Below are 56701 nucleotides of genomic sequence, written 5' to 3'. Positions count from 1 at the left end.
CCCGGATAAATTCAAGACCGAGTGGGACAAGTTCAACCTCTGGCCCCTGGTGATGAAAAATTCGGAAGTGGTGGAAAGGGCCTATTCCATGGCTTCTTACCCTGCAGAAGGCAGGGAGATCATGCTCAATGTCCGTATCGCAACCCCACCATGGGACCGTTCCAAGAATGGCTGGATGGATGTAAACCCGGGAGTGGCCTCCTCTTACATCTTCGCCCAGAAGAAGGGAGACAAGGTTACTATTTCCGGGCCTTACGGGGAATTCTTTATCAACGAGTCCGATGCGGAAATGCTGTATGTGGGCGGAGGGGCTGGTATGGCACCGATGAGGTCCCACCTCTACCACCTCTTCAAGACCCTGAAAACGAATCGAAAGGTCACCTACTGGTATGGAGGTCGATCCAAGAGAGAGCTTTTCTACATAGACCATTTCAAAAGGCTGGAAAAGGAATTTCCGAACTTCAAATTCTACATGGCCCTTTCAGAGCCCCTGGAGGAGGACAACTGGAAAGTGAAGGCGGATCTGGACAGTCCGGGGGACGGCTTTGTGGGCTTTATTCACAATTGTGTGATAGATAACTATCTCAGCAAGCATGATTCTCCCGAGGATATCGAACTCTATTTCTGTGGCCCGCCCCTGATGAACAAGGCGGTCCAGAAAATGGGAGAGGACTTTGGGATCCCGGATGAGAACATCCGATTCGACGATTTCGGAGGATAATCCAAAGACAAAAAAAAGAAAAACCGATATCCCAGTATATCGGTTTTTTTATCCTGTTAAAATGAAGGAACTCACGGAACAAGAATTGCACAACCTGGCAATGAACATTGTCGGGAAAGAACTCGAGGCCGATGGTTTCGAGTTCATGGGGATCAATAGCAAACTCAGGAAGAACCCCCAATTCGTCTGTCTTAAGAACAAGGAACTCCACTTTATCGTGGTCAGGAATATCCCCTATCCGGAGGATCCCGTAAATTACGATAAAGCCCTTATGGAGAAAGTTAAGGAACACGCTCTGAAGTTTGAGGCACGGACCTATTACGCAGGGGTGGGCATTTCGAATGCCTCAGACCGTAACAAGCCCGTCCTGCTCAATCAAGAATATCTGGTACACTATGAAGGCCTTATTGAAATTTAATTCTGTTGTAGCCGTACTGATCATCCTGGTGGTCAGCCTGGCCTCTTCCTGTGAGCCCGGAAAGGAAGATACTAAAAACCTCGCCCTGGGTGAAGCTTTGGGGACTACTTACTCCATTATCTATCTAACGGTTGATTCCCTGGATTTGCAGGAAAATATAGATTCCGTTTTCAGGGTGGTCAACCGGTCCATGTCTACCTATATCCCGGAATCTGACATTTCCAGGATCAACAGGGGGGATACCTCCGTCACAGTGGATGCTATGTTCAGGGAGGTACTCGACCTCTCACGGGAGGTGTATGGGAAGACCGATGGGTATTTCGATCCCACCGTGGGCATACTGGTCAATGCCTGGGGGTTCGGACCTTCAGAGGGGGGGATTACAGACAGCCTTCAAATTGCGGAACTGATGACCTACGTGGGCCTGGATAAGATCACCCTGACCCCGGACAACCGCATCCGCAAAGCGTATCCGGAGATGCAAATCGATTTCAATGCGATCGCCAAGGGATACGCCATAGACCGTCTGGCGGTAATGCTAGACAGCCACGGGATTGAGAATTACCTGGTGGAAGTGGGAGGAGAGATCGTGGCCAGGGGGACCAACACGCTCAAGGGCCAGCCCTGGGTCGTAGGCATCGATGATCCACAGGTGGAGGTAGGGCGAAGGCTTAAGCTCACCCTATTTCTGGAGAATGAGGCCCTGGCCTCATCCGGGAATTATCGGAAATTTCGGATCGATCCCGGTACAGGGGAGAAATACGTGCATACAATCGACCCAAAAACTGGTTTTACAAAAAGTTCGAATGTGCTCTCTGCCAGCGTGATAGGTCCTTCCTGTGCCATAGCCGACGCTTTTGCCACTGCTTTCATGGCCATGGATTTGGAGTCTTCCATACAGTACCTCGAAAAGGATAAAACCCTGGAGGCCTACATCATCTATCTCAACGAGGAAGGGGAGGTCAGTGAATTCTTTACCCCCGGATTCAGGGCGAAGGTGAGGGAATGATCAGGGTTTGCGAACCAGGGGGATCACTTCGTCCCTGTAAAGCCGGAATTTTTCAACTTCTGCAGTAGGTAATTTGGATGCATAGGCAACAGGTTCCACAGCAAAACCTGCGTCTTCCAGTTTTTTGAAATAATCCCGTCCGTAGATGCGGACATGGTCGTACTGCCCAAAGATCTCTGCCCTTTTCTTCCTGTCCGTGATACTGTCGTCCTCAAAGGTTGTCTCCCGGCTGAGATCCTGTGGGATCTGGAAAATACCCCACCCCCCCTTTTTCATGACCCTGTACAATTCCGACATGGCCTTTTTATCATCCGGTATATGTTCCAGGACATGGTTGCAAAGGATGACGTCAAAACTCCCATCATCAAAGGGGAGGTCACAAATGTCCGCCTTTACGTCGGCGAGTGGGGAATGGAGGTCCGTAGTGGTGTATTTTAAATGCTGAAGCCTTCTAAAACGCTTGTAAAATGCCTGTTCAGGGGCAAAATGCAGGACACTGTACGCGGTTTTGAATAAGTCAGTTTCCCGAACAAGGTACAGCCAAAGGAGCCTGTGCCTTTCCAGGGAGAGGGTAGAGGGGGAGAGTACGTTATCACGCGGGTTTTCATACCCGTACGGAAGGAATTTCCTGAAGCTCCTTCCATCAATGGGATCCGTATAGGTCTTTCCTTTGAGAAAGATAGAAAGCAGGGGTCTGGCCGCATAACTCATGCGTATGAGCAGGGGACGGGGAAATAACTTCAGTATGAGCGTAAAGACCTTTTTCACCCTCCTGGATTAGCCTTGAAGTTTGGTCGCCCGGAAGGGTTCTTCCTCTTCACTCTGGATCCCCAGGGCTTCGTATATATATTGAAAGGTAGAAAGGAGCTCCGGCCGTCCATTGACCAGGGCCACATCGTGCTCGAAATGAGCACTGGGCTTTCCGTCTGCCGTCAGGATCGTCCATCCGTCCCTCAGTTGTTTGATCCTTCGGGTACCCATGTTAACCATGGGTTCAATGGCTATCACCATGCCTTCCACGAACTTCTTTCCCCTGCCGCGCTTTCCGTAGTTGGGTATTTCCGGAGCCTCGTGGAGTTTCTTTCCTAAACCGTGTCCTACCAGTTCCCGGACGATTCCGTAGCCCTCCGCCTCGCAGTGTTGCTGTATGGCGTAGGCCACATCCCCGACCCGGTTACCGATCCTGAATTGTTCAATTCCCTTGTAAAGGGATTCCTTAGTCACCCTGAGCAATTTCCGGACCTCTTCGTCCACTTCCCCCACTTCGAAGGTATAGGCGTGGTCCCCGTAAAATCCATTTTTTAGGGAACCGCAATCCACAGAGAGGATATCCCCTTCCTCCAGAGGTGTATCGTTCGGGATGCCGTGTACTACCTGGGCATTCGGGCTGAGGTTAAGGGTGTTGGGGAAGTCGTACATCCCCAAAAAGCCGGGTTCTGCCCCATGGTCCCTGATAAATTCCTCTGCGAGCTTATCCAGGTACAGGCCTGTAACCCCGGGTTTGATCTCTCCGGCCAGCATCCCCAGTGTTTTGGAGACGATCAGCGCACTCTCGCGCATCAATTCGATTTCTTCCGCCGTCTTGACCTGTATCATATATGAATTTTCTGGAGAGTGTTATACAAGAGATTTTCGGGTCATGGCCGCAGGTTGTTCAATCCCCATCATATGGAGGATGGTGGGGGCGATATCACCGAGTACCCCATCTTTTACGGCTTTGATGTCTTGGTCTACCACTATCAGAGGAACGGGATTGGTGGTATGGGCCGTGTTTGGGCTGCCATCGGGGTTGATCATGGTATCACAGTTCCCGTGGTCCGCGATGATCAGAGTACTATACCCGTGTTTCAACCCTTCGCTGACTACTGCCTCTGCGCATTTATCCACGGTTTCAACGGCCTTGATGGCTGCTTCCATGATTCCTGTATGGCCCACCATGTCCGGATTTGCAAAATTCAGGCACACAAAATCAGCCTCCTCCTTCCTCAATTCCGCAATGATGGCATCCCGCACCTCATACGCGCTCATTTCGGGCTGTAGGTCGTAGGTGGCTACTTTAGGGGAAGGGCAAAGGAGCCGTTTTTCCCCTTCAAAAGGTTCTTCCCGCCCTCCGTTAAAGAAGAAGGTAACATGAGGATATTTTTCCGTCTCAGCAATGCGAATCTGTTTTTTTCCGGCTTTGGCAAGCACTTCGCCCAGGGTTTCCTGAAGGTTCTCCTTGTCGTACACCACCCTGATATTTTTAAAGGTGTCGTCGTAATTAGTCATAGTGACGTAGTACAGCTTCAGGGCCTTCATGTCCTGTTCAGGATGATCTTTCTGTGAAAGGACCTCGGTGAGTTCCCTTCCCCTGTCTGTCCTGAAATTGAAGAAGATCACGACATCATCTTCCTTCAGGGTGGTGAGGAGCTGGCCGTCATCTCCCGTTGCTACAATGGGTTTCAGGAATTCATCGGTGACCCCCTGGTCGTAACTCTTTTGTATGGTGGCGGGCACATCGGTGGTTTTTTCCCCTGTTCCCTTTACGATCAGGTCATAGGCAAGCTTGATCCTTTCCCAACGCTTGTCCCTGTCCATGGCGTAATACCTGCCGATCACGCTGGCCAGCTTCGCCTTTTTATCCTTGCAAAAAGTGTTGAGGTCTTGTAAGAATCCTTTGCCGCTTTTCGGATCCACGTCCCTTCCATCGGTAAAGGCGTGAACGAATACCCTGCTGAGGCCAAATTCCTCAGCTGCCGTGATCAGTCCTTTGAGGTGATCGATGTGGCTGTGGACACCTCCATCGCTCACCAGCCCAAGGAGGTGGACATTCTTGTCATTTTCCCGGGCATAGGTAAAAGCTTCCCTGATCACGGGCTCGTCCTTCATGGTATTCTCCCGTACGGCCTTGTTGATCTTGGCGAGGTCCTGGTACACAATTCTTCCGGCGCCCAGATTCATATGACCGACTTCGCTGTTGCCCATTTGCCCTTCTGGCAGGCCCACATTCATCCCATCGGTGAGCAGGTTGCTATTGGGATACTTTTTATAAAGGGATCTGACAAAAGGGATATCAGCCTGCTCTATGGCGGATACCTTGGGATCGGGTGATTTGCCCCATCCGTCAAGGATCATCAAGATGACTTTCTTATGCATTTGCGTAGATGTAATTCGATAGAACCCTCAAAAATAGCACGATTAAATGGGCTATACCACTTTAAGACCTGCTTTTTCTAAAAATACAAAAGGTGTTCCGGGAATTGGTGGTGGAGGTAAATATCAGGAAAGCCCCGGGCTTATGCCGGGGTCCTGAAACGTTCTATAACACCTGGTGTTCTCGTAAAAGGGTCCTAGAATTCGAAACCTGTAAAAGCCCTGTAGAAAAATGCGTAGAATGCCATCATAAGCATAATCGCGCAAAAAGCGGAATAGGCTTTTAGCAATAAGACCACATATTCCGGTTTGCAATCATCGAAGGCCTGCAGGTATAGATTCTTAAAGTGCGTAAGTGTTCCCATATAGTCTTAGTGTTCTACAAGCTATAAGGGTTAAATCGGGGGCAACATTTGACTTGGGAGAATTTCAAAGATAGAAAAAAAAGGACATGAACCTAATTTTGAAGGATGATTTATGCGAATTATCCGCCTCGGTACTTTTCGATAGATTCCCGTATCCTTTCGATCCGGTTGTCGGGGTCAGGATGGGTACTCTGGAATTCGGGAACCCGGTTGGGTCCTGCGGCCTGTTTAAGGATCTTCATGACCTCTATCATTTCTTCGGGATTATACCCCGATCTGATCATAAATCGCACGCCCAGGTCATCGCTTTCAAGCTCATCGCCCCTTCCATTCTTCAAAAGGGTATTCTGCCCGATGGCACCGACGATATTCCCTGCATCAGCACCCACCTGAGCTCCCATGCTGATGGTTTGCCAGTAGCTGCTTTCGGCAATTCTTTCTGCGGAGTGCCTCCCTATCACGTGTCCAATCTCGTGGCCCAGAACTCCTGCGAGTTGTGCTTCATTGAGTTTTGAGAAAAGGGCGTAGGTGATGAAGATCTGTCCCCCCGGAAGGGCAAAGGCATTGATGGTATTTTCATCTGCCAACAAGTGGAATTCGTATTCATAAGGGGTTTCCCGTGCAATACTGTTCTCCACCAGTTTGTCTCCCACGGCGTCCAAATAGGCCTGCATGCGATTATCGGGGTAGAGTCCGCCGTACTGCTGTGCGATCTGGGGCGTACTTTGGAGGCCGATAGCGATCTCCTGGTCTGCGGTCATATTGATATGCTGTACCCTGCCCGTATACGGGTTCTTTTCCTTGTTGCTACAACGCTGTACCATGGCAAAGGCCACGATGACCAGGCCGATAAATATCCGAAGTTTCCAATTCGCTCTTCTCATACCGGCGTTGTTGCAAAGTAAATTTTAGAGGAGGGTCTGATTGATGTCCAGAATATTGTCCCTGATATAGGTTTTGATGAAACCGGTGGTCAGGTACTCACTTCCCAAAAAGTCCTCTTCCACGAGGAGCTGCAAAATATTCTTCTTTCGAAATACTTCCAGCATGGGAACGGAGAGGGGGGCATAGCTGTAGTGCCAGGGCTCGTATTTAAAACCCCTGCGTTTCGGTTCTTTGGTGTACACCAGATAAAAACCATATTTATTGGCATTTATGTCCATCCAGGCTTTCAGATCGGCAAATGGGCCGCCTTCTTCAAATTTCGAAGGCACCAGTACATCGCCTTCGGTAGGTTTACTCCCGTCAATGATATCGATATCCGTACCCCAGTGGTGTCTGCTGGTACCCGGGATGGTGGAATACTCGATGATCTTGTCTATGGCTTCCAGGGGTTCCATACCGTCGTCCTCCGTAAATTGCAAATACTTCCGCTCGAAGATGGCGAGTTGGCGGTCGAAGCTTCGGAAACTGGATACGATCTGAATATCGATCCCATCCTGATAGGCTGCTTTTTTCATCTCCATAAAGGCGTCATAAGCTTCCTTCCGCAGGTTGACATCCTTCCCGAAGAGTTCGATATCGGCCTTGCCCATCAATTCTTCTATGGAATATTTTTCATCCTGTGCAAAAACTGCGGTGAGGCCGGAGAAGAGAACAATGAAACAAAGCCCGGTTGTATAATAGGATCGGATTTTTCCCATGGATTCGGAATGCTTTTAGGGAAGAAATGAACACCTTCCCGGTTATTGGACTCTAAATTAATACAATTTCAACAGTTTTGACCTCCCGGTTCGAAGGTATTAAGTCAAATCCGTATTTTATTTTGGTCAGGTTTCAGGCCTAGTTGGAAATGTAGAGATAGCCCTGGTGTTTCTGCCGGAGGTCGTGCATGGTCAGAATATAAAAATAGATCCCGGAAGCCAGGCCTCTGCCCCGTTGAATAGCCGATTCCCTGTTCGATTGCCCGTTGAAATCGTTCCGGTAGTTAGCCTTGGAATACACCAGTACACCGTAGCGATCAAAGATCTCCAGGAGGTTGTTTGGGGATTCTGCAATGCCTTCCAGCTCCAGCATGTCGTTGGTGCCATCCCCATTGGGGGTCATAAAGTAGTTGTCCAGATCCACGGTGTCATAGGTTTCCAGACGATCGTCATTTCCGCCAAGGGTCAGGATCTCGTAGTCGCTGGGCACGAATTCCTCGGAGGTTACTGAGCCGTAAGCCATCCCGCCTTCCACGGCAGAATTCCCCAGGTTTACCCACTGGTTCTCTGCTTTGCTCCATCCCACGACTTTGATATCGCTGAGGTATTCCCCCAGTGAACGCACATTGCTGTGCATGTCCCAGGTAAGGGTTACCCGAGAGGGCACATCGCTTTCCAGACGCCAGAATTCCCTGTCACTGACAGAGATAAAGTCGGTAGCTTTTCGGTTGGTCAGGAATGACTGGTTGAGTGTTTTGGAGTCATTGGGATCTTCGAAGAAATAGGCGCACTTGGCCATGGCGTTGATCGCTACAGATTCGATCGTCAGGGGCCGGAGTCGTTCCTCATTGCCGACGGGGAATACGAAAGTCGACTTATTGGTCATCCCCCCATACCCATCGATCTTGGAGGCGCTGCTTTCCCCTATGTAAAAGGCGTCGTCCAGAAAGTTGGAATAGACCGCTGTTCCTGACTTGGCAGTGCGGATATCACCGGTCACCAGGTTTACATTGTTGTTGACATTGACGGTAGTTTGAAGGTTCAGACCGGCGGGTACGTCAATTTCGGTATCGTAAAGGGTAGGGGCAAAGGCTCCGGAGATGGTCAGGGGCACATCATTGCCGTAGAAACCAACCAGTCCGGTTGTCTGTTCAAAGCTCCCGTCATTGACCAGGTCGAGATGGAAGCCGACCTCGGCGTTGTTGTGTATCTGTATCGCACCAAAATTATGTACAGAATCCTGGGCTCGGATGTTCCCGAAAAATAGAAGTGCTAATATGATAAGGCGATAATTCATCTTTTGTGTGAGATTCTCTTCTATCGATAAGCTGTATACATTATCAATAAAGCATCTGTATAATTATCTGTATTCACCGTAAATCCATCAGGGTTGAACTGAGTAATCCTGGCGGTAGTTAGGCCGAGGTTGTCCCCGTTCTGGTTCCCATATCGAATCCCTATGCAGTGCGAACTGGAGGCGTATCTAGATATATCATTAATGGAATTTCCGTGTCCCCCAACATAAATCACTTGGTGTGCAATGCTGCTTCCGTTATCACGGGCGAAACCATTCATGGATCCAAAAGAGTTTTCCAGTCCACGTTCATTGTTCCGGATCCCATTGTCGGCATCGAGATTGAAATCGTCCACATTGGCATGGGCCGAAAAGGTAATGCTGGTGGGTTGGAAAGGCAATCCCGAAATAGTCAGGTTGCCTGTGCCGTTTATCTGGAAAGCGCCTACATAGACACGGGGTAAATTATCTACATAGGATTTGTTTGTAGCATCCTGAGACCCCGTTGGATTGCCGAGATTTATTATTCTCTGACTTCCGGCGTCGTTCCCGGAGGCCAGGGCTTCCTGTAGGGTCTGATCATCCGTGCTACCGGGATCAGCCCTTTCCCATGAAGCACCGTTAAAAACATACATCCTTCCTTCCGTGGTATTGTACAACACCGCACCTCTTTCAGCTCCGGTTATCGTATTCATCTCAACTGTTGTAGCATTGATGAGTCCCAATAACAGGCCCGGGTCTATTTGAGCATTCAGGCTCAAACAGGTCAAAAAGGTGACTGCGTATATCAGGTTTCTGATCATAGATTCCTTATAAGTCCAACACGATGAACATGAATTCCGAATTATATCGGGATCGATTCGTTCCACCATTATCATTGTCGCCAATGATCACCTCAAAATTTGTCGAGGTTTGATTTTCATAGGCAATTCCCGGATCGTCATTTCCTGCGCCTCCACGACCGGGTTGAGTGAGCTGAATGATGTAATCTGCATCAGAAACGAGGCCGGCGGGTAAATTCACCCTGTAGTGCCCGTTCCCTGATAGCTTTGTTACGGTGATACCTGAAGTAGCTCTTATCACAGAACCATTGGAATCGATTTTCCCAAATGCCTTGATCGGGCTCTCATAGAACGCACCTCCATTGGCTCCTGTTGAGATACTGTTGTTGGCTTCTGAGCCCACAACATTGGCAGTCTGGGAGGTTGAATCCTCGTTTACATAAGTAATCACTCCTGTAGATGTATTCTGTGACAGGTTGGTCGTGATATTTGTTGCAGGATCCCCCTGAGGTCCCTGAGGTCCGGCTGGTCCTTGGGGCCCAACAGGTCCCTGCGGTCCCGGATCTCCCTGGGGTCCCTGAGCACCATCAGCGCCGTCAGCACCGTCAGCACCGTCAGCTCCTGCGGGTCCTTGGGGCCCTACGGGTCCAATCGGTCCTTGCGGTCCGAGATCTCCCTGTATTCCTTGTGGTCCTTGCGGTCCCGGATCTCCTTGCGGTCCCGGATCTCCTTGTGGTCCCTGAGCTCCATCAGCCCCTGCTGGTCCTTGTGGCCCTACCGGTCCTATTGGTCCCTGTGGCCCGGGATCTCCTTGTATTCCTTGCGGTCCTTGTGGTCCAGGATCCCCTTGTGGTCCTTGTGCGCCATCTGCACCGTCAGCCCCTGTGGGTCCCTGAGGTCCTACCGGTCCTATTGGTCCTTGCGGTCCCGGATCCCCTTGAGGTCCCTGAGCACCGTCAGCCCCGGCAGGTCCTTGCGGTCCCGGGTCACCTTGTATTCCTTGTGGCCCTTGCGGACCCGGATCTCCCTGCGGTCCCTGGGCACCGTCTGCTCCGTCAGCCCCTGCTGGACCTTGTGGTCCTGCTGGTCCAACTGGTCCCTGTGGCCCGGGATCTCCTTGTATTCCTTGCGGTCCCTGCGGACCGGGATCTCCTTGAGGTCCCTGAGCACCGTCTGCGCCGTCAGCTCCTGCGGGTCCTTGTGGCCCTGCTGGTCCTATCGGTCCTTGTGGACCGGGATCTCCTTGAGGTCCCTGAGCACCGTCTGCACCGTCAGCCCCTGCTGGACCTTGTGGTCCTACCGGTCCAACTGGTCCCTGTGGCCCGGGATCTCCTTGTATTCCTTGTGGTCCCTGGGCACCGTTTGCGCCGTCAGCTCCTGCGGGTCCCTGAGGTCCTACAGGTCCTATCGGTCCTTGTGGACCTGGATCTCCCTGTATTCCTTGTGGTCCTTGTGGTCCGGGATCTCCCTGTGGTCCCTGGGCACCGTCTGCACCGTCAGCACCTGCTGGTCCTTGTGGTCCTGCTGGTCCTATCGGTCCCTGCGGACCAGGATCTCCCTGTATTCCTTGTGGTCCCTGAGCGCCGTCAGCCCCGTCAGCCCCTGCGGGTCCCTGAGGTCCTACCGGTCCTATTGGTCCTTGTGGTCCGGGATCTCCCTGTGGTCCCTGAGCACCATCTGCACCGTTCGCTCCTGCAGGTCCTTGTGGTCCTGCTGGTCCTATCGGTCCCTGCGGACCAGGATCTCCCTGTATTCCTTGTGGTCCCTGAGCGCCGTCTGCACCGTCAGCCCCTGCTGGTCCTTGTGGTCCTACCGGTCCTATTGGTCCCTGTGGCCCCGGATCTCCTTGTATTCCTTGCGGTCCTTGTGGTCCGGGATCCCCTTGAGGTCCCTGAGCACCGTCAGCTCCTGCGGGTCCCTGCGGACCAGGATCCCCTTGAGGTCCCTGGGCACCGTCTGCACCGTCAGCCCCCGCGGGTCCTTGCGGTCCTGCTGGTCCAACTGGTCCTTGTGGTCCGGGATCTCCCTGCGGTCCCTGAGCACCATCTGCTCCGTCTGCACCGTCAGCTCCTGCGGGTCCTTGTGGCCCTTGCGGTCCAGGATCTCCCTGCGGTCCCTGAGCACCATCTGCTCCGTCTGCACCGTCAGCCCCCGCGGGTCCTTGCGGTCCTGCTGGTCCAACTGGTCCTTGTGGTCCGGGATCTCCCTGCGGGCCCTGGGCACCGTCAGCGCCATCCGCTCCTGCGGGTCCTTGCGGTCCTGCGGGTCCAACTGGTCCTTGTGGTCCGGGATCCCCTTGTGGTCCTTGTGCTCCATCTGCACCGTCAGCCCCTGCGGGTCCCTGAGGTCCTACCGGTCCTATTGGTCCCTGTGGACCGGGATCTCCTTGTATTCCTTGCGGTCCCTGCGGCCCCGGATCTCCCTGTATTCCTTGAGGTCCTTGAGGTCCTTGAGCACCGTCTGCTCCGTCAGCCCCTGCGGGTCCTATTGGTCCTTGCGGTCCTGGGTCTCCTTGTATTCCTTGTGGCCCTTGTGGTCCGGGATCTCCCTGTGGTCCGGGATCTCCTTGTATTCCTTGTGGTCCCTGCGGACCGGGATCCCCTTGTGGTCCTTGTGCGCCATCTGCACCGTCAGCCCCTGTGGGTCCCTGAGGTCCTACCGGTCCTATTGGTCCCTGTGGTCCGGGATCTCCCTGCGGTCCCTGGGCACCGTCTGCTCCGTCTGCACCGTCAGCTCCGGCGGGTCCCTGAGGTCCTACTGGTCCAACTAGTCCCTGTGGTCCCTGAGCACCATCAGCACCATCCGCTCCTGCGGGTCCTTGTGGCCCTGCGGGTCCCTGAGGTCCTACTGGTCCTATTGGTCCTTGCGGTCCTGGATCTCCTTGAATTCCTTGCGGTCCCTGCGGACCGGGATCTCCCTGTGGTCCCTGAGCACCGTCTGCTCCGTCAGCCCCTGCTGGACCTTGTGGCCCCGGATCTCCCTGTATTCCTTGCGGTCCCTGCGGCCCCGGATCTCCTTGTATTCCTTGGGGTCCCTGCGGACCGGGATCCCCTTGTGGTCCTTGTGCGCCATCTGCACCGTCAGCCCCTGCGGGTCCCTGAGGTCCTACCGGTCCTATTGGTCCTTGTGGTCCCGGATCCCCTTGAGGTCCTTGTGGCCCCTGAGGTCCTGTCAGATCCGAAGAGGTAAAGGAAGTGCCATCTGAATAATTGATCGTAAATGTACCGTTCCCGTTATCGGCAAAAGTGAATGTCCCCCGATTGGTGGTCCCATTGCAGAGGTCGGCCCACTGAGAACCGGTATAAAAAAATACGCAATCGTCCTCGGTGTTGTATACGAGGGCTCCCCTCAGGGGCTTAATTGCTTGCATCTGAGCCGTAGTCACACGGGTAAGTACAAAGGCCTTGGTGGTACTTTCCAGCTCGATGATGGAGGCCGAGTTGATTTGGTTGGGATTCTGCCCGATCTTTACCTGGGCAGAAAGCATGTGCCCGATAAAAAAGATCAGAAAGGGAAATAGGTATCTTGTATTCATCTTAAAACTTTAGCGCTTGTTTTAAAGTCTGATAAAAATAGCGCTGAAGCCCCTGCAGGCAGAATAATTGTTGTGTAGCTATGAAAAGCTGTGGTGAATGGAAAATTCGGCGGAGATCACCGAAAAATATGACTGTTCAGCGAGTAGGGAACAGCTTACAATCAGCGTTCCAGGAAGAGGAATCCCTGGAAATTGAGCCCCAGGTCATCCAGGGAAATGATGTAAAAGTAAAGACCTTCGGGCAAGCCTATATTCCGGTTCAGGACCATGTTATCCACATTGGAAATGCCCCTGAACTCATCCCTGTAATTGTCCATTTGAAAGACCTTTAATCCTCTGCGGTCGTAGATCTCCAACCGGTTGTTAGGCGACAGTTCCAGTTCCGGGATCTCCAGGAAGTCGTTGATGCCGTCTCCGTTAGGGGAGAGGTAGTAATCTTCCAGCGCCAGTAATTCTTCCGGTTCATCAGCACTGCCGAAGGTGAGGATCTCATAATCGTCCGGAATAAATGGGGCCGATCTTACGATCCCTTCAGCCAGGTCACCTGCCAGGCTTTCCCGACCGAGGTTCACCCACTGTGATGAGGCCTTGCTCCATCCCATAACGGTAATACTGTTGACGTCCGAAGTGAGTCCGGCCAGGTTGCTTCGCGCATTCCAGCTGAGGGTGACCCTGGAGAGCACTGAGCCTTCCAGACGCCAGAACTCAATGTTACTGACCCCAAAAATATCTCTGGGCTTTATTTCTGTGTTGAAACCCGGAAATGTGGACGGGTTGTTGGGATCCTCGAAAAAATAGGCGCAAAGAGCCATGCTATTGACCCAGTTTGAGTCAAGGATCAGCGGGCGTAGTTGCTCTCCATCGCCCACCGGGAAAGCAAAGTTCTGCTGTCCGCTCAGGGAGGTGTATCCATCTACTTTAGAATTGTCACTTGCCCCTGTAGAAAACGCATTCTGTAGGTAACTGTATGAAATGGAAGGGTTATTTCTGGGTGAAATAAAATCCCCGAGAAAAAAATCCGTGTTATTGGTTATAGCCAGAGAGGTATTGAGCAATACCCCACTGTTGTTAAAGATCTCCACATCGAACAGTACAGGGGTGAGGGCCCCTGAGACGGTGATCGGTTCGGAGCCGTAAAATCCGGCAAGTCCGCTGTTCTCGTCAAAAGGTCCGTCATTGATCAGGTCTGTATGGAAACCGATCTTCCCTTCCTCATGGATCCTGAGGTTCCCGCTATTATACAGGGCAGTTTGACCGAATGAAGCGATACTAAAAATAAAAATGAATATGTAGACCGTGTATTTCAATTTTAGTAATCAAATACAGTAAAATACCATTGCCCATCCGGAACCAGAGCTCCGGCTACATCAGTTATCTGTACGATGAATGATGATAACCCCTGACTGAACACCGTGATCACATACCCATCGGAAACAGTCAATTGGATAGTGTAGTTTGTATCAGGCCTGGCGGCTGAGAGCGTAACCGTGTAAAGTCCGCCGGAACCTCCTATGGACGTAGCCCCGAACAATTTCAAGGCAGCTCCTGCATCTGCCTTTCCAAAAGCGATAGGTGAGGTTCTAGGTAGCCAGACCACGTTGCCACCATTATTGGTTACCAGTTGGGTGTTATTTGGCCCTGGCGCAATTTTGGTGTTTTGAATGGTGGCATTTTGAATATTGCCATTGGAAATGGTATTAAGGGCAATATCTTCTCTGGTGATGCTTCTATCATTTATCTGCAGACCGGTTATGGATTTGACCTCCAGGTTGAAATTATTATCTGTCCTGGTAATTGCAATGGTGGTATCCAAATGTACAATTGGATTGTTCGTGATGGTCAATCCCAGGGCCTCGCATAGATTGAGCCAATTCTCCCCGTCGTAATAGTGCAGGCACTGAATATCCGTATTATAGACCATAGCACCCTCAATGGGTATAATGGCATTCATCTGGGTTGTGGTGACCCTATTGATGACGAAGGCCCTGGTGGTGCTTTCCAATTCTAGGATGGAGGCCGGGTCGATATTTTGAGGATTATCCCCGATCTTGATCTGGGAATAAGCCCCTATCCATAAAAGGGTTATAATCCCGCAAAGGACATGTCTGAATTTCATTTTCATATGCGTTCTCTCAGAAAAAAGGCAAATACAAATGTAGAACTATCTCGGACTCGGGCTAAAGAATTACCCCGAAATACCGATTTTTGGGGTAAACCACCCTGGTTGTCCGACTTTGTGGAACTCCCCGGAAATTTTCGTAAATTTTAACTTGAGATCGTTCTTCCTTTGGAGGTAGATCCCCTTTTTAACATAAGTTTTAGGACGTTTAATTTTTTTTTGATCTCAACTTCTTATTTCTTTATCTCCGCAGAGGTAACGGCGTTGCTGGTTAATTCCAGCGCGGCATCTCTATCACCCTTAACACCATGAAAAAATATCTGATCCTATTACCCGCACTTCTCTTCCTGTCCTTCGGATTTTCACAGAACGAAGACCGCAGACCCCTGCGCGGACAAGTGTTATACCGCAATGTGCCCGTGCCCAATGAGAACGTGATCAACACCACGGCCGAACGGGCCACTATCACCAATGACAAAGGAGAATTCCTGATCAACGTCAGGGAAGGGGATGAATTGGTCTTTACGGCTGTGAACTACCAGATCGAGATCCTGAAGATCACGCCGGAGATTCTTCAGAAAAATCGCCTGGTGGTAGAGGTGAATGAAAAGGTCACGGAGCTTGATGAGGTAACCGTCAGTCCCGAGAACCAGAAGAAGTTCCTGCAGCTTCAGAATGAAGAATTCAAGGAATATGTCTACGAAACGGATGCGACCTCCGAGTTCAGAAACATCGCCATGGACCCCAGTGGGGTGCAAATGAGGGACGGACTCAACTTCCGGAATATCTTCAAGGCCCTTTTTCTCTCCGGAAATAAGGATGAGACCGCAGAGCGTGCCCCCCTGAAGGTGAGCGAGGTCCTGAGGCAGGTGTATGACGACGATTTCTTCGTGCGCGACCTTCAACTTACACAGGACCAGATCGATGCCTTCCTGGTCTATTGCGACAACAATCTCCCCGCCCAGTCCCTTTTGAGAAAGGACAATGAATTTCAACTGATCGACTTTTTGGTGAACCAGAGCAAGGAATTCAGAAAAGGCCTCAATGTGGAAGACTAGCTGGCTCTGTATTTCGGTTTTTCTGATCTGTCAGGCCATGTGCGGACAGTCCCTCTTCAACACCCAGCTCAGAGGTCAGATCCGGTTCGAAAACAAGGGGGTTCCGGATGTACATATCATGAATACCTCTGCCGGGCGGGCGACCATCTCCGATGAGGAGGGTTTTTTTTCCGTAGAGGCCTCTCCGGGGGATACCCTGCTTTTTTCGGCTGTGCAGTATCAGCGCAAAAGCCTGGTGATCTCTGCTTCTGTCCTGGAAAGCAGGTTCGTCTATGTGAACCTGGAAGAGTTCGTCAATGAACTCGATGAGGTGGTGGTGCGTCCGTATAACCTTTCAGGGGACCTGATCAGGGATATGCAGAACATGAAAACAGATCCGGTGGTGACCGCCTCTACCCTTGGGCTTCCAAATGCCAATGTGAAACCAATGATGCAGAGTGAACGCCTGCTGAAAGAAGCATCAATCGGCCCTTTTCAACTGGGTATGATCACCGCCATACCGTTCAACCCGCTGATCAATATGATCACCGGGAGAACCAAAATGCTTAAAAAAAGGGTGGCCCGGGACAGAAAATACCTCCTGACCCAGGAAGTACGAAAATATTATCCGGACAGCATCTTTGTCAGTCGGATGGGTATTCCGGCCGACAGGATCGATGATTTTATGTATTATTGCGAGGTCGATTCAACCTTCGATTCCATCGTCTCCTCGGAGGATCATATCGCTATTCTTAACCTGCTACTGATTAAGAGCAAGGCTTACAAGGAAAATAATCAACTCGATTAGACATCCCTGGCACGGGAATTGACGCCTCTAGGAAAAAAATAGAATGGGTATGCACAAAATGATCATCTTGTTCCTTTCAACCCTCCTTAGTGGGTTGAGCGCTCATAAGTTCTATGTGAGTGTGACCCAGGTGGAATACTATGCCCCGGATCAGGCCATCCAGATCACGAGTCGTGTCTTTATAGACGACCTGGAGAAAGCCCTCCTGGAGCGATATGATGCAGAACTCTCTTTGGGGACCCCAAAAGAAAGGCCCGATGCCAATGGCTATATCGACAGATACCTCAGAGCCAAGTTCTCCGTAAGAATAAACGGAACACCTGTTGAGTATAAGTTTCTGGGCAAAAAGGTAGATAACGATATCCTGGTACTTTTTGTGGAGGTTCCCGAGAGGCCCCTTGAGGGCCTCAGATCCGTCGAAATACAGAACGAGGTTCTGATGGATGTGTACGAAGAACAGAAGAACATTGTCCACTTCAGATTCGGGGAGATAAAAAAGAGTTTTGTACTTCTCAGGGAAAGCAATTCCGGAATGTTAAACTTTTAAAAAGTACACCTGCTTTCTCTTCGGAAAATCCTATTTTCCGCGCCGGAAAATTCAAATTATATCAAAATTTTATGGATCGATTCAAAAGTATCAGCACCTCATTGCTCCTTCTCTTTGCCGTGGTTTCCTTTGCCCAGGAAAAGACCACACAGGAAAGGGAACCCGGGCATACCAATCAGAACAAGTTCAGGCAGATGTACCAGGAGTTCGCCACACCCAATATGTATCGTTCGGCCTCAGGCACACCAGGCCCCAGTTATTACCAGCAGCAGGCCGATTACAAGATGGATATCGTACTCGATGACAAGAACGCCAGACTCTATGGGGAAGAAACCATCACCTATCACAACAATGCCCCGGATGCCCTGGAATTTTTGTGGTTGCAACTAGACCAGAATGTGAGGGCCAGGGATTCCAAGTCGCCTCTGAGAAACGGGAATGGGGTCAACATAGCCTACACTACGGGAACCTTTGCGCAGACTTACATGACCGAGGGTTTTGACGGTGGGTTCAGGATAGAATATGTGAAGGATGCCAGCGGGAAGCCACTGCCTTATACCATCAATCAGACCATGATGCGTGTAGACCTGCCCGAACCGCTAAAGACAGGAGACAAGGTTTCCTTTGCGGTAAAATGGTGGTATAATATCCCTGACCATACCGTAGACCGCGCCAGGTCTGGTTATGAATATTTCGAGAAGGATGGAAACAGGGCATATGTGATCGCCCAGTTCTTTCCTCGCATGGCCGTGTACAGCGACGTGGAAGGATGGCAGAACCACCAATTCTGGGGGAGCGGGGAATTTGCCCTGCCCTTTGGCAACTACGATGTAAATATTACCGTGCCAGCCGATCATATCCTGGATGCGACCGGAAGGCTGTTGAACCGCAAGGACGTCTTCAGCAAGGAAATGATGAATCGTTATGAGGAGGCCCAGAGATCCTATGATAAGCCTGTGCTTATCGTCACCCAGGAAGATGCTGAAAAGGCTGAAAAAGGATTTTCCGAGAAGCAGAAGACCTGGAAATTCAGGGCGGAGAACGTAAGGGATTACGCCTTTGCTACCTCCAGGAAATTTATCTGGGACATGCAGGCCGTAAGGATAGGAAACAGGGATGTAATGGCGGTCTCCCTCTATCCCAAAGAAGGCAACCCGCTATGGGAAGAGCTTTCCACCAAGGCCGTGGCCAGCACGCTCAAATCCTATTCGGCTCACACCTTTGATTACCCATACCACAAAGCCATCTCGGTCCATGCCAAGAACCAGGGAATGGAATACCCCATGATCTGCTGGAACTACGGTAGGCCCAACGAGGACGGATCTTATTCTGATCGCACGAAATACGGCATGATCAGCGTGATCATCCATGAGGTAGGCCATAACTTCTTCCCCATGATCGTCAATTCGGACGAACGCCAATGGGGATGGATGGATGAAGGGCTGGATACCTTTATGCAATACCTGGCGGAGCAGGAGTTCGGTGAGGCCTATCCCGAAGCGATCGCCCCCAATGACAAATACCCGTCCAGAAGGGGGGAACCTTCCAAGATCGTCCCTTACATGAGCGGGGATCAAAGTACGATTGCACCTATCATGTCGAATCCTGAAAACGTCTTTCAATTGGGTCCCAACGCCTACGCCAAGCCTGCAACGGCTCTGAACATCCTGAGGGAAACAGTGATGGGCAGGGAACTCTTTGACCATGCCTTCAAGACCTATGCCCAGCGGTGGATGTTCAAGCATCCCACCCCGGAGGACTTCTTCCGCACTATGGAAGATGCATCCGCAGTGGACCTCGACTGGTTCTGGAGAAGCTGGTTCTATACAACCGACTACGTGGATATAGGTGTAAAAGAAGTGAAAAAATACATGGTCAGTGACAAACCCGGCAAAGAAATGAGGGAGTATATGGCCGCACGTAACATGACAGAATCAGACCTGCCTCCGCTGGTCTATCTGGTTGAAGAGGAGAGCGAGGATGCGGATCAGGACCTGAAAGGGAGATCCCCCAGTGAGGTCTCCGTTCCTCTGAAGGAATTCATGATGGACAATCTCACAGCCGAGGAAAGGGCCAGGATCAAAGAACCGCGGTATTTTTACGAAGTTACCTTCGACAAACCCGGGGGAATCCCCATGCCATTGATCGTGGAATACACCTATGCCGATGGTAGTACCGAACAGGTCACCTATCCGCCAGAGATCTGGAGGAGGAACGATGCGGAGGTCAAGAGGGTGATCTCCTCCCAATCCGAACTCGTTGCGGTTACCGTCGATCCTCGAGCGGAAACAGCCGATATAGACGTGACCAACAACAGCTGGCCCAAGAAGGAATCCCCATCCGAATTCAACCAGTTCAAAGAAGGGATCAAGGGCGATTAATCGCACTACAGGAATGCTTTACAGGTCCCGACATTTTTTGCCGGGACCTTTTTATTTAACACAATGGGTTCCAAACTTGATTATATTTGTAGTATGCATTCACTAGTATTCTTATTTATCAGCGGAGCCGAAATTTTCTTCATCATGTTCATCGTGGTGATGGTTTTCGGTGCCGATAAGATCCCCGGAATCGCCAAAAGTCTGGGCAAGGGTATGCGACAATTAAAGGATGCCACAGAAGATATCAAGCAGGAGATCCAGAGAAGTGCGGAGAAACAGGGTATCGATACGAGTATTACGGAAGATATCAAAAAGGAGATGAACCAGGTCAAAAAGAATATTGAGGAAGTCTCCGGAACCATCAAAAGAAAGTAAGGCAGCGGATGTGGGACAGGCTTATAGATTGGGACCGCAACACCTTTATCTTTCTGAACAGCCTGGGAATCGAGGAATATGACGGCTTCTGGTCCTATGTGACCCACACTTCCTCCTGGCTGCCCCTCTTTGCCCTCTTTTTTGTCCTGTTCCTGGTCGCTTTTTCCCGAAAAGAGGCATTTGCCAGGATCCTCACCACCCTTTTGTTATTCGGTTGTGTCATGGCCCTGATGTACCTTACCAAGGAATTTGTGGCCCGACTCAGGCCTAACAATTCAGAAGAGTTGAGGGGAATTATCCGGGTTTTATTCAGGCCGGAAGACTATAGTTTCTTTTCGGGGCATGCGGCCAATTCCTTTGCCATCACCACCCTGGTGGTTCTGTTCCTCCGAAAAAAGCTCCCCTGGGTATGGGTATTTTATATCTGGCCCCTTCTGTTTTCACTAAGCAGGATCTATGTGGGCGTGCATTACCCACTCGACCTGATCGCGGGGTCTTTTGTGGGCATCGTGATGGCCCTTCTCTTCTATCGCGGTTTTACCGGTCTGATCGCACCCTACTTAGGGTCAGGCCATCCCGGATCGGCAACATGACCGTCTCCACCCTGGGATCCCGCTTAAGCATGTCATTGTAATCCAATAGGGCCCTGGTGGCCTTGTCTGTGGGGTCAAGAGGTTCAATCACCTTCCCGGACCACAAAACGTTATCAGACAGAATGATCCCTCCTTGTTTTGTCCTGGGTAAAACGGCCTCAAAATACCGGGAATATTCCTTTTTTTCTGCATCGATAAAGATCAGATCGAATTGGAGGTCCAACCCCGGAATGATATCGAGGGCATCTCCCACGTATTGTTTAATTTGCTTTCCATAGCCCGAAAGGTCAAAATACTTTCGCTGTATCCCCTGCAGTTCCTCATTGATGTCAATAGTATGCAATTCCCCTCCTGGACGAAGGCCCTCGGCAAGGCAAAGGGCGGAATATCCCGTATAGGTGCCGATCTCGAGGATGCGGAAAGGTGAAATGAGCTTGGAGAGCATACTGAGAACCCTGCCCTGATAATGGCCGGTGATCATCCTGGGCTGCAAAACCTTCAGGTGGGTTTCCCTGCTCAGGGCTTGCAGGTACTCGGGTTCATTTTCAGAGTGTTCGGTGATATACCCTTGCAGGCTTTCCGAAAGAAAATGCATGCGGATCTTTTTGTAAAAATAGGCTTTTTGCTCTACTTTCATCGAGGCAATCAAAACCCGCTTAGGATGAAGATCACCATCAGGGAAGCCGTTCGGGAAGACCTGCCCGTGCTTCTTCAGTTCGAACAGAGACTCATTGAGGCAGAAAGGCCCATGGACCCTACTATTCGCCAGGGAGAATTGCATTATTACGACATAGGAGCCTTTATAGAGGATAAGGAGGTAAGGGTCCTGGTCGCTGAGGTGGACGGTCAGATTGTGAGTTCCGGATACGGAATAGCCAAATCCGCCAGGCCTTATCTCGATCACCATCAATACGCCCACCTGGGCTTTATGTACACCCTGCCCGAATTCAGGGGCAGGGGTATCAACGGCATGATCATAGAGGCCCTGAAGGAATGGGCAGGTCTGAAAGGACTGAGGGAGGTTCGCCTGACGGTTTATCAGGAGAATGGACCCGCCATTGCCTCCTATGAGAAGTCGGGTTTTGAAAAGCACTTGCTTGAAATGCGCCTCCGTCTTCCCACAGGGGAAAAGGAGTAGGTGTATAGCGGGTTAGACGGGCTTGTTGTATTTTTGCGCAAAAGATGACTATGACCTTCGAAAATACAGCAGAGTTCGCCAGACAACTCGATGCCTCGGATCCCCTGGCCTCATACCGGGATCAATTTCATTTCCCTGCACTTGAAGGACAACAGGTCATCTATTTTACAGGAAATTCCCTCGGATTACAGCCTAAAAGGACGGCTGCTTTTGTGGAAGAGATCATGAAGGACTGGAGGGAACTGGCGGTGGAGGGACATTTCTATGCCGATAAACCCTGGTGGGACTATCACGAACGACTGGCAGGTCCGCTCTCCAGGGTAGTGGGGGCAAAACCTTCGGAGATCACGGTTATGAATACCCTCACTGTTAATCTTCACCTCTTGATGGTCTCCTTCTACCGGCCTTCTGCCAAGCGCTACAAGATCCTCTGTGAGGAAAAAGCCTTTCCATCAGATCAGTATATGTTCCAGAGCCAGATCAGGTATCACGGCCTGGAGGTATCAGATACGCTGGTGGAGGTCCGGAAGAGAGAAGGCGAACACCACTGGCGTACCGAGGACGTCCTGGCCAAAATCGATGAAGTAGGGGATGAGCTCGCCCTGGTCCTCCTGGGCGGGGTGAACTATTACAACGGACAGGTCTTCGACATGGAAGCGATCACCCGGGCCGGTAAGGCTGCGGGGGCATATGTGGGATGGGACCTCGCCCATGCGGTGGGGAATGTAGAACTCGCATTGCACGAGTGGGATGTCGATTTTGCTGCCTGGTGCAGCTATAAATACATGAACAGCGGACCCGGGAATGCTTCCGGGGTCTACATCCATGAGCGTTACCACGGGAGGACGGATATCCCCAGATTCGAAGGCTGGTGGGGCACAAAAAAAGAGACGCGTTTCCTGATGCAGCCTGCATTCGACCCCATGGAAAACGCCGATGCTTGGCAAATAAGCAATGCCCCTGTCCTCGCCCTTGCTCCCTACCTCGCTTCCCTTGAAATGTTCGAGGAAGTAGGGATGCCTGCCCTGATTGCAAAAAGAAACCTGATCGTTTCTTACCTGGAGTTCATCCTGCGCGAGATCGGTAAGGAAGTAGGCAGCGTCTTCGAGATCATTACCCCGGAAGCCAGAGGAACCCAACTTTCGGTTTTCCTCCACGGTGAAGGGCGATCCCTTTTTGATTACCTTATGCAGCAAGGGGTGATCACGGACTGGAGAGAACCCAATGTCATCCGCCTGGCCCCGGCCCCTTTTTATTGCTCTTTTGAGGATATGTACCGCTTTGGGCAGATCCTTAAAAAAGGTATTCAGAAAACATAACTTCGATCCATCTTTCACAAGCCTATGAAGTCACTCCGACTGATCCTTTCCAATCCACGGTATTTTGGTCCGGCCTGGGCCTTTGCCAGTTTGAACATACTTTTCGGGACCTGGGCCATTTATATCCCCATGGTGAAGGAAGATCTGGGGATCGACAAGGCTACCCTCGGGATCGCCCTGTTCTTTTTGTCCTTTGGTGTCTTTACCGTTTTTCCCGTCGCCTCGAGGATCGTCAATTACCTCGGGGTAGGCCGGGCCACCTGGTATGGAATCCTGGGTCTTTGCCTTACGGCCCTTTTCCCGCTGATGGCCAATAGTTTCCTTACCCTTGCCCTGGCCCTTTTCTTCTTTGGTTCCGCGAACGGCCTGCTGGATATCGCCATGAATACCCTGGTTACAGAGATCGAAAAGGAGGATAAACAGAATTTTATGTCGGCCTCCCACGGCTTTTTCAGCCTGGGTGGAGTTTTGGCCGGACTGGGGAGCTTCCTAATCCTCGTTTTTGAGAACAGGATGTTACATATGATTGCGGCGGTGATCCTTGTTCTTTCGGTCAACCTTATTTTTTCAAAGCGATATCTGCATATCAAGGCGGCACCGGTAGAGAAGGAACCCTTCAGTTTTAGAAATTTCAAACCCCTGTTGTTACTGGGGGTTGTCTCTTTTGTGGTCATGGCCAGCGAGGGCGCTATCGTAGACTGGAGTGGTCTGTTCCTGAAGGAAGTGTCCCTTGCCCCTGAGGCCCTTTGGGGAGCCGGGTTCCTGGGATTTCAGATCACCATGACCCTGGGCCGATTTCTGGGAGATGCCATCAGTGCCAGAATTGGGTCCGTAAGGATCGTGGCTCTTGGATCTTCTATTGCTATTGCCGGGTATCTTTGCGTTCTCGCAGGCCATACCTACATGGCCATCCTGGGATTTGCCCTGACCGGACTCGGATTTTCAGTGATCATCCCAGAACTTTTCCGGATTGGTGGGAATGTGAAAGGAGTGGAATCATCCCAGGGGGTAGCCTTTATCGCCGGTTCCGGATATTCTGGCTTTTTGCTGGGCCCTGTCATCCTCGGCTTCCTCGCTGAGCAGTACTCCCTCAATACGAGTTTTTCGGTCCTGCTCACAGGGGTAGTGGTCGTGCTCTTTACTTCCTTGTTGATGAGGAAAAACAGGATCAGGAAAAACTGAACCTACCGGATCACCTGCACGTTCGTGAAATAAAGAGAAAAATTCCCCTCCTTATTCTTGTGCATGGTAGAGATATTGAGTCCGTTCAACTCTTCATAACCCTCCCATGTGGTCACACTGGAAGGTTCCGGACTGTTGCCCTTCCGGAATACCCATTCGCGGACCAGGAAGTCCTCTCCTAAATAAAAATCATAGGCATCACCCGGGGTATACCCGCCATCGTTCCCGTAGACCACGGTCAGTTTGGTCAGGGAATCGCTGCTGATGGGGGCCGGAACTTTTTCCTCAACGGAGTAGGTAAGATTGTTTTTATCCCATGTGATGTTGATGGGGGCCAGCAGCCAGTATTTGTCATTGATAAAAGCGGCATCTGCCCTCTCCGAAAGGCTGTCTACAGCCCTGCGGTTATACAGTATGGTGTCTCCCCTTGATATGCCCCTGACCTCCTGGGATTTGGTATCCCATACCCATTCCCTTTCAAAATGTACAGTGTCCCGGTCCACGTTAAAGGTGAAACGGATCTCCTTAACCTTATTCCAGTTCTCCATCCCATGTGCCTTTGCGACCTGTTCCAGAATGTTCATTTCTTCTTTTGGAGGGGCCTTTTTTTCTGTTTTACAGGCAAACAGCAGACAAAGCAAGGCCGAGAGAGTCAGGAATTTTTTCATGTGATTTTTTCAATTTTTTCCAAAGATAACAGGTTTGGATAAGTTACCTATCAAACATTTTCCGCTTCCCCAAAATATTCTTTGTAAGTTCAAGTGGATATCGCAAAGTGTTCAAGTCAGATGACCGAGGATTGAGGAACATTCTTTTTCTTACAGAAACTAGTGGAGCCGGTTTTCAGGTTTTTTATAATCTACTGAAATAGAGGGTCTTGATTATGTGCAATTTTGGCGCGGGCCGACTTGTCAAAATGGGCGGTAAATGCGTACCTTTGAGGGCAAATAAAAAGTCATTATGAGTGCAAAGAAAGGTAAGGTACAGGAGGCCATAGACGAGAAGTTACTTCAGGAGAGAAAAGTATTCCTGTGGGGGATGGTCGACGATGATTCGGCTAAACACGTTATCGACCGACTCATGTACCTCGACATGCAGAACAACAAAGAGATCCAGCTCTATATCAACAGCCCGGGGGGCTATGTCACTTCCGGCTTTGCCATATACGATACCATCAAATCCCTGAAAAGCCCGGTTTCCACCATTTGCACGGGACTGGCCGCTTCCATGGGTTCCATCCTCTTGTCCGTAGGGAAAAAGGGGAGGAGGTTTATCCAGCCCCACGCCCGGGTCATGATCCACCAGCCCAGCGGGGGAGCCCGAGGACAGGCTTCCAACATAGAGATCCAGGCCAAGGAGATCATTAAGACCAAAGAACTGGGAGCGAAGATCCTCGCGGAAAATTGCGGGCAATCCTTTGATAAGATTATGAAGGACTTTAACCGCGATTACTGGATGGGTGCCGAAGAATCCGTGGAATACGGCATCGTGGACGGGATCCTGGAATAAGGTAATTCCCATAAAAAGACAAAGTCCGGTGAGATGATCACCGGACTTTTTATATATAGACGCCAGAGGCGGAAGGTACTTGATATACGGTTCAGGAATGCCTTATGGATGACGGAGGCGAAACCGTATCAGAAGTCTTCCGGATGTTGGATTATCTTTCGTGCCCTCTCACGGATCTGCTCCATTTCCCCTTTGTCCTTCTTCGACAGTAAATTCAACATCATTCCCATCCGAGGATTGTCCTTGAACACTTCTTTTTTGGCATCCAGGAAATTCCAGTATAAAGCGTTAAAAGGACAGGCGTCTTCTGAGGTTTTCGCATTGTGGTCATAGGAACAGCCAGAACAATAATCCCCCATCTTCTGGATGTAGTTGGCACTGCTCACATAGGGTTTGGTGGCGACGATCCCTCCGTCTGCAAACTGACTCATCCCTCGGGTATTGGTGATCTCCACCCATTCTACGGCGTCGATGTAAATGCCCAGGTACCAGGCGTCTACTTCGTCAGGATCGGTCTGGGTCAGCAAGGCGTAATTCCCCGTGATCATCAGTCGCTGTATATGATGGGCATAGGCCTCATCCAGGCTTTGACCAATCGCGTGTTTAAGGCAGTTCATCCGGGTCTTTCCCGTCCAGAAGAAATCTGGCAGCGGATGGTGGTTCCCCAGGGCATTTTTTTCCTTGTACCCAGGCATTTCCTTCCAGTAGATACCCCTCATGTACTCCCTCCAGCCCAGGATTTGGCGCACGAAACCTTCGACCTGACTGATATCGATCTCCTCCTGCTGTTCGCGATAACTGCTCAGCACGGCATCGATGACCTCCCTGGGGGAGATCATCTTGGAATTCATGGAGAAGGAAAGCCTGGAATGGAAGAGGAACTTTTGTTCTGTATGGAGGGCATCCTGATAGTCACCGAAATGCTGAAGCAGATTTTTGCTGAAATGATCCAGGAGAAGAAGGCTCTCCTCCCTGGAGGTCGGCCAGTTAAATCCTTGCGCATCGATATTACCAATGGTTGAGACCCCTGCCTGGCGGATCTCCTCCAAAAGTTCGCGCACGTCCTTTCTCAGGTCGGGTATTCCGGGGATCTCAGGGTCCCCTTTCCATTTCTTCCGGTTGCTCTTATCGTAATTCCACTGCCCCCCTTCGGGTTCACCCTGGTCCATAAGGATACCGTATTTTTTCCGCATCATACGGTAGAAGGATTCCATGACCATTTGTTTCTTTCCCTCAAAAAAGTCCTTGAGCGTATTCCGGTCTGTAAGGAAGTGTTCGGTATCCCGATGACCTACCTCTATTTCCAGGGATGAGGTGATCTCACGCAGTTGCAGGTCGAGGCGGTATTCGTCAGGAAGAAGGTACTCGAACTTCTCTGCCTCCTGTTTTTCTATCTGACCCTGGATAAGTTCCTTGAGGTTCTGTGGATTGTCCTGCTCGCCAATCCGGAAATAGACTACCTGGTGCCCCTGGTTTTTTAATGATTCGGCAAAGGACCGCATAGAGAGGAAAAACGCGACCACCTTTTGGATATGGTGGCGCACATAATCGGTTTCCTGTCGCATCTCTGCCATGAGATAGATACAATCGGGATTTACTTCCTGGAACCAGGGGTGCTGGAGGTTCAACTGGTCGCCCAGGATGAGTCGGAGTGTTCTCATTGGCTTTGTATAGCGTTTAAAAGAGGCTGGTCTGCAACCATCTGTTCTGAAAAGTTCCGTGGGGGTCGTACTGGCTGGCCTGACGTTGGATATTGAATTTCCGGTCCCGCGGGTCATTGCCCACTCCGCTGTTGTACATCCAGTTTCCCCAGTTGCTGTGGACATCGTAATCGAGCAACATGGCTTCAAAATACGAAGCCCCTATCCTCCAGTCCTGTTGCAGTTCCTTGGCCCAGTAGGAGGCCACATTCTGCCTTCCCCTGTTGCTCATCCATCCGGTCTGTGCCAGTTCTATCATATTCGCATTCACAAAGGGTTCGGCCGTGTAACCATGTATCCATTCCTTCCTTGCTGCTTCGGAATTAACCCAGGTGTAGTCCTTGTTTAATATCCCTCCCAGATGAAAGATGCGGTCTCCGTATTTCAGGGAGATATATTTAAAGTAATCCCTCCAGATGAGTTCAAAGATGAGCCAGTAGGTGTCCTGGTTTTTTCTGATCTCCTTTTCAAATCTTTTGACTTCCCAGTATACCGTTTTTGCTGACAGGCTGCCATTCGCAAGCCAGGGGGAAAGTTTAGAACTGTAGTCCTTCCCAACCAGGCCGTTTCTCGTTTTTTTGTAGAAGGCCAGTTTTCGGGTCTCCCAGAAGTATTCCTGTATGCGCATCACAGCGGCATTTTCTCCTCCCCGAAAGGGAAATGCAGATTGGGGGTGCGTGTCAAACGGTTCAAAACCCAGGTCCTCTAGAGAGGGCAGGGGATTGGTATCTGGAATTAGGTTTGTCTTGGGTTTGGGGTCGGGAGTGGCGAGCACCTGGCGTACGCGGGTCGATTTCTCACAGGCTTTCCTGAATTGGGTGAAAACTTCCGGTATTTCCGCGAATTCCCGGTAGGGGACATCTTCCGGATGGAAGAGGAACTGGTCGTAACTCTCTTCGAATTCGATTCCCTTCAGGGTGTTTTCCCTGACCCCGTTCAATTCATTCAGTTCATCACGGGTCCATTCCTTCTGCAGATATACCTTTTGGATGCCGTATTTTTGAACGATCTCTGGGATGACCTCTTCGGCTTTCTTCACGTACACCAGCAGACTGATATTTAGGGAAGCCAGGTTCTTATTCAGGTCTCCCAGGCTTTCCAGCAGGAATCTTGCCCTGAATTTCTCCATTCGCTTAAACCCGTATTCCCCCGGTTCAAAAAGTCCGGGGTCTATACAGTACACCGCCACTACCCCTGCCTCCCTGCAGGCCTTTGTCAGGGAGAGGTTGTCTGCGGTCCTAAGGTCATTCCTGAACCAGATCAGGGCTTTCTTCTCGATGTCATTCTCTCTCATGCTCAGGTTTTATTTTTTGATTCTCTCCGGCATCGTTCACTGCAATATCTCACCTCCTCCCAGTTCTTCTCCCATTTTTTCCTCCAGCTGAAGGGTCGGCCGCATTGCCGGCACAGTTTCTCCGGCAAAAAGGGTTTTTTATGTGCCATGGGCCAGCGGCTTTGTCGGGTGCCCGGGCCTGGCGTAGTCAAGCCTGCCGAGGAACTCCGGCAGTGCATACCCATCCAGACCGGTGGAGGCGACTGCATCTATCTTATCCAGCCTTACGAACCCATCCGGGTCCTGTATGCCTTCAGGAAGATATATGTGTTCTATAGTCCCTATGATCAGCAGGCATCCATTCTCCTCCAGCGTATAGTGATTTTTATAGCGGCACCCTATTTTTAAATTACTTTCAGCCACATAGGGAGCTTCAAATGGGGCCATGTACTCCTCTGTAAAGCCCACAGCCCTAAACTCAGATTCATTCTGTCCGTATTTTGCTGAGGTCTGATGCGCCTGTTCCACCATCTTGGAGCTAACCTGGTTTACGGTAAACTGTCCGGTTTGTATGAGATTGTCAAAGGTATCCCTCCGTACTGTTAGAGGCCTGAGTAAAAAACCCAGCATGGCCGGAGAACTGCCGATGTGCAGTACGGAGTTGAAGATCGCAACATTGGCATTTCCCCCGGAAGACCGTGTACCAATGAGATTGCACGACTTATACCCGGACATGCTGTTGATCATATGGGCCCGGTAACGGGAGGGCAATTCTTCTATCCGTTGGGAGTCTAAATGCAACATACTTGACATTGTTAAACGAAATTAATTAAAAGTTAAACAAAACTTCGTTAAGGGTATAATAAAATCTCGGGGAGCCCAATACGTATTATTTCTTACTTTTACTTTTCAAAAGCATTCCCGAGGGAGAAAGATGACTCAAACCCCCAAGAACATTGCGATAGTTGGATCAGGTCTCGTAGGATCTCTTCTGGCTATCTACCTCCGTCGAAGGGGGCATAGCATTACGGTCTTCGATCGGCGCCCGGATATACGCACTGTTGAATTTTCCGGAAGGTCCATCAACCTGGCGATGAGCGACAGGGGCTGGAAGGCCCTGCGGGAGGTCGAGTTGGAAGAGGAGATCAAAAAGCTGGCGATCCCACTAGACAAGCGGGCGATGCATGTGCTGGGAAAACCCCTCTACTACCAGAAATACGGGAAGGAAGGAGAGGCCATCTGGTCCATCTCCCGGGGGGTACTGAACCGGAAAATGATAGACCTGGCTGAAGAGGCAGGGGCCCTTTTCAGATTTGAGGAAAAGGTCTGGGATGTAGACCTTCCTACGGCGACCCTTTACACGGGAGAATCGGAGAAAAGTGAGTGGAAGGCATATGAGTATGATCACATCTTCGGATGTGATGGTGCCTTTTCCAGGGTCAGGCACAAGATGCAGCGCAGGAGTCGATTCGATTACTCCCAGGATTTTCTCGACGTCGGTTACAAGGAACTCACCATACCCCCAAATGAGGACGGCACCCATAAACTCGACAAGCATTCTTTCCACATCTGGCCCAGGGGAAGGTTCATGTTCATCGCCATGCCCAACCTGGACGGAAGTTTTACCTGCACGCTTTTTCTTCCTTTCGAAGGTGAAGTTTCCTTTGAGAATATCAGGACGAAAGCAGAGGCTACCGCATTCTTTACTACCTATTTTCCCAACGTGATGCAGGATATCGAAAACCTGACATTCGACTTCTTTAAGAATCCTACCAGTGCCATGGTAACCATGAAATGTTATCCCTGGACCTATTGGGATAAGGTCGCCCTTGTGGGGGATTCGGCCCACGCTATTGTACCTTTTTACGGGCAGGGGATGAATGCAGGCTTTGAGGATATCCATTCGTTCAATGACATCATGGAGCAATACGGGGACGACTGGGAGACCATTTTCCAGACCTTCCAGAAGGAACGCAAACCCAATGCGGATGCTATCGCAGAACTCAGTTACCGGAATTTCGTCGAGATGAGCAGCAAAACGGCAGATCCCGCCTTCCTGCTCCAGAAGAAGATTGAAAAATGGTTCGCGGATAAACACCCTGAACTCTGGGAGCCTACTTACTCCAGGGTCACTTTCTCAGAAAGGTCCTATGCAGAGGCACTGGCTATAGGAGATTTCCAGGAAGGGATCATGAAGGAGGTTATGGCCCTGGAAGGCATAGAAAAGGAATGGAACAGCAAGAAGGTGGAGCATCTCATGCTGCAACTCCTGAAAGAGAAAAAAGAAGCGGTCTAAGGATCGTATGGCCCCTTTATTTCCGCTCTTCTCATCGGCATGCTGTCTATGATCTCAAAGATCTTACCCGGATTTACGGGAAATTCGCCTTCCCATTTCACGCCACCGTCCAAGCCGATGAGCAGCACCCCCTGAAATCCTTTATTTTCCGGGGAATCGGCATTATTTTTTAAGATCTTGAAATCCTTATCCATCAGGATACCATCCCGGCATACCAGTATCACCAGCTTTCGTTCCTCCAATTCCTTTGGAAAGGCTTTGAAAGCTCTGACCTGTTTCTCACTTTGCACCAGATCCTTATCTTTTTCACAAAGAAGCAGGATGCGGTTCTTCCACCGGTAGTCCTTAAGCTCCTGGGAAGCTGCATCCGTGGTCATAAGTACAGATAGGAAGGTGAGGAGGAGATACGATCGCATTGCTGGTCTAGGGTCATAAATTAAAGGTATAAAAAAAGCCATCTTTCTGGGATGGCTTAACGTTTCAGTTGTAATATTCTAGATCTTGTCGAACATCTTGTGCATTTTTTCCTGCTCCTCCTCGGCCAGCACCGGATCCACAAGGATCCTTCCGCTGTGCTCGTCGGTGATGATCTTTTTTCTGGAAGCGATCTCTACCTGCACCTGTGGGGGTATGGTAAAGAAAGAACCTCCGGAAGCGCCTCTTTCGATAGGGACTACAGCAAGTCCGTTCTTAACATTGGAACGAATCCGTTTGTAGGCCTGTACCAGTCGCTCTTCGATTTGCTGTTCAAAAATGTCAGATTGTTCCAACAGGGCTTTTTCTTCTTTTTCAGTCTCGGCCAGGATCGCGTCTAATTCACTTTTCTTGTGTTTAAGGTGGGCTTCCCTCTCAGAGAGCTTTTCTTTGGTTTCTGCGATCACCTCTTTTTTCTGTTCTATCTGAGCCTTGAATTCCTTGATGTTCTTTTCGGCCAGTTGTATCTCCAGTTCCTGGTATTCCACCTCTTTGGCCAGGGAGTTGAATTCCCGGCTGTTCCTCACATTTTTCTGTTGCTCGGCGTATTTTTTGATCAGAACCTTCGACTCATCGATAAGGTTCTTCTTTGCAGTGATCTCGTAATTAATGGTTTCCAGGTCGGTCTTGAGTTTGTCCAGTCTGGTCTTTAATCCCAGTACCTCATCTTCGAGGTCTTCCACTTCAAGGGGGAGTTCTCCTCTTACATTGCGGATCTCATCCACTCGGGAATCGATCAGTTGGAGATCGTAAAGGGCCCTTAATTTCTCTTCAACCGTAGCTTCTTTTTTTGCTGCCATATACTAAAAATACTTAATGGGATTGGTTTTGCTTTCCGATAAAGCGATTGCAAAATTAGGGATTTTTTTCGTAAGATATTCTGCCAGAAGGTTTTTTGTGTATTGTTCCGATTCGTAGTGCCCTATATCTGCCAGCAGGATTTCATTTTCTGCCTCAAAGAACTGGTGGTACTTCAGGTCTGAGGAGAGGAAGACATCGGCCCCGTGTGCTTTGGCGGCCGGGATCGCAAAGCCTCCGCTTCCCCCGAGAACCGCAATGCGCTGAACCGGTTTACCCAGGAATTCTGAATGACGGATACACCCCGTCTGCATCCGCTCCTTTACAAGGGCCATAAAATCCTTTTCATTCATCGGTTTTTCCAGGGTCCCTATCATTCCCATGCCTTCCAATTGGTTGACATTGTCCAGAGTGGTAATCTCATAGGCCACCTCCTCATAAGGATGGCTTTCAAAAAGAGCCCTGATCAGTTTTTTTTCAAGGCGGGTAGGAAAGGTCAAATGGATTTGGACCTCTTCGGTAATTTCCGTTTCCCCTTCTATTCCCAGGGTGGGTTTGCTGCCTTCTTCAGGTCTGAAACTGCCTTGCCCGTGTATGGTGAAGCTGCAATGGCTGTAGTTCCCGATGTTCCCGCCCCCCGCTTCAAAAAGGGCTTCCCTGACCTGTTCAACCGCCGCCTCAGGTACGTAGGTGACGAGTTTCTTGATGGTCCCGGATTTGGGAATCAGGATCTCGGGATCCCTGATCCCCAGCACTTCGCAGATCCTCCCGTTCACCCCCTGCATCACATTGTCGAGGGCGGTGTGTACACTAAAAATGTTGATTTTGTTCTCGATGGCCTTGATGACGGTCCTCTCTACATAGTTCCTGCCCGTGATCTTCTTGAGCCCCTTGAAGATGATCGGATGAAAGGTGACGATAAGGTTGAGGTTCCTGGCGATTGCCTCATCCACGACCTCCTCCAGGGCATCCAGGGTTACCAGGATCCCCGTTACTTCGTTTTCGGGGTGACCGAGCAGCAGTCCGACGTTGTCAAAATCCTCGGCAAGGCCCAGAGGACATAGTTCCTCAAGTATATCGGCAACTTCTCGTACAATCATGGTTAAAAAGGCAGAAGTCCAAAGATAAAATATTATATTTTCGTTCCGATGCAACTCCTTAGAAAAATAGCTTTCCCTTTTTCCCTCCTATACGGACTGGGGGTCTACCTGAGAAACCTCTGCTATGACGCCGGGATTTTTACTTCCGTTTCCCCGGATACGCCAACCGTCTGTGTGGGGAATCTGAGCACGGGAGGTACGGGGAAAACACCCATGATAGAATGGATGCTGAAGACATTGGGTACAGACCGCAGGCTGGCTGTGCTGAGCAGGGGGTACAAAAGACGCACCAAAGGCTTCTTTATCGTCCACCCGGAATCGGACCCACAAAATTCCGGGGACGAACCTCTTCAGATCGCCAGGAAGTTTCCCGGAGTGACCGTGGCTGTGGAGGCCAACAGACTCAAGGGGATAGAGATCCTGACCAGGGAGGTCGCGCCCGAACTCATCCTGTTAGACGACGCCTATCAGCACCGCAGGGTGAAGGCCCGTATCAATGTGCTGCTCACATCGTATTCAAAGTTGTACACCGATGACTGGTATTTACCAACGGGCAACCTCAGGGACCACAAAGGTCAGGCCCAAAGAGCCGATGTGATCGTCGTCACCAAATGTCCTGCCGAACTCAGTAAGGAAGAGCGGGAAAGGATCATTCAGAAGCTAAGGCCATTATCCCGCCAAAAGTTGCTTTTCAGTACGCTGGCTTACAGTGATGAGCTCATAGGCATAAGTGGAAGGGTGCGGTTCTCCTCCCTGGAGAAGCGGGAAGTGGTTTTGGTTACGGCGATTGCAGACCCTTCACCCCTGCTGGAGTATCTGGATCAAAGGGGGATCCGATACAGGCATCTTCGCTTCCCGGATCACCACTATTTTACGGAGGCTGAGATAGAAGGTTTTAAGGAGGCGGATCTTCTCCTGACCACCGAAAAGGATTTTACACGAATGGACGGAAGGGTCCCGGAAGCTTATTTCCTGCCCGTGGAACACAGATTCCTGGCAGATGGCAGGGCACAAATGACCTCACTCCTTCAGGCTCTATGAGGCAGATTTCTTCTGTTTAGGTTCCAGGAAATTTTCCCCGATCTTATGGTAGAAGACCTCGGGTTTAAAAGGTTTTGTGACCACGTCGTTGCAGCCTGCGGCATAGAAGGTCTCCAAACTGTCGTCCAGGGAGATGGCCGTAAGGGCGATAATGGGGGTCTGACGGTCGAATTTGCGTATCTCGATGGTCGCCTCAACCCCGCTGATGCCCGGCATATGGATGTCCATCAGGATGCCGTCATACTGATTCTTATTGGCCTTGTCTATAGCCTCCATTCCGTTTTCCGCGATATCGCAGGTAATGCCCCTTTTAGCCAGCATTTTCTTGGTGATCACCTGGTTGATCTTATTGTCCTCCACTACCAGCACGTGCAGGCCGTTGAGGTCGTATTCCTTCTGTTCTAGCTCGAAAGGCACATCATCCACTATGCTGTCCTTGGATTTCATGAGCAGTTCGAAGTAGAACGAACTGCCTTTTCCGATCTCGCTCCTCAGTTGGATCTCACTGCCAAACAATCCGAGAAGGCTTTTAACAATGGTGAGTCCGAGTCCCGTACCCCCGTATTCCCGGTTGATCTGTATGGATCCCTGTTCAAAACTGTCAAAAATATGCTGTTGCTGTTCCGGGGTGATACCGATGCCGTTATCCCGTACCTCGAAGTACACCGTCACATCGTCCTCCTCCTTCTTCAACAATTTGGTGATCACCTTCACCTCTCCATTCTTCGTGAATTTTATGGAGTTACCGATGAGGTTGATGAGGATCTGTGAGAGTTTTAACGGGTCGCTCATCAGGTGCTGGGGAATATTATCGTCGTATTCCAGGATGAGCCTGGTGTTCTTTTCCTTGGCACTCTGTTGCAGAGATTCAATTACCTCACTGATGATCTTTTTCAGGTAGAATTCGATATGTGCCGGCTCCAGTTTGTCTGCATCGATCTTGTTGATCTGGAGGATGTCATTGATGAAGTTGAGGAGGTAATCCCCTGAAAATTTCAGGGACTTCAGATGTTCCTTCTGGTGATCGGATGGGTTTTCCTCCAAAAGGAGGTGTGTAAGCCCTGTTACGGCGTACAAGGGCGTCCTCAATTCATGGCTGACTGTAGAAAGGAAGTTGGTCTTGGCCTCCATGGCCTGAACAGCGGCGTCCCTGGCGGCCTGCAGTTCCTTGTTTTTGGTCTGCAGCAGGTCATTGGTCTTTAGCTTGATCTGATTGTTCCGATAGAGAGAAACCGCCAGGAGTGAAATGATGGTTAGAAAGGCAGAGGTTAGGATGGCTGTGATCTCTGAGCGGTTCGCAGATTCACTTAACTCCTCGATTCTCTGGTCTTGCCTTGAAATCTCGGCCTGGGCATCATCCATGGCCAGTTTATCAGCCTTATTGGTTTCCACCTTAAGTTTGTCCAAAGTAAAGAAGGAATCCCTGACATTTAAAATGCTTTCTTTGTATTGAAGGGCGTTTTTGAACTGCTGGTCCTTCTCATAGGCCATGGCCAGGAATTCATTGGCCTGCAGGAGCTCAATGGGGAACTTGTTGTCCCTGGCCAGGTTGAGTGCATTCAGACCGTTCTTGATGCTCTCCGGATAATTACCTGTCTGGAAGTAGAGTTCAGCGAGGCCGAGATTCGCCTTGGTGATGAGGTAATCTTTCTCGACAGGGTCAGAATTGACAAGCAGGGCGTTAAAGCTCACGGCCGCCTTTTCGTAATCCTCAATGCGCATATAGATCATCCCTTCGAGCAGGACCATATTGTTGAGCAGGTTACGGTCATTGCTGAGTTCCTTGGCGTCATTCAGCGATTTTAATGCCCGGAAGTTCAGGTCGGCATCGAAAAGCAATTTGGCTTCCACAAATTTTGAGAATCCTTCTCCTGAAGGGTAAGACCTGAAGGTTTCCAGCATTTTATTGGCCCGGTCTTTGTAAAATTCGGCCTTATCCCGGTCTCCTCTCAGTAAATTGAGGAGGGCAAAGCGGTGATAGCAGGAGATCATGCCCTTTTCGTTCAGGGAACTCTCGGCAAACTGCTGTGCCTGGTCCAGCACGTCAAAAGCCTCATCGATCTCGTTCTGGTTACGAAGGGTTACCGCCTGCTTGAAGTACTCCTCCAGGGTTTTTTCGACCGAATTGGCATCCTGGGATTGCACAGGCACAAACACCAAAACTGATACCAGCAGTATCAGTAGTGCGAAAGTTTTTTTATTTGGCCTGAGAACTGTCAAATATATCCTTTGCGTTCCATTAATTCTATCACGTCGATGATCCTGCTGCTGTAACCTGTCTCATTGTCATACCATCCAATGACTTTTACCATTTTACCGAGCACGGAAGTCATCATAGAATCAAACGTACAGGAATAACAACTATTGTTTATATCGATAGAAACTATAGGGTCTTTCGTATAAAAAAGTACGTTTTTTAGCTCATTTTCGGCAACCTTCTCAAATGTATCATTAATTTCCTGAATGGAAGTGTCTTTTTTAACGTTTAGTGTGATATCCGTAAGGGAGCCGTTCGGCACCGGAACTCGTATGCCGCAGCCTCCTATGGCGTGGGCAAGTTCGGGAAAAATACGGGTGAGTGCCTTGGCGGCTCCGGTAGTAGTGGGGATGATGGACTGACCGGCAGCACGAGCCCTTCTCAGGTCCTTGTGAGGTTTGTCGTGCAGGCTTTGGTCAGAGGTATAGGAATGCACCGTGGTGATATACGCCTGTTCAACACCCCAGTGGTCGTTCAGCACCTTGATCATGGGTGCGGCATTGTTGGTGGTACAGGAGGCATTGGAGATGATATCGTCTTTTTCAGTGATCAAATGATGGTTCACCCCGTAGACGATCATCCTGATCTCCTGGTCATCGGGAGGTACGGATAAGATCACCTTGCGGACCCCATTCTCTAAATGCCCCGCCAGGGCCTTGCGGGTCTTGAACTTCCCGGTAGCTTCCAGGACCAGGTCCACCCCGGATTCGGCCCATGGGATATCTTCAGGCCTTTCTTTCCGGGTCATGGCGATCTCCTTCCCATCGACTTTCAGGAAATGGTCAGACGCTTCAACCGTGCCCTTAAAAGGGCCGTGAATACTGTCGTACTTCAGCAGATGTCCCAGGGTTACGGGATCTGAAAGGTCATTGATGGCGGTTACCCGGATCTGTGGATGGTCCTGAAGGAGGCGGAGGAAGGTCCTGCCGATACGGCCAAAGCCGTTGATACCTACACGGATTGTTTTCATAGGTTTAGACTGGAAGAATTTCCGAAGTGGGAATGGCTGTGTTGGTGCGGGGACCTAAAGCACATGCTTGTGGGCCTTATAGGAGGAACGTACCAGGGCGCCACTCTCTACATGCCTGAAACCCATTTCCAATCCCAGGGTCTGGTATTTCTCAAATTGATCGGGAGTGATGAATTCCTTGACCGGGAGGTGTTTTTTCGAAGGTTGCAGATATTGCCCGATGGTCACTACATCCACCCCCGCCCCTCGCAGGTCTTTCAGGGTCTCGATCACTTCCTCTTCCAATTCCCCCAGACCGAGCATGATACCCGATTTTGTCCTGTTCACCCCTTGATCCTTAAGGTATTTCAACACGGACAGACTGCGCTCGTATTTAGCCTGTATCCTCACTTCCCGGGTAAGCCTTTTTACCGTTTCCATATTGTGGGATACAACCTCTGGAGCCACGGCCACGATACGGTCGAGGTGACGTTCTATCCCCTGGAAATCAGGGATCAGCGTTTCGAGGGTCGTCTCGGGGTTCATTCGGCGTATGGCCTTTACGGTCTCCGCCCAGATGATAGAACCCATATCCTTTAGATCATCCCGGTCTACGGAAGTGATGACCGCGTGCCTGATTCCCATGATCTTGATGGACCTGGCTACTTTCTCAGGTTCTTCCCAGTCTACCTGTTCAGGCCTGCCGGTCTTCACCCCGCAGAAGCCGCAGGATCGGGTACAGATATTTCCCAGGATCATAAAAGTTGCGGTACCTTCACCCCAGCATTCCCCCATATTGGGGCAACTGCCCGAGGTGCAGATGGTGTGCAGGTTGTATTTGTCTACAAGGCCTCTGAGTTGAGTGTATTTCTTGCCGGTGGGCAGTTTTACCCTCAGCCATTTCGGTTTGCCTTTTGGCGGGGCCAGTGTAGTGGTTCCTTCCTCCTTCATATGCGCAATTTGTGCAAATATACGAACAAAAACTTACGTGAATTAGGCCCTGAGGCAAGAGGTTTATTGCCCTGTGATCATCTCAGCCAGCAACTTTTTTGCCCGGAGTAGTTTAACCTTTACGTTGTTGATGGGCTCGCCCAATTGCTCGGCGATAGCTGCATAGCTCAATTCCTGAAAATACCTCAGGTTGATCACTTCCCGGTAATGGGGTTTGAGGTTTTTGATATGCCTCAGCAAACTGGCGAGGTTCTGTTCTTTGATGAGCTGGTCCTCTGCTGTGGGGGCGTCATCCAAAACCTTTTTGATCACTTCCTGGTTCCCGAAACTGTTGTGCTCAAGGATATTCCTCTTCCTTTTTCTGAGGAGGTCTACGTGGATATTCTTGGAGATGGTAAATAGCCAGGTCTTGAATTCATAGGTGGGGTCGTAGGTATGTATCTTGTCGAATGCCTTTGAAAAGGTCTGTATGGTTATATCCTCTGCGTCGTTCTCATTCTTAGTTCTGCCCAGTTGGAAGTTGTACACCTCGTTCCAGAAACGATCCAGGAGGGTGCTGAAAGCCATTTGGTTGCCCTCTTTGGCTTTTTCGATGATATCCTGAAGTGGTTGAGAGGAGATGTCCAAAATTTTACGTTAGCGCAGGGGGGGTAAACTGAAGGAAGCGGACTTATGCCTGGGAGGCCTCATTTCTGCATTCCTGTTCTTCGGGTAATTTGCCGCACATTCCGCAAGGTTCCCCACTCTTGTTGAGAAACGGACTCTGGCTGGCACAGGTCCCCGCGAATTTCCCGTCTTTCTGTGTCCAGATCTTAATGGCGATGCCGGCAAAAGCAAGGGCCAGAAGGCCTATGGTCAGTAATAATAGCTTCATGATGCTGCTTTGTGCAAAGATACAAAAAATAAGACCCCGAAAAGGGGTCTGTCAGGGGGGAAGATCTTTGTGCCTAATACGAAATATTGGCTACGATATTCTGAACCGTCGGACTCACATTGCCGCCATCGGGTTCTATAGTGATGTAGCTGATCGCATTTTCCCCGTACGGCAGGGCCAATAGCTTATCCTTGTCCTCTATCTTCTTTATGATACCGAGGTTGACCATTTCGCCGTTTACCTCTGCCCACATCTGATAACACTGATCTTCAGGCAGATTAGGGAGATTCCTCACGTTTATGTAAGACAGCTTCTTGACCGGGTTCACATAGGCCACCGCCTTCAGATCACGCGCTTTCTCATTGCCGTTCACGTAGAATTTCTTGGTCTGGGGGTTGTTAAGGACGATGAACTGGTTACGCACGTCCTCCAGCTGCTGCTTCATGTCTGCTTCCAGGTTCTGGATACGGTTGTTCACCAGCGTATTCTCGTCCTGCAGGTTCTGATTCTGGTTCCAGAAGAAATAAGAAGACCCTGCAAAGAGGAAGGCCGCAACACTGGCAGCGATCGCATATCTCCTGATCTTCCTTCTCCCCCGGTCCTCTTTCCTGATCCTTTGAAGGATCCTGGCTTTTAATCCTTCAGGGGAAGGTCGGGAGTGCAATTTGGCGTAAGCCTCCAGGTTTTCCTGTAATTCCTCGAACTGTTTTCGCACTTCGGGGTACATCACGATATAGCGTTCAACCCTGGCCGCTTCCTCCCTGGAGGTGGCTCCCAGTAGGTATTTCTCCAGGAGATCGGATTCCAAAAAGATCTTTATTTTCTCTTTCATAACTTCAGTATTAGAAGAATCAACATCACCATGGAAGTCCCGTAAATCTTCCCGAGTTCCCTCAGGCCGATTTTAAGCCTCGATTTTATGGTTCCCAGCGGAATGTTCAGTTCGTCACTCGCTTCCTGCTGGGTCATCCCCTGAAAGAACAACGCGTCCAATACTTCCTGGTACTTGTGTTCTATCTTCCCGAGGTTCTCTTTCACATCCATGAATTCGGGCCTGATATCTTCAATTCCTAATTTATATACGTTTGAAACATCCAGTTGGATTTCCTTATCGGATTTTGTCTGTATACTCCGGAGCTTGTCGATGGCCGTGTTTCGGATGATCCTGAATAGCCAGGTGAAGAGCTTGGCTTTGGCCGGATCGTAGGAATCGGACTTTTTCCAGATTTTCACAAAACTCTCCTGTACCACATCCTGGGCGAGTTCTTCGTCCTTCACCACCTTGAAAGCAACGCCGTAAAGTGTATCCCCGTAGTGGTCGTACAAAAGGGAAATGGCCTTTTCATCCCTCTCCTGGAGTAACTCTACAATGTGTTTCTCAAGCAGTATGCTCATGGTCAGGTGAGATCAAAAAAACGACTTCCGGAACGTCCAAAACTATCACTTGTCGCGTATATAATGGGAATGCTAAATTATAAAATTGATTCTTAACTCGATGGAATCTGGCATTTAATTAGACAAATGTGCAACTGGTTATTGCGCATTTGGTTTTTGGTTAGTTTGGTTTGAAATAGCCCCCGGCACCTTTGGTCCGGGGGTTATTTTATTCTGTATTGCAGTACTGATCCCTAGAGGATATTGACCTCGGGCTCTATCGCGATCCCAAATGTATCGAGGACCTGCTGGCGAATTCTGGTAGCCAGATCGAGGATCTCTTTTCCGCTTGCCTTTCCGTAATTGACCAGGACCAGGGCCTGGTGCTGGTGAACGCCCGCATCGCCAACGCGCATACCTTTAAACCCGCAAGTATCTATAAGCCAGGCAGCCGGGATCTTCACTTCCTTCTCTGAGATCCGGAAGAATGGGACCTGCTCGTACTTCTGCTGTATTTCCGAAAGTTTGGCGACCCCCACCACGGGGTTCTTGAAGAAACTGCCGCTGTTCCCCAATAACGCGGGGTCCGGCAATTTCCGCTGCCTGATCCTGATCACGGCCCGCGAAATGTCCTGTATACCAGGGTGGAGTACTTCTGCTGCCCTCAATTCTTCAGCAATGGTTCCGTACTCTGTCCTGAGCACGTGATCTCGGGAGGTCAGCCGCAGTGTTACGGAGGTGATAGCGTATTTGTTCTTACCTTCCTTTTTGAAGAAGGAATCCCGGTATCCGAAACGGCAGTCTTCCAGGGAAAATGTGCGCTTTTCGCACGTAGCTATCTCCACGGCCTCACAACTGACGAAACTATCCTTTAACTCTACCCCATAAGCCCCTATATTTTGTATGGGGGCGCTTCCCACACTGCCCGGAATGAGGGACAGATTCTCCAGTCCGCCCAGATCCCTCTCCAGGGTCCAGAGTACCAATTCGTGCCAGTTCTCTCCCGCCATTACCCGGATGGTGCTGTGGGTGCCTTCTTCTTCCAGGATCTCTTTTCCCAACAGACCGATATGAATGACGAGGGCATCCAGGTCTCCGGTCAGCAGCATATTGCTGCCCCCACCGAGGATCAGTTTGGGAGGATAGTTCTGTTGCCTAAGTACCCAGTCCAGTTCCTCAGGGGTAGTGACGTGGGCAAAATAGCGCGCACGGGCTTCTATGCCAAAAGTGTTATAAGGTTCAAGGGAAACGTTTTCCTGTATCTTCACGCCGAGGGATATCGTTTAAGGGCTTCCTTGAGAATGGCTACGGCCCTGATGAGCCTGTTTTTTTCCAGGACATAGGCGATCCGGATCTGGTTCCTGCCCAAACCTTCGGTGGCGTAAAATCCACCGGCCGGAGCCACCATGACGGTCTGCCCATCGAGCTCAAACTTTTCCAGCAACCATTGGGCAAAGTCATCCGCATCCTCCACGGGTAGTTCCACCATGCAATAGAAGGCTCCCTGAGGTCTCGCAACCCGTATCCCTTCAATCTTTGAGAGTTCCTTAACCAGAACGTTCCTCCTTTCGGTGTATTCCTCAATGACCTCATCAAAGTAACTCTGAGGGGTTTCCAGGGCTGCTTCGCTCGCTATCTGGGCGTAGGTGGGAGGGGAGAGCCTGGCCTGGGCAAATTTCATGGCCGTGTTGATCACGGAACGGTTCCTCGTTACCAGGAACCCGATACGGGCTCCACACATACTGTATCGTTTTGAGACGGAGTCGACGACGATGCTGTGCTCCTCCAACCCCGGTTCCTGCAGGATGGAATAATGCCGTAGTCCGTCATAGGCAAATTCCCTGTAAACCTCGTCTGCTACCAGGAAGAGATCGTGTTTCTTCACCAGGGCTGCCAGTTTTTGGATTTCCTCCTTTTTGTACAGGTAACCCGTGGGGTTGCCCGGATTGCAGATCAGAATGGCCCTGGTCCTGGGACCGATGCACTTTTCGAATTCCTCGATAGGGGGTAGGGCGAAATTGTCCTCTATCCTGGAGACAATGGGAACCACCTTTATTCCGGCCGCGACTGCAAAACCGTTGTAATTGGCGTAAAAAGGCTCCGGAATGATTACCTCGTCCCCTGCATCCGCAATGCTCCCCATCACAAAGGAAAGGGCTTCTGATCCTCCCGTGGTGACGATGATATCCTTGTGAGTGATGTTCACCTGGTGCCCGGCGTAGTATGCAGCCACCTTTTTCCTGTAGAGGTCTGTACCTTCGGTCCGACTGTAGGAGAGGACTTCGATATCGTTGTTCCTGACCGCATCGAGTGCTACCTGGGGAGTTTTAATATCGGGTTGTCCGATGTTGAGGTGGATGACGTCCACCCCTCGTTCTTTGGCTTCTTCCGCAAATGGAACCAGTTTGCGAATAGGAGATTCCGGCATGGCCTGCCCTTTTCTGGAGATCACTGGCATGTACCTAATTTTCCGCAAAAATGGGAAATACTGATGGAGAAAACAACAGATCCATACGAATCTTCCGGATTTTAAAGAATGTTAAAGACAAAGCAACCAAAGGCAATATTTCGTACCTTATGGAGAGAAATCATTAGTAAGTGAGATAAGTGAAACCTCGAATCTGGATAGGGATCCTCTTCCTGTGGTGCATTTCCTTCAGTGGAAATGCACAGAAATTCCAATTGCCTGAAGGAACCAAATCTCAAAAAATCAAATTTCAGCTTATCAACAACCTGATTGTCATGCCCCTGGAGGTCAATGGGGCTAAGTTGAATTTTATTTTGGATTCTGGGGTGAGCAAACCCATCCTCTTCAACCTTTCCGACCAGGATTCCATCGAACTGAGAAACGTATCTGAGATCACCATCAACGGACTGGGAGCTGGAGAACCCATCAAAGCCTTAAATTCGGAGGGAAACAGCTTTAGGATCAAGAAGATCAGCAATGAAAACCAACAGCTGTTCGTAGTGCTCGACAAGGATATCAACTTCTCCCCAACCCTCGGCATCCCTGTGCACGGGATCATAGGATTCGACCTGTTCCGCGACTTTGTTGTGGAGGTAAATTACGGCAAGAAATCCATTCGGTTTCACGATCCCGATCACTACAGTGAAGGGAACAAGGGTAAAATGCAGTCCATTCCCATTACTATCGAGGACCGCAAGGCCTATATAGAGGGGCTTGTGAGCTTTGACCACATGCAAAATGTACCCGTAAAACTACTGATGGATACCGGCAGCAGCGATGCGGTATGGTTGTTTCAGGATTTGGATAAAGGAATCAGCATACCCGAAAAACACTATGTAGATTACCTGGGCAAGGGTCTGAACGGAAGTATCTTCGGCAAAAGGACACTGGTGAGCAAGGTACAGCTCGGAGATTTTGTCCTGAACGATGCCAAGGCGGCCTTTCCCGATATGTTCTCCTTCAGCAGCATCAAGGACCACGGAGACAGGAATGGAACGGTGGGAGGTGAGATCCTCAGGCGCTTTAACATCATTTTCAATTACCGGGAAGGAGAGGTGAGCCTCCGCAAGAACACCTACTTCCACGAACCGTTCAAGTTCAACCTGGCCGGCCTTGAGTTACAGCATAACGGCGTCCGTTACATAGCGGAACGAATCAACGACAGCCGAGGGGTGGTCAGGAGCGATGAACGCGCATTCGGGGATGTACAGATCCTGATGGAGAACAGGACCCGTCTGAGCCTGGTTCCGGAAATCATCGTGTCCGGTATTCGGGCAGGAAGTCCGGCAGATGAAGCCGGCCTGAGGGAAGGGGACATCATCCTGGCCGTTAACGGGAAGCGCGTGCACAAATACAAGTTGCAGGAGATCCTGAACATGATCAATGAGAAAGAAGGTAAGAAGGTCCGCCTTCTTATCGAGAGATACAATTCTGACCTGCTTTTTTCCTTCACCCTCAGGGATGTGTTCGAAAAAAAACCCTGACAAGTTGCCAGGGTTTTCCGAATTCATATAGGATTATGAAGGCTTATTTCCCATCAATTGGTTTTACTTCGCCTTTTATCTTCAATACTTTGGTAGGGGTGTCAGCGTTGGATATCACGGTAATGGCCTTTCTGATAGGCCCCACCCTGTTAGTGTCATATTTCACTTGAATTTCTCCGGTTTTACCAGGCATAATTGGCTCTTCCGGCTTTTTAGGGATGGTGCATCCACAGCTCGAACTCACTTTAGAAATGATAAGCGGAGCCTCCCCTGTGTTGGTGAATTCAAATACCCGTATTCCGTCACTCCCTTTCTCGATCTCACCGTAATCTACGGTCTCAGTTTTGAACTGTATTTTGGCCTTTTTTTCCTGAGCGTGAACGCTTAAGGCCATCAGGCCAACAAACAATAATAAAACTATTTTTTTCATCACTTAATTTTTTGAGTGAATCTCAAATGTAGCATATTTGCAACAACATCCAAAATTCTTTTGTTATCTACTAACGTTACTTATTTTTGTTTCGTATTTCATTCACGGATTTTAATCGTTTTAACGTCCAATGCCGCAAATACCGCATAAATCCGTTGCTTTTACCCCTATTTGTCAAGAATCGTACCAAACATGAATATCCCTTCAAAATATGATCCCGTTACCATTGAGGACAAATGGTATGCCTACTGGCTGGAGCACAAATACTTCCATTCTGTTCCGGATGAAAGGGTGCCTTTTACCATCGTGATCCCCCCACCCAATGTCACAGGGGTATTGCATATGGGTCACATGTTGAACAACACCCTCCAGGATGTTCTCATACGCAAGGCCCGCCTTGAAGGTAAGAACGCCTGCTGGGTACCTGGGATGGACCACGCCTCCATTGCCACCGAGGCAAAGGTGGTTGCCAAACTGAAGGAAGAAGGCATCCGCAAGGCAGACCTTTCCAGGGAAGAGTTCCTGGAGCACGCCTGGGAGTGGACCCATAACTACGGAGGGGTAATCCTGGAGCAATTGAAAAAGCTGGGTTGCTCCTGTGATTGGGACAGGACCAAATTCACCATGGACGAGGACATGTCTGCTTCTGTGATCCGCGTCTTTGTCGACCTGTACAGGAAAGGACTCATTTACAAGGGTTACCGCATGGTTAACTGGGATCCCGAAGCAAAGACCACCCTTTCTGACGAAGAGGTGATCTACGAAGAGAAACAGGGCCAGTTATTTTTTATCAATTACGCGGTTGAAGGGAGTTCGGAAACCCTGACCATCGCAACTACCAGGCCTGAGACCATTCTGGGCGATACGGCCATTTGCATACACCCCGAGGACGAACGCTTTGCACACCTGAGAGGAAAGAAAGCCATCGTCCCCGTTTGCAACAGGGTCATCCCCATCATACAGGACGAATACGTGGATATGGAATTCGGTACGGGATGTCTGAAGGTGACCCCGGCCCATGATGAGAACGACTGGAAACTGGGAGAAAAACACGGCCTCGAGACCATTGACATCTTTAACGAGGACGCCACGCTGAATGCCTATGGCCTCCATTACCAGGGCAAAGATCGCTTTGAGGTTCGGAAGGAGATCGTCAGGGAACTCAAAGACCTGGGGGTACTGAACAAGGTAGAGACCTATACCAACAAGGTGGGTACATCTGAACGCACCAAGGCGGTCATTGAACCCCGTCTGCTCGACCAGTGGTTCCTCAGCATGGAAGAATTGGTCAAACCCGCGCTGAAAGCGGTGGTCGACACCAGGGAAGTCCGGTTTTTCCCCAAAAAATTCGAGAATATTTACCGGGTCTGGATGGAGAATATACGCGACTGGAATATTTCCCGCCAGTTGTGGTGGGGACAGCAGGTCCCTGCGTATTACTACGGAGACGGATCCGATGAGATGGTGGTGGCGGAGACGGCCGAAGAAGCATTGAAGGAGGCCAGACAAAAAAGCGGCAACCCCGGGCTGAAGGCCGAAGACCTTCGGCAGGATGCGGACGTCCTGGATACTTGGTTTTCGTCCTGGTTATGGCCGATAAGCGTTTTCGGGGGAATACTGGACCCGGATAACGAGGAAGTAAATTATTATTACCCTACTAATGACCTGGTCACTGCCCCGGACATCATCTTTTTCTGGGTAGCCCGCATGATCGTAGCAGGATATGAATTCAGGAACACGCGACCCTTTGAGAATGTTTATTTCACAGGGCTGGTCAGGGACAAGGAAAGACGAAAGATGTCCAAGCAACTGGGTAATTCGCCGGATGCCCTGAAACTGATCGAGCACTATGGGGCAGACGGAGTCAGAGTAGGGCTTCTGCTGAGTGCCCCTGCAGGTAATGACCTCCTTTTCGATGAATCCCTCTGTCAGCAGGGTAAGAACTTTGCGAACAAGATCTGGAACGCCTTCAGGCTTGTCAAGGGCTGGGAGGTTAAAGAACTTCCCCAGCCAGAAGCTGCGGCAATGGGGATTGAATGGTACGGGGCCAAGCTCAACGAAACCCTGGTGGAGGTGAATGATCACTTTTCCAAATACCGCATTTCGGATGCCCTGATGGCCATCTACAAACTGATCTGGGATGATTTCTGTTCCTGGCTTCTGGAAATCGTCAAACCCGCCTACCAACAACCCATAGATCGTGAGACCTACGCTTCGGTGATCGGTTTCTTTGAAGACAATCTAAAGCTTCTCCATCCCTTTATGCCTTTCCTGACCGAGGAGATATGGCAATGTATGGCCGAGCGTTCACCGGAGGAGGCCCTGGTCATTTCGTCCTGGCCTGAAACCGGTGATCCCGATAAGGAAATCCTGGAGGGCTTTGCCTTTGCCGCAGAGGTGATCTCGGGGATACGCACGATCAGAAAGGAAAAGAACATCGCCCAGAAGGAAGCCCTTACCCTCCTTCAGATAAGCGGGCAGCAGGATACCTCTTCCTGGGATCCCGTCATTGAGAAACTCGGGAACATAAGCAATATCGGGACGGTAGAAGAAGCTCCCGAAGGAGCCCTGTCCTTCAGGGTGAAGAGCAATGAATATTTTATACCGGTATCCGGCGCTGTGGACCTGCAGGCCGAGATCGTAAAGATCAATGAGGAATTGACCTATACCAGAGGATTCCTGAAGTCCGTCGAGAAAAAACTGTCCAATGAACGCTTCGTGAACAACGCCCCAGAATCCGTGGTCGCCATGGAAAGGAAAAAAGCGTCTGATGCAAGGGAAAAGATAGAGACGCTCGAGAAAAGTCTGGCAAGCCTCTCATCATCCTGAGATTTTTCCTAAGAAAAAGCTAATAAGGACCCCATTTTCAATCCCTTGTGATATATTTAGCCCAAAAGACAAAATGAAAAAGTACATCGCGTTCTCACTTGCTGTGATCGGCCTCTTCGCCCTTTCTTGTTCCAACGATGGGGATTCGGGTTCCAACCAGCCAAATATTATCATCAAGCCCCGTACCGCTATTGCGGACGCCGCTTTTGAGCAGGCTCTGGTAGATCTGGGAATTGACGATGTTGTGGACGGATCTGTACTGACAGAGAACGCTGAAATGGTCACCTCCCTGGTCATGGACAACAAAGGAATAACCAGCCTGCAGGGGATTTCGGATTTTACCATGCTCGAAAATCTCTCCGCGAATAACAACCAGATCAGCAGTCTGGATCTCTCCGCAAATACCGCCCTGAAATTTGTTTTCGTCAACAACAATGATCTCACGAGCATCAACGTAACAGGGTTGGCTATTCTGGAAAAGCTTTCGATCCCCGGAAATAATGTTACCCTCCTCAATATTTCAGGCAATACTGCCCTGCAATTGCTGGACATCAAAGACAATACCCTGGGTGCCATAGACCTGTCTAACATCCCCAATAGTCTGCAGCTGAACACTTTTGCTGTGGAGAATAACCCCCTCACCTGTATTCGGGTGAACAGTGAGATCCTGAACGACATTCCGTCCCAATGGACCAAGGACCCCGAGGACAATTATGCCCTAACCTGTAATTGATCCACTGATTACGCAGGCCAAAACCCACTGAATTCGAGGCAGTTTCTTATCTTTAAGGAAACATCGAATGCCATGAAGCAACTCTTTTTACTCATCGCCCTTTCTCCCTTTCTGCTGCCAGCTCAAAAGGGCAATTCGAAGGTCTTGCCCGCAGAGATACAGATAAGCACGGCCACTCTGCCCCTTCCTGAAAAAGAACGGGAGGGCGCAATGGTTTATGGTTTTAATGCTGAAGGTAGACTCATCGTGTTGAGGAAAGGGTCTAATAACATGGTCTGTATCGCTGATGATCCGAACAGGGAAGGGATCAGTGTCAGCTGTTACAGCAAGAGACTCGAACCTTTTATGGCCAGGGGGAGAGAGCTCAACGCCGAAGGAAAATCTCAGGATGAGCGCAATGCCATCCGGGGGGAGGAGATCGCTTCGGGAAAATTACAGATGCCCAAGGAACCCAGCATGCTCTATGTTTTTTTCGGAAAGGAGGAGGATTACGACCCGGCTACGGGAGCATTGGCCAATGGAAAATTCCGCTATGTGATCTATACTCCATTTGCGACCACTGAATCCACAGGCTTACCGGATAAGCCCCATGCACCGGGCATGCCCTGGCTTATGGACCCGGGGACCCACAGGGCCCATATCATGGTAGGGCCGTTCAATTAGAAATCAAGGGTGTTTTCACCTCGCTTTGGTTCCACAAGGCCAGCAGGACCGCCACGATCACGAGATTTTTCACGATGTACTGCCCGGTGAGGGTCAGCACAAGCGGACCTGTACCAAAAACCTCTTCAGGCAATAAGAATATAGGGGAGAAGGTGAGAAGGATATGGAGCAGAGCCATGGAAATGGTAAATCTGCGAAATACGTTGAGCAGGAGCATGCATCCCAAGCTACATTCCCAGATCGCGAGGAGGATCAGAGACAGGCGGGCATCCAGCATATGGAAGGTCAGTTTGACAATGGTCTCTGAGGCCAGGCCTTCAGCCGGACTCATTCCCGGAAAGAATTTCAGGGCCCCAAACCAAAGGTAGACGATACCCAGGGAGCAGGAGAGATAAGAGAATCGTTTCGAGATCTTGTTAACCAAAAGGGCTCTGCTCATGATATTTCAGTTTTTTATTGATTGTTAAAAGGATCCTGGAGTGCGGGATCCAGTCTGACCTTGTTGTTTCCCAGTCGATACGCCACCGATAGATTGATCACATAATCCGCAAAAGCGGCATCCCCGTTCCTGGGATTGCCGGTATTGATCTCCGTTTCCCTGTCTGTGACACTTTGAGGTCTTTCCCTTCGCACCGCAAAAGGGACGTTGACGTTCAGGGAGAACCCCTGGAACATATAGCCGATACCGGGGTCGATAGACAACACATTCCCCGGCCTTCTGAATCCATCGCTTCCCCCGATGAGGTCCTTTACCGGAACGGCGTCAAAGCGACCTCCCAGAGAAGCGGAAAACCGGTCTGAAAAGGAATAACTCGAACCGAGTCGGACCGAATACTGATCCGGTACGGACATGATGGCCTCGTTTTCAAGGATTGGGCTCAGCGTTTCCCGAAAAGTCCTGATTTCATTGGTTTCCCTGGGGTTGATCAGATAAAATCCTCCGGAGTACAGAAAGAGGCTGGTGCTGAGCTGCTGATACCACTGGTAATCCAGCGTGATCCCAAAACCCCCATCCCCCGGTTGTATGGACTGGTCTACAGGCCGGACCTCCGGGCTGCCCTCCGGACCGACATTGTAAAAAATGTCAGTGGCATTGTAGTTCCCGGTGGGTAATTTTAACCCTGCCCCCAGGGCGAGATTCCCCTTGAGATGTGAGGCCGGATCAAAAATCCAGTACCCAACACCGAGGCGGATATCGGCCAGCCCTCTGGAGAATGTGGTGTTGCGTTCATTCCTGCCGTGTTCGTAAAGAGAGGATCTCGTATTGATCACGGTGGGCAGTGTGATGGCTGCATACCACCTGCTGCTCAGTCCGTAGGTAAGGAAGAAATCCCACGCATGGGAGTGGTTGATCACCTCGGTGCCGTTGGCGACCCGGTCCGGCTCTTCCTCCGTACCCCGGAAATGCCTGAAGGATTTGAAGTAGCGGTAATTCACTCCAAATTGCAGATCCCCTGTGTTCAGGATGTTGTTCTCCAGGTTGTTCCCTACACAGGATGAGAAATGCCGGATGGCCACACAGCCCTGGGCAGATACCCCGTGTTGCCTGGCGAAGACCAGGAAAAATAAAAGGAAAACTGGCTTTGAAAGTTGTATTTTCATCGTAGTTGACTGCCGTGAAAGGGTCCCTCATAAAAAAGCTAACCGGGAAGGTTAGCTTTTTATAGAGACTTGAATGGTAACTAACTAAACTGTTCGAATTAACTTAATAACTTTAGACCAAGATACTGGGTTTGGAAAAGGATACGGATTAAGGGTTGGGCAAAAAAAATTAAGGAAAGGTTAAGGGCATTAAGAAAAGAATAAGTCTTCAGACAGAAACAATATTTTTACTTAATTGGGGAAGGTTTGAGCAAAAAGAATATCTATATAGCCGTCTTCGTGGTCTCGGTCATCGGCCTTGCCATAGTGCAATACAGGTATCTCGAGATCGGACTTAGCCTCGCCAGGGTTCAGTTCAGCAAAAACCTGGTCACCGCTGGAGATGAGATCAGGAACGACCTTACCGCCAGGGATCAGATGACCTTCCTGCTGGGGAAGGCCCTGCAGCGAGACTCGACCTATTTCAGGCTCAGTATTGACAGCGTGCAGGACGCCTCCAGATTCTTCCTCAACGATTTCATCTCGGAACGTTTGCTGAGGGCCGGAATAGAAGCTGAATTCAGCTATGATCTCTTCTCCAAGGATACTACTTATTACCTCCAGTCCCCCAAATCATTCACAGACCGGGACAGGGAGGTGAAATATCCTATTTTGCTTGAGGGATATTTGCCTGAATTGCTCGGGGAACGGCTTATCCTGGAATTGAAATTCAGGGACCTGCGATCGTATTTTCTGTTCCAGCTCAACGGACTCATCCTGCCGAGTCTGCTTTTTTTGATAGGGATCGTGGCCGTGATCATCTGGATCCTGAGGACCTATTACTGGCAAAGGAACCTGATCACCCATACCAATGAATTCATCAATAACCTGACTCATGAACTGAAGACCCCGGTATTCTCTATCGGGCTCGCCAGTAAACTATTAGACCAGAACGCCACGGAACAGCAGAAACCCGTTCTCGAAATCATCCGCCAGCAGACAGACCGACTTTCAGGACATATAGACCGCGTACTGGATCTGGCCCGGATGGAATCCAGAAAGGATATCTTTCACCTCGTCGAGGTCGATTTCCGTCCCGTCCTGCAGAAACTCTGCGAGGATTTCAGTACGCTGGTAGCTCTGGAAGATGTACGCTTTACCTTTAAGCTGCAGGCAGGGCATTATCCTATACGGGCCGAGATCTTCCACCTGGAAAATGCCATCAACAACCTCCTGGACAACGCAAAAAAATATTCAGATGATCCGATTATCGAGCTTCGGGCAACGCTTGAAAAAGGCCATCTTGTCATCAGGATAAGAGATAACGGCAGGGGTATTGGTCCTGAAGATCAAAAACGTATCTTTCAGAAATATTTCCGTGTGGGCGAGGGTGACCTCCACAAGGTGAAGGGATATGGCCTCGGTCTGAGTTATGTCAAGAAAGTCATTGATGCGATGAAAGGAAAAATCAATCTGGAAAGCAAGCTTGGGGAAGGTACGGCGATTTCCATCCAAATACCCCTGATCCATGGCTGACAACCTTCCCAAAATAATGCTGGTTGAAGACGATACTTCCTTGGGGTATCTCCTGACGGAATACTTGCAATTGAAGGGATTCAAAGTATTCTGGGCATCGGGAGGCAAGAAGGCTATCGAAAAACTGGAGCAGGAAGAGTACGACCTGGTGATCCTCGATATCATGATGCCCGAAATGGATGGATTTACTCTTGCAAGTACCATCAAAAGTCGGTATCCGGACCTGCCGTTCATTTTCCTTACCGCTAAATCCCTTAAGGTTGACGTGTTAAAGGCCTTTTCCCTGGGAGCGGTGGACTACCTTAAAAAACCCATAGATGAAGAGGAGCTGGTGGTGCGGATAAAGGCATTGCTGTCTCATATCAAGGGGGCAGACCCGGCAGAAGAGGAAAAGCCCAATGATATTCGCCAACTGGGGAAGTACACCTTTAATCCCCTCAACCAGGAATTGCACTTCAAGGATGAGGTTATACACCTCACTTCAAGGGAGAACGAATTGCTGACCTTTCTTTCATCCCGCATCAACAAACTGTCTGCCCACAAGGATATCCTGATGGCCCTGTGGGGGAGCCATGACTATTTCAAACAGAAAAGCCTGAATGTATTTATCACACATCTTCGCAAATACCTGGAAAAGGATGAGGATATCCGGATCGAAAATGTACACGGCCAGGGCTTTATCCTCAGGGTACGGCAGGCAGGTAACTGATCTCCGGTATTTCAGTTAAATGAAGTATATTTAATCTCGGAACACAGCTGTTACCACTGCCATGGAAACCTATGCCAACGCGCTCTTATACGCCATTCCCTTTTTTATTCTTCTCCTGTTGATTGAGATCCTGTACGGGCATTTCGCAAAGGATCAGCAGCACAAGGTTCTGGATACCGTCAGCAGTATAAGTTCTGGCCTTACGAACATCGTCAAGGACTCCCTGGGACTCGGAGTGATCCTCGTGAGTTATCCCTTCCTTCTTGAATACTTGTCGTTCACCGAGGTGAAGGCGACCTGGCTGGTTTGGCTGACGGCCTTCCTCGCGATCGATTTTGCCGGGTACTGGAACCATCGCCTGAGTCATCACGTCAACTTTTTCTGGAACCAGCACGTCATCCACCACAGCAGTGAGGAGTTCAACCTGGCCTGTGCCCTGAGGCAGTCCATTTCCAACCTTCTGGGGTATTTTCCACTTTTTTTGATCCCTGCGGCCCTGGTTGGGGTGCCGGCAGAGGTGATCGCGGTGATAGCACCCGTACACCTTTTTGCCCAGTTTTGGTACCACACTCAACACATAGGCAAAATGGGATGGCTGGAATATATCATCGTAACCCCTTCTCAGCACCGGGTGCACCATGCCATTAACCCTGAATACATCGATAAGAACCTCGGGCAGATACTCTGTATCTGGGACCGCTGGTTCGGTACCTTTCAGGAGGAATTGGAGGAGGTTCCACCCCAGTACGGCGTATTGAAACCCGCCCATACCTGGAACCCTATCCTGATCAATTTTCAGCACCTTTGGAGGCTCATACTCGATGCGTGGAGGACCCGGAGCTTAAAGGATAAATTGCGGATCTGGTTCATGCCCACGGGATGGCGCCCAGCCGATGTAAAGGAGAAATATCCGACAGAGATCATAGAAGACGTGTATTCCTTTCGGCGATATGAGACAGCGGCCTCTCCCTTACTGAAGGGATATTCTATTTTCCAGATGACAAGTACCCTGGCCCTCACCCTTTTTATGTTCTACAATTACACGGACATTGGTTTTGACGGACTTCTGCTCTTTGGGGCCTTTATCTTTCTGGGTATTTTCGGATATACGAGCCTTATGGACCGACGGAACTTCGCATTCCCTGTTGAGTTGATCAGGAGTGTGGCCGGATGGGCCTTTATCGCGATCACGGGCGACTGGTTCGGGATAGATACCTACTGGAATTATGGGAGTCTCCTGGTAGGCGCGTATTTTGGGATCACCGCTTTGGGGGGATTCTACTTTACCTTTGTGGAGAGAAATGAAACGGAACAACAAATCGCTATCTGAACTTTATGGCTTCAAGACCTTATATACTTACTGAGACCCACTGGCTTTGCCTCAAGGATGCCATATTCGACCTGGCCATCTTGCCCTGGGGTGCCACAGAGGCGCACAACTACCACCTGCCCTACGGCACGGATATTTTTGAGGCGGATTTCCTGGCGGCGGAGGCAGCCAAACAGGCCTGGGACCGGGGCGCAAAACCCATCGTCCTTCCCACCATTCCCTTTGGGGTGAATACGGGTCAGTCTGATATCTACCTCGACATCAACCTGAATCCCAGTACGCAGATGGCTATCCTCAGGGATGTGATCACCGTTCTGAACCGGCAGGGACTCCGTAAATTACTGATCTTTAACAGCCATGGGGGCAATAACTTTAAAGCCCTTGTCAGGGAATTGGGCCTGGAGTTTCCTGAGATGTTCCTTTGTGTGTCGCACTGGTTCAAGGTACTCCATGATCCTGAGTACATCGAGGAGAAAGGGGACCACGCCGATGAAAGGGAGACCAGCCTGATGCTATACTTCAGACCGGACCTTGTGCTCGATCGGAATACCTGGGGCAAAGGAAAATCGAAAAACTTCAGGATAAAGGCATTTTCTGAGGGTTGGGCCTGGGCGGAAAGAAGGTGGTCCGAAATCTCAGAGGACACCGGGGTAGGGGACCCGTATAAGTCGACTGTGGAAAAGGGAGAGAGGCTTTTCAGGGAAGTGAGCGCCAAGATGGGGGAACTGGTCTATGAGCTCTGCAAGGCAGATACGGACGACCTCTATGCCTGAACTTAAAAGGAATTGATCCCGAATTCCTTCTTTACCAGAATGATGTATTTTTCCATGGCCTCTTCGGGCTGCAAGTTCTTGGCCTGGATCAGGGCATTTGCCTTGAACGCATTGATCAGGGGAGTCTTACTGCCAGGATTGTCGAAATTCTGGTGGGCGATCTTGTAATAGGCGTAGAGTTTCAGCAACAGGTCAGGAGCCAGCGGATCCGTATAGTTGCTGATAAAGGCAACGGCTTTCTGGAATTCGGCTTGCAGATTATCCTTCTCCATCATCAGTGTTTAATGACGCCAGGCAGGTGACCGCACCTTTGACTTTTTGGTTAAGCTTTACAGACACCATGGCGTTCAAAGGTAAAAATACATCCACACGAGAACCAAATTTAATAAAACCACTTTCTTCCCCCTGCTGCACACTTTCTCCTTCTTCGGCGTAATTTACGATGCGCCTTGCCATGGCACCTGCGATCTGGCGGTAGAGAATATCACCGAATTTCGGGGTTCTGATCACGACTGTGGTCCTCTCGTTCTCTTCACTTGATTTAGGATGCCATGCCACCAGGTATTTGCCGGGGTGGTACTTGGAGTATTTGATGACACCACTGGCCGGGTATCGAGTTACATGCACGTTCACCGGCGACATGAAAATGGAGATCTGCAGCCTTTCTTCCTGGAAGTATTCCGTTTCCATTACCCGTTCTATGACCACCACTTTGCCATCCACCGGGGCATGGATCTCGTTGAAATTCTTGTTTGAGACCCTTCTGGGGTTCCTGAAGAACTGAAGGATGGATACCAGGATGAGTATAGCGACTATCTGTACCGTTATCCTTACCCAATCTGCCGAGATAAACCGGTCAGCCAGAAAGACAAGGATTGCGATGATGAAAAAAGTAAACAGGATGATCTTCTGCCCCTCTTTATGAAACATAGGTAAAAATATTTAGAACCAAATAGGCAAATGGTGCTGCAAATATAAGACTATCCAGCCTATCGAGCATACCCCCATGTCCCGGAAGGATGGCTCCGCTGTCTTTCACATGTGCCAGCCTTTTGAGCTTGGATTCGACGAGGTCTCCAAGGCTTCCTGTAAGGACGATGACCGATGCCAGGATGACCCATTCTACGGGTTTTATTATGGGTTCGTACTGTGACAGGATATAGGCTGCAACC

General features: G+C 50.1%; 59 protein-coding genes (2 of these 59 running past the window's edge). 24 read left to right on the top strand and 35 right to left on the bottom strand.

All coding sequences use genetic code 11. The features are described from left to right. The 3 genes from nqrF to GWK09_RS02105 form a co-directional block, all read left to right on the top strand. A protein-coding gene (gene nqrF / locus GWK09_RS02115) for an NADH:ubiquinone reductase (Na(+)-transporting) subunit F (RefSeq protein WP_163691358.1) crosses the window boundary here: on the top strand, positions 1-721 show its 3' portion. The gene continues 587 nt to the left of window position 1, outside the view; the window shows 721 of its 1308 coding nt (coding positions 588-1308); its start codon lies off the left edge, out of view; it ends in the stop codon at positions 719-721. 61 nt (positions 722-782) lie between these two features. Further along, on the top strand, positions 783-1139 hold the full coding sequence (locus GWK09_RS02110; RefSeq protein ID WP_163691357.1) for a Na(+)-translocating NADH-quinone reductase subunit F: 357 nt from the start codon (positions 783-785) through the stop codon (positions 1137-1139). Then, positions 1117-2148 carry an FAD:protein FMN transferase gene (locus tag GWK09_RS02105; RefSeq protein WP_163691356.1) on the top strand — a complete coding sequence of 344 codons (1032 nt, stop codon included), beginning with the start codon at positions 1117-1119 and terminating at the stop codon, positions 2146-2148. The genes GWK09_RS02110 and GWK09_RS02105 overlap by 23 nt, the downstream gene beginning before the upstream one ends. Here GWK09_RS02105 and GWK09_RS02100 read toward each other — a convergent pair whose 3' ends face one another. From GWK09_RS02100 to GWK09_RS14915, 9 genes are all read right to left on the bottom strand, one after another. Continuing rightward, positions 2149-2916 carry a class I SAM-dependent methyltransferase gene (locus GWK09_RS02100; RefSeq protein ID WP_163691355.1) on the bottom strand — a complete coding sequence of 256 codons (768 nt, stop codon included), beginning with the start codon at positions 2914-2916 and terminating at the stop codon, positions 2149-2151. Positions 2917-2925: 9 nt separating this feature from the next. Continuing rightward, on the bottom strand, positions 2926-3744 hold the full coding sequence (gene map / locus GWK09_RS02095; protein ID WP_163691354.1) for a type I methionyl aminopeptidase: 819 nt from the start codon (positions 3742-3744) through the stop codon (positions 2926-2928). Between the two features lie 21 nt (positions 3745-3765). Further along, the gene (gene gpmI / locus GWK09_RS02090) at positions 3766-5283 is read right to left on the bottom strand and encodes a 2,3-bisphosphoglycerate-independent phosphoglycerate mutase (RefSeq protein ID WP_163691353.1); all 1518 of its coding nucleotides are present in this window, start codon (positions 5281-5283) and stop codon (positions 3766-3768) included. Positions 5284-5477: 194 nt separating this feature from the next. Then, the gene (locus GWK09_RS14920) at positions 5478-5645 is read right to left on the bottom strand and encodes a DUF6747 family protein (protein ID WP_204260346.1); all 168 of its coding nucleotides are present in this window, start codon (positions 5643-5645) and stop codon (positions 5478-5480) included. Positions 5646-5764: 119 nt separating this feature from the next. Further along, positions 5765-6529 carry a M48 family metalloprotease gene (locus tag GWK09_RS02085; protein WP_163691352.1) on the bottom strand — a complete coding sequence of 255 codons (765 nt, stop codon included), beginning with the start codon at positions 6527-6529 and terminating at the stop codon, positions 5765-5767. A 24-nt stretch (positions 6530-6553) separates the two neighbouring features. Beyond that, the gene (locus GWK09_RS02080; protein ID WP_163691351.1) at positions 6554-7288 is read right to left on the bottom strand and encodes a M15 family metallopeptidase; all 735 of its coding nucleotides are present in this window, start codon (positions 7286-7288) and stop codon (positions 6554-6556) included. Positions 7289-7427: 139 nt separating this feature from the next. Continuing rightward, positions 7428-8585: a gliding motility-associated C-terminal domain-containing protein gene (locus GWK09_RS02075; protein WP_163691350.1), complete on the bottom strand. Its 1158-nt coding sequence runs from the start codon at positions 8583-8585 to the stop codon at positions 7428-7430. A gap of 20 nt (positions 8586-8605) precedes the next feature. Continuing rightward, on the bottom strand, positions 8606-9385 hold the full coding sequence (locus GWK09_RS02070; protein WP_163691349.1) for a hypothetical protein: 780 nt from the start codon (positions 9383-9385) through the stop codon (positions 8606-8608). A 7-nt stretch (positions 9386-9392) separates the two neighbouring features. Then, positions 9393-9815 (bottom strand): hypothetical protein, encoded by a 423-nt coding sequence (locus GWK09_RS14915; protein WP_239530548.1) that lies wholly within the window; start codon positions 9813-9815, stop codon positions 9393-9395. Positions 9816-9853: 38 nt separating this feature from the next. On the opposite strand from GWK09_RS14915, the gene GWK09_RS15000 reads away from it, so the two are divergent. Next, positions 9854-12553: a hypothetical protein gene (locus GWK09_RS15000; RefSeq protein WP_239530547.1), complete on the top strand. Its 2700-nt coding sequence runs from the start codon at positions 9854-9856 to the stop codon at positions 12551-12553. A gap of 507 nt (positions 12554-13060) precedes the next feature. Here the strand turns inward: GWK09_RS15000 and GWK09_RS02060 are convergent. Both GWK09_RS02060 and GWK09_RS02055 read right to left on the bottom strand, forming a co-directional pair. Further along, the gene (locus tag GWK09_RS02060; RefSeq protein ID WP_163691348.1) at positions 13061-14206 is read right to left on the bottom strand and encodes a gliding motility-associated C-terminal domain-containing protein; all 1146 of its coding nucleotides are present in this window, start codon (positions 14204-14206) and stop codon (positions 13061-13063) included. A 2-nt stretch (positions 14207-14208) separates the two neighbouring features. After that, the gene (locus tag GWK09_RS02055) at positions 14209-15015 is read right to left on the bottom strand and encodes a hypothetical protein (RefSeq protein ID WP_163691347.1); all 807 of its coding nucleotides are present in this window, start codon (positions 15013-15015) and stop codon (positions 14209-14211) included. Between the two features lie 311 nt (positions 15016-15326). Here GWK09_RS02055 and GWK09_RS02050 point away from each other — a divergent pair, with 311 nt between their 5' ends. From GWK09_RS02050 to GWK09_RS02025, 6 genes are all read left to right on the top strand, one after another. Then, positions 15327-16076 (top strand): carboxypeptidase-like regulatory domain-containing protein, encoded by a 750-nt coding sequence (locus GWK09_RS02050; protein ID WP_163691346.1) that lies wholly within the window; start codon positions 15327-15329, stop codon positions 16074-16076. Continuing rightward, a complete protein-coding gene (locus tag GWK09_RS02045; RefSeq protein ID WP_163691345.1) occupies positions 16063-16863 on the top strand; it encodes a carboxypeptidase-like regulatory domain-containing protein in 801 nt (266 codons plus the stop codon). The genes GWK09_RS02050 and GWK09_RS02045 overlap by 14 nt, the downstream gene beginning before the upstream one ends. A gap of 49 nt (positions 16864-16912) precedes the next feature. After that, complete coding sequence (locus GWK09_RS02040) at positions 16913-17410, top strand: DUF6702 family protein (protein WP_239530546.1); 498 nt, start codon at positions 16913-16915, stop codon at positions 17408-17410. Between the two features lie 71 nt (positions 17411-17481). Beyond that, positions 17482-19791 carry a M1 family metallopeptidase gene (locus GWK09_RS02035; RefSeq protein WP_163691343.1) on the top strand — a complete coding sequence of 770 codons (2310 nt, stop codon included), beginning with the start codon at positions 17482-17484 and terminating at the stop codon, positions 19789-19791. 93 nt (positions 19792-19884) lie between these two features. Next, a complete protein-coding gene (locus GWK09_RS02030; RefSeq protein ID WP_163691342.1) occupies positions 19885-20166 on the top strand; it encodes a Sec-independent protein translocase subunit TatA/TatB in 282 nt (93 codons plus the stop codon). Positions 20167-20174: 8 nt separating this feature from the next. Continuing rightward, positions 20175-20759: a phosphatase PAP2 family protein gene (locus GWK09_RS02025; RefSeq protein WP_163691341.1), complete on the top strand. Its 585-nt coding sequence runs from the start codon at positions 20175-20177 to the stop codon at positions 20757-20759. Here GWK09_RS02025 and GWK09_RS02020 read toward each other — a convergent pair. Further along, entirely contained in the window at positions 20704-21354 is a 651-nt protein-coding gene (locus GWK09_RS02020) for an O-methyltransferase (protein WP_163691340.1), read from the bottom strand. The genes GWK09_RS02025 and GWK09_RS02020 overlap by 56 nt on opposite strands. A 66-nt stretch (positions 21355-21420) precedes the next feature. Between GWK09_RS02020 and GWK09_RS02015 the strand changes: the two genes are divergently transcribed. From GWK09_RS02015 to GWK09_RS02005, 3 genes are read left to right on the top strand one after another with little or no spacing between them, the layout of a single operon-like run. Then, positions 21421-21897 carry a GNAT family N-acetyltransferase gene (locus GWK09_RS02015; protein WP_163691339.1) on the top strand — a complete coding sequence of 159 codons (477 nt, stop codon included), beginning with the start codon at positions 21421-21423 and terminating at the stop codon, positions 21895-21897. Between the two features lie 50 nt (positions 21898-21947). Next, on the top strand, positions 21948-23216 hold the full coding sequence (gene kynU / locus GWK09_RS02010; RefSeq protein WP_163691338.1) for a kynureninase: 1269 nt from the start codon (positions 21948-21950) through the stop codon (positions 23214-23216). A gap of 24 nt (positions 23217-23240) precedes the next feature. Continuing rightward, positions 23241-24398: an MFS transporter gene (locus tag GWK09_RS02005; protein ID WP_163691337.1), complete on the top strand. Its 1158-nt coding sequence runs from the start codon at positions 23241-23243 to the stop codon at positions 24396-24398. A 2-nt stretch (positions 24399-24400) separates the two neighbouring features. Here the strand turns inward: GWK09_RS02005 and GWK09_RS02000 are convergent, their stop codons facing one another. Beyond that, the gene (locus GWK09_RS02000) at positions 24401-25066 is read right to left on the bottom strand and encodes a hypothetical protein (protein ID WP_163691336.1); all 666 of its coding nucleotides are present in this window, start codon (positions 25064-25066) and stop codon (positions 24401-24403) included. A 292-nt stretch (positions 25067-25358) separates the two neighbouring features. On the opposite strand from GWK09_RS02000, the gene GWK09_RS01995 reads away from it, so the two are divergent. Next, entirely contained in the window at positions 25359-25907 is a 549-nt protein-coding gene (locus GWK09_RS01995; RefSeq protein ID WP_163691335.1) for a ClpP family protease, read from the top strand. A gap of 128 nt (positions 25908-26035) precedes the next feature. Here the strand turns inward: GWK09_RS01995 and GWK09_RS01990 are convergent, their stop codons facing one another. From GWK09_RS01990 to GWK09_RS01975, 4 genes are read right to left on the bottom strand one after another with little or no spacing between them, the layout of a single operon-like run. Next, positions 26036-27568: a cryptochrome/photolyase family protein gene (locus GWK09_RS01990; protein WP_163691334.1), complete on the bottom strand. Its 1533-nt coding sequence runs from the start codon at positions 27566-27568 to the stop codon at positions 26036-26038. 16 nt (positions 27569-27584) lie between these two features. After that, entirely contained in the window at positions 27585-28901 is a 1317-nt protein-coding gene (locus GWK09_RS01985) for a DASH family cryptochrome (protein ID WP_163691333.1), read from the bottom strand. Positions 28902-28903: 2 nt separating this feature from the next. Continuing rightward, positions 28904-29050, bottom strand: coding sequence for a DUF2256 domain-containing protein (locus GWK09_RS01980; RefSeq protein WP_163691332.1), 147 nt, complete (start codon positions 29048-29050; stop codon positions 28904-28906). Further along, entirely contained in the window at positions 29040-29684 is a 645-nt protein-coding gene (locus GWK09_RS01975; protein WP_163691331.1) for a flavin reductase family protein, read from the bottom strand. The genes GWK09_RS01980 and GWK09_RS01975 overlap by 11 nt, the downstream gene beginning before the upstream one ends. 130 nt (positions 29685-29814) lie before the next feature. On the opposite strand from GWK09_RS01975, the gene GWK09_RS01970 reads away from it, so the two are divergent. Then, on the top strand, positions 29815-31176 hold the full coding sequence (locus GWK09_RS01970; protein WP_163691330.1) for an FAD-dependent oxidoreductase: 1362 nt from the start codon (positions 29815-29817) through the stop codon (positions 31174-31176). Here GWK09_RS01970 and GWK09_RS01965 read toward each other — a convergent pair. The 3 genes from GWK09_RS01965 to GWK09_RS01955 all read right to left on the bottom strand — a co-directional run bounded on the left by GWK09_RS01965 (position 31173) and on the right by GWK09_RS01955 (position 33548). Next, positions 31173-31592 (bottom strand): DUF4174 domain-containing protein, encoded by a 420-nt coding sequence (locus GWK09_RS01965; protein WP_163691329.1) that lies wholly within the window; start codon positions 31590-31592, stop codon positions 31173-31175. The two genes, GWK09_RS01970 and GWK09_RS01965, sit on opposite strands and share 4 nt — an antisense overlap. A gap of 78 nt (positions 31593-31670) precedes the next feature. Next, positions 31671-32450: a zinc ribbon domain-containing protein gene (locus GWK09_RS01960; protein ID WP_163691328.1), complete on the bottom strand. Its 780-nt coding sequence runs from the start codon at positions 32448-32450 to the stop codon at positions 31671-31673. A 3-nt stretch (positions 32451-32453) separates the two neighbouring features. After that, complete coding sequence (locus GWK09_RS01955) at positions 32454-33548, bottom strand: Nif3-like dinuclear metal center hexameric protein (RefSeq protein WP_163691327.1); 1095 nt, start codon at positions 33546-33548, stop codon at positions 32454-32456. Between the two features lie 48 nt (positions 33549-33596). Here GWK09_RS01955 and lpxK point away from each other — a divergent pair, with 48 nt between their 5' ends. Then, a complete protein-coding gene (gene lpxK / locus GWK09_RS01950) occupies positions 33597-34589 on the top strand; it encodes a tetraacyldisaccharide 4'-kinase (protein ID WP_163691326.1) in 993 nt (330 codons plus the stop codon). Here lpxK and GWK09_RS01945 read toward each other — a convergent pair. The 9 genes from GWK09_RS01945 to GWK09_RS01905 form a co-directional block, all read right to left on the bottom strand. Then, positions 34584-36740 (bottom strand): ATP-binding protein, encoded by a 2157-nt coding sequence (locus tag GWK09_RS01945; RefSeq protein ID WP_283401226.1) that lies wholly within the window; start codon positions 36738-36740, stop codon positions 34584-34586. The two genes, lpxK and GWK09_RS01945, sit on opposite strands and share 6 nt — an antisense overlap. A 65-nt stretch (positions 36741-36805) precedes the next feature. Next, entirely contained in the window at positions 36806-37816 is a 1011-nt protein-coding gene (gap, locus tag GWK09_RS01940; RefSeq protein WP_163691325.1) for a type I glyceraldehyde-3-phosphate dehydrogenase, read from the bottom strand. Positions 37817-37870: 54 nt separating this feature from the next. Continuing rightward, entirely contained in the window at positions 37871-38746 is an 876-nt protein-coding gene (lipA, locus tag GWK09_RS01935) for a lipoyl synthase (RefSeq protein ID WP_163691324.1), read from the bottom strand. Positions 38747-38809: 63 nt separating this feature from the next. Next, positions 38810-39373 (bottom strand): RNA polymerase sigma factor, encoded by a 564-nt coding sequence (locus tag GWK09_RS01930; protein WP_163691323.1) that lies wholly within the window; start codon positions 39371-39373, stop codon positions 38810-38812. Between the two features lie 43 nt (positions 39374-39416). Continuing rightward, a complete protein-coding gene (locus tag GWK09_RS01925; RefSeq protein ID WP_163691322.1) occupies positions 39417-39620 on the bottom strand; it encodes a membrane or secreted protein in 204 nt (67 codons plus the stop codon). 73 nt (positions 39621-39693) lie between these two features. After that, a complete protein-coding gene (locus tag GWK09_RS01920) occupies positions 39694-40452 on the bottom strand; it encodes an anti-sigma factor (protein WP_163691321.1) in 759 nt (252 codons plus the stop codon). Continuing rightward, the gene (locus GWK09_RS01915; RefSeq protein WP_163691320.1) at positions 40449-41015 is read right to left on the bottom strand and encodes an RNA polymerase sigma factor; all 567 of its coding nucleotides are present in this window, start codon (positions 41013-41015) and stop codon (positions 40449-40451) included. The genes GWK09_RS01920 and GWK09_RS01915 overlap by 4 nt, the downstream gene beginning before the upstream one ends. A gap of 233 nt (positions 41016-41248) precedes the next feature. Continuing rightward, positions 41249-42262, bottom strand: a complete 1014-nt coding sequence (murB, locus tag GWK09_RS01910) for a UDP-N-acetylmuramate dehydrogenase (protein ID WP_163691319.1) — start codon at positions 42260-42262, stop codon at positions 41249-41251. After that, positions 42259-43452 carry a pyridoxal phosphate-dependent aminotransferase gene (locus GWK09_RS01905; RefSeq protein ID WP_163691318.1) on the bottom strand — a complete coding sequence of 398 codons (1194 nt, stop codon included), beginning with the start codon at positions 43450-43452 and terminating at the stop codon, positions 42259-42261. The genes murB and GWK09_RS01905 overlap by 4 nt, the downstream gene beginning before the upstream one ends. A gap of 149 nt (positions 43453-43601) precedes the next feature. On the opposite strand from GWK09_RS01905, the gene GWK09_RS01900 reads away from it, so the two are divergent. Continuing rightward, the gene (locus GWK09_RS01900) at positions 43602-44945 is read left to right on the top strand and encodes an aspartyl protease family protein (protein WP_283401227.1); all 1344 of its coding nucleotides are present in this window, start codon (positions 43602-43604) and stop codon (positions 44943-44945) included. Positions 44946-44988: 43 nt separating this feature from the next. On the opposite strand, the gene GWK09_RS01895 is transcribed toward GWK09_RS01900, so the two are convergent. Next, positions 44989-45375 (bottom strand): DUF1573 domain-containing protein, encoded by a 387-nt coding sequence (locus GWK09_RS01895; RefSeq protein WP_163691317.1) that lies wholly within the window; start codon positions 45373-45375, stop codon positions 44989-44991. A gap of 192 nt (positions 45376-45567) precedes the next feature. On the opposite strand from GWK09_RS01895, the gene GWK09_RS01890 reads away from it, so the two are divergent. From GWK09_RS01890 to GWK09_RS01880, 3 genes are all read left to right on the top strand, one after another. After that, complete coding sequence (locus GWK09_RS01890; RefSeq protein ID WP_163691316.1) at positions 45568-48204, top strand: valine--tRNA ligase; 2637 nt, start codon at positions 45568-45570, stop codon at positions 48202-48204. 73 nt (positions 48205-48277) lie between these two features. Beyond that, a complete protein-coding gene (locus tag GWK09_RS01885; RefSeq protein WP_163691315.1) occupies positions 48278-48937 on the top strand; it encodes a hypothetical protein in 660 nt (219 codons plus the stop codon). Between the two features lie 72 nt (positions 48938-49009). Further along, complete coding sequence (locus GWK09_RS01880) at positions 49010-49600, top strand: hypothetical protein (RefSeq protein ID WP_163691314.1); 591 nt, start codon at positions 49010-49012, stop codon at positions 49598-49600. On the opposite strand, the gene GWK09_RS01875 is transcribed toward GWK09_RS01880, so the two are convergent. Both GWK09_RS01875 and GWK09_RS01870 read right to left on the bottom strand, forming a co-directional pair. Beyond that, complete coding sequence (locus GWK09_RS01875) at positions 49593-50039, bottom strand: doxx family protein (RefSeq protein WP_163691313.1); 447 nt, start codon at positions 50037-50039, stop codon at positions 49593-49595. The genes GWK09_RS01880 and GWK09_RS01875 overlap by 8 nt on opposite strands. 14 nt (positions 50040-50053) lie before the next feature. Continuing rightward, positions 50054-51202 carry a TonB-dependent receptor gene (locus tag GWK09_RS01870; protein WP_239530544.1) on the bottom strand — a complete coding sequence of 383 codons (1149 nt, stop codon included), beginning with the start codon at positions 51200-51202 and terminating at the stop codon, positions 50054-50056. Positions 51203-51448: 246 nt separating this feature from the next. Here GWK09_RS01870 and GWK09_RS01865 point away from each other — a divergent pair, with 246 nt between their 5' ends. The 4 genes from GWK09_RS01865 to GWK09_RS01850 all read left to right on the top strand — a co-directional run bounded on the left by GWK09_RS01865 (position 51449) and on the right by GWK09_RS01850 (position 55529). After that, complete coding sequence (locus tag GWK09_RS01865; RefSeq protein ID WP_163691312.1) at positions 51449-52717, top strand: sensor histidine kinase; 1269 nt, start codon at positions 51449-51451, stop codon at positions 52715-52717. After that, positions 52710-53426, top strand: coding sequence for a response regulator transcription factor (locus GWK09_RS01860; RefSeq protein WP_163691311.1), 717 nt, complete (start codon positions 52710-52712; stop codon positions 53424-53426). The genes GWK09_RS01865 and GWK09_RS01860 overlap by 8 nt, the downstream gene beginning before the upstream one ends. A 61-nt stretch (positions 53427-53487) precedes the next feature. Next, positions 53488-54756: a sterol desaturase family protein gene (locus tag GWK09_RS01855; RefSeq protein ID WP_163691310.1), complete on the top strand. Its 1269-nt coding sequence runs from the start codon at positions 53488-53490 to the stop codon at positions 54754-54756. 5 nt (positions 54757-54761) lie between these two features. Beyond that, on the top strand, positions 54762-55529 hold the full coding sequence (locus GWK09_RS01850) for a creatininase family protein (RefSeq protein ID WP_163691309.1): 768 nt from the start codon (positions 54762-54764) through the stop codon (positions 55527-55529). Between the two features lie 2 nt (positions 55530-55531). On the opposite strand, the gene GWK09_RS01845 is transcribed toward GWK09_RS01850, so the two are convergent. The 3 genes in view from GWK09_RS01845 to GWK09_RS01835 are tightly spaced (each overlapping or abutting the next) and all read right to left on the bottom strand, a layout consistent with a single transcriptional unit that may run on beyond the window. Then, the gene (locus tag GWK09_RS01845) at positions 55532-55801 is read right to left on the bottom strand and encodes an acyl-CoA-binding protein (RefSeq protein ID WP_163691308.1); all 270 of its coding nucleotides are present in this window, start codon (positions 55799-55801) and stop codon (positions 55532-55534) included. Further along, positions 55788-56459, bottom strand: coding sequence for a phosphatidylserine decarboxylase family protein (locus tag GWK09_RS01840; protein ID WP_163691307.1), 672 nt, complete (start codon positions 56457-56459; stop codon positions 55788-55790). Before GWK09_RS01840 ends, GWK09_RS01845 begins: the two co-directional genes overlap by 14 nt. Continuing rightward, positions 56449-56701, bottom strand: partial view of a phosphatidate cytidylyltransferase gene (locus GWK09_RS01835; RefSeq protein WP_163691306.1) — the end only. Its footprint extends 548 nt past the window's final position; 253 of the gene's 801 nt are visible here — the last part of the coding sequence; its start codon lies beyond the right edge, outside the window; its stop codon occupies positions 56449-56451. The genes GWK09_RS01840 and GWK09_RS01835 overlap by 11 nt, the downstream gene beginning before the upstream one ends.

Origin of the sequence: Muriicola jejuensis, from assembly GCF_010671595.1 — a bacterium.
GTDB lineage: Bacteria > Bacteroidota > Bacteroidia > Flavobacteriales > Flavobacteriaceae > Muriicola > Muriicola jejuensis.
The sequence above is the reverse complement of the archived record's forward strand: the minus strand, read 5'-3'. Positions and strand labels throughout refer to the sequence as shown.

Bases quoted from the DNA above. Each gene is read 5' to 3' on its own strand.
- GWK09_RS02110 (WP_163691357.1), top strand. From the start codon at position 783: ATGAAGGAACTCACGGAACAAGAATTGCACAACCTGGCAATGAACATT.
- GWK09_RS02105 (WP_163691356.1), top strand. From the start codon at position 1,117: ATGAAGGCCTTATTGAAATTTAATTCTGTTGTAGCCGTACTGATCATC.
- map (WP_163691354.1), bottom strand. From the start codon at position 3,744: ATGATACAGGTCAAGACGGCGGAAGAAATCGAATTGATGCGCGAGAGT.
- gpmI (WP_163691353.1), bottom strand. From the start codon at position 5,283: ATGCATAAGAAAGTCATCTTGATGATCCTTGACGGATGGGGCAAATCA.
- GWK09_RS14920 (WP_204260346.1), bottom strand. From the start codon at position 5,645: ATGGGAACACTTACGCACTTTAAGAATCTATACCTGCAGGCCTTCGAT.
- GWK09_RS02085 (WP_163691352.1), bottom strand. From the start codon at position 6,529: ATGAGAAGAGCGAATTGGAAACTTCGGATATTTATCGGCCTGGTCATC.
- GWK09_RS02080 (WP_163691351.1), bottom strand. From the start codon at position 7,288: ATGGGAAAAATCCGATCCTATTATACAACCGGGCTTTGTTTCATTGTT.
- GWK09_RS02075 (WP_163691350.1), bottom strand. From the start codon at position 8,585: ATGAATTATCGCCTTATCATATTAGCACTTCTATTTTTCGGGAACATC.
- GWK09_RS02070 (WP_163691349.1), bottom strand. From the start codon at position 9,385: ATGATCAGAAACCTGATATACGCAGTCACCTTTTTGACCTGTTTGAGC.
- GWK09_RS02055 (WP_163691347.1), bottom strand. From the start codon at position 15,015: ATGAAATTCAGACATGTCCTTTGCGGGATTATAACCCTTTTATGGATA.
- GWK09_RS02050 (WP_163691346.1), top strand. From the start codon at position 15,327: ATGAAAAAATATCTGATCCTATTACCCGCACTTCTCTTCCTGTCCTTC.
- GWK09_RS02045 (WP_163691345.1), top strand. From the start codon at position 16,063: ATGTGGAAGACTAGCTGGCTCTGTATTTCGGTTTTTCTGATCTGTCAG.
- GWK09_RS02040 (WP_239530546.1), top strand. From the start codon at position 16,913: ATGCACAAAATGATCATCTTGTTCCTTTCAACCCTCCTTAGTGGGTTG.
- GWK09_RS02035 (WP_163691343.1), top strand. From the start codon at position 17,482: ATGGATCGATTCAAAAGTATCAGCACCTCATTGCTCCTTCTCTTTGCC.
- GWK09_RS02030 (WP_163691342.1), top strand. From the start codon at position 19,885: ATGCATTCACTAGTATTCTTATTTATCAGCGGAGCCGAAATTTTCTTC.
- GWK09_RS02025 (WP_163691341.1), top strand. From the start codon at position 20,175: ATGTGGGACAGGCTTATAGATTGGGACCGCAACACCTTTATCTTTCTG.
- GWK09_RS02020 (WP_163691340.1), bottom strand. From the start codon at position 21,354: ATGCATTTTCTTTCGGAAAGCCTGCAAGGGTATATCACCGAACACTCT.
- GWK09_RS02015 (WP_163691339.1), top strand. From the start codon at position 21,421: ATGAAGATCACCATCAGGGAAGCCGTTCGGGAAGACCTGCCCGTGCTT.
- kynU (WP_163691338.1), top strand. From the start codon at position 21,948: ATGACCTTCGAAAATACAGCAGAGTTCGCCAGACAACTCGATGCCTCG.
- GWK09_RS02005 (WP_163691337.1), top strand. From the start codon at position 23,241: ATGAAGTCACTCCGACTGATCCTTTCCAATCCACGGTATTTTGGTCCG.
- GWK09_RS02000 (WP_163691336.1), bottom strand. From the start codon at position 25,066: ATGAAAAAATTCCTGACTCTCTCGGCCTTGCTTTGTCTGCTGTTTGCC.
- GWK09_RS01995 (WP_163691335.1), top strand. From the start codon at position 25,359: ATGAGTGCAAAGAAAGGTAAGGTACAGGAGGCCATAGACGAGAAGTTA.
- GWK09_RS01990 (WP_163691334.1), bottom strand. From the start codon at position 27,568: ATGAGAACACTCCGACTCATCCTGGGCGACCAGTTGAACCTCCAGCAC.
- GWK09_RS01985 (WP_163691333.1), bottom strand. From the start codon at position 28,901: ATGAGAGAGAATGACATCGAGAAGAAAGCCCTGATCTGGTTCAGGAAT.
- GWK09_RS01980 (WP_163691332.1), bottom strand. From the start codon at position 29,050: ATGGCACATAAAAAACCCTTTTTGCCGGAGAAACTGTGCCGGCAATGC.
- GWK09_RS01975 (WP_163691331.1), bottom strand. From the start codon at position 29,684: ATGTTGCATTTAGACTCCCAACGGATAGAAGAATTGCCCTCCCGTTAC.
- GWK09_RS01970 (WP_163691330.1), top strand. From the start codon at position 29,815: ATGACTCAAACCCCCAAGAACATTGCGATAGTTGGATCAGGTCTCGTA.
- GWK09_RS01965 (WP_163691329.1), bottom strand. From the start codon at position 31,592: ATGCGATCGTATCTCCTCCTCACCTTCCTATCTGTACTTATGACCACG.
- GWK09_RS01960 (WP_163691328.1), bottom strand. From the start codon at position 32,450: ATGGCAGCAAAAAAAGAAGCTACGGTTGAAGAGAAATTAAGGGCCCTT.
- GWK09_RS01955 (WP_163691327.1), bottom strand. From the start codon at position 33,548: ATGATTGTACGAGAAGTTGCCGATATACTTGAGGAACTATGTCCTCTG.
- lpxK (WP_163691326.1), top strand. From the start codon at position 33,597: ATGCAACTCCTTAGAAAAATAGCTTTCCCTTTTTCCCTCCTATACGGA.
- gap (WP_163691325.1), bottom strand. From the start codon at position 37,816: ATGAAAACAATCCGTGTAGGTATCAACGGCTTTGGCCGTATCGGCAGG.
- lipA (WP_163691324.1), bottom strand. From the start codon at position 38,746: ATGAAGGAGGAAGGAACCACTACACTGGCCCCGCCAAAAGGCAAACCG.
- GWK09_RS01925 (WP_163691322.1), bottom strand. From the start codon at position 39,620: ATGAAGCTATTATTACTGACCATAGGCCTTCTGGCCCTTGCTTTTGCC.
- GWK09_RS01920 (WP_163691321.1), bottom strand. From the start codon at position 40,452: ATGAAAGAGAAAATAAAGATCTTTTTGGAATCCGATCTCCTGGAGAAA.
- GWK09_RS01915 (WP_163691320.1), bottom strand. From the start codon at position 41,015: ATGAGCATACTGCTTGAGAAACACATTGTAGAGTTACTCCAGGAGAGG.
- GWK09_RS01905 (WP_163691318.1), bottom strand. From the start codon at position 43,452: ATGCCAGTGATCTCCAGAAAAGGGCAGGCCATGCCGGAATCTCCTATT.
- GWK09_RS01895 (WP_163691317.1), bottom strand. From the start codon at position 45,375: ATGAAAAAAATAGTTTTATTATTGTTTGTTGGCCTGATGGCCTTAAGC.
- GWK09_RS01890 (WP_163691316.1), top strand. From the start codon at position 45,568: ATGAATATCCCTTCAAAATATGATCCCGTTACCATTGAGGACAAATGG.
- GWK09_RS01885 (WP_163691315.1), top strand. From the start codon at position 48,278: ATGAAAAAGTACATCGCGTTCTCACTTGCTGTGATCGGCCTCTTCGCC.
- GWK09_RS01880 (WP_163691314.1), top strand. From the start codon at position 49,010: ATGAAGCAACTCTTTTTACTCATCGCCCTTTCTCCCTTTCTGCTGCCA.
- GWK09_RS01875 (WP_163691313.1), bottom strand. From the start codon at position 50,039: ATGAGCAGAGCCCTTTTGGTTAACAAGATCTCGAAACGATTCTCTTAT.
- GWK09_RS01870 (WP_239530544.1), bottom strand. From the start codon at position 51,202: ATGAAAATACAACTTTCAAAGCCAGTTTTCCTTTTATTTTTCCTGGTC.
- GWK09_RS01860 (WP_163691311.1), top strand. From the start codon at position 52,710: ATGGCTGACAACCTTCCCAAAATAATGCTGGTTGAAGACGATACTTCC.
- GWK09_RS01855 (WP_163691310.1), top strand. From the start codon at position 53,488: ATGGAAACCTATGCCAACGCGCTCTTATACGCCATTCCCTTTTTTATT.
- GWK09_RS01850 (WP_163691309.1), top strand. From the start codon at position 54,762: ATGGCTTCAAGACCTTATATACTTACTGAGACCCACTGGCTTTGCCTC.
- GWK09_RS01845 (WP_163691308.1), bottom strand. From the start codon at position 55,801: ATGGAGAAGGATAATCTGCAAGCCGAATTCCAGAAAGCCGTTGCCTTT.
- GWK09_RS01840 (WP_163691307.1), bottom strand. From the start codon at position 56,459: ATGTTTCATAAAGAGGGGCAGAAGATCATCCTGTTTACTTTTTTCATC.